The organism is Flavobacterium zubiriense (assembly GCF_041729725.1).
In the GTDB taxonomy this organism is placed as follows: domain Bacteria; phylum Bacteroidota; class Bacteroidia; order Flavobacteriales; family Flavobacteriaceae; genus Flavobacterium; species Flavobacterium zubiriense.
In genome coordinates, this window is record NZ_JBCFQL010000007.1 from 1 (window position 1) to 57,671 (window position 57,671).

Below are 57,671 nucleotides of genomic sequence, written 5' to 3' on the forward strand. Positions count from 1 at the left end.
CGATTGCGTTGCAGTCGAAACTGGTTTGTTAGCATCGCTTGTGTTATCAACATTTGGCAAACCTACCATTGTTGCAGTTATTCCATTAACTGTTCCCGTAAAGGTTGGGGAATCAATATTTGCTTTTAAATCTATTGCTGTTGTTGTAGCAAAACTACTCAAATCCTGATCGCCTGTATTTGTTCCTGATTGATTCGAAAGTTTAGTGATTTCCGAAGCGTTAATAAGACGCTCGCCGTCAACCTTATCCACTTTTGTGTCCAATGCGGTTTTTGTAGCTGTAGAAACCGGTTTGTTTGCATCGCTTGTGTTATCAACATCTGGCAAACCTACCATTGTTGCAGTTATTCCATTAACTGTTCCCGTAAAGGTTGGGGAATCAATATTTGCTTTTAATGCCAGAGCAGTTGTAACAGCAGTTACACTAGCATCAACATAAGTTTTTACTGATTTTACACTTGGATATTTAGTATCAGAAGTTCCGTCATTTGTCACATTAGTACTTTTATTGGCTAAATTTTCTTTTAACAAATCAGCATTGGTTCTGTTAGTTACTTCTGTTGCCAAATTTGTTGTTAAAGTAGCATCAGCTGAAGTTCTTGCTGTAGTTTCAGTAGTTAAGTTTGTAGCAATAGTAGTTTCAGCAGCTTTAGCTCTGATAATTTCAGCATCTATAGCATTAGATAAAACCAACTGTTTCCCATCAACATACATTTTTACTGCTTTCACACTCGGGTATTTTACATCTGAATTCCCATCAACTATAACATCAATACTTTTGTTAATTACATTTTCTTTTAAATTTAACGCCGACTGTGTCGCGATGCTTATTGGTTTATTTAAATCAGTTGTATTATCAACATTATTGATTTGTAAATTAGTTCTAGCGTCTACTAGGTTTGTAGCATTAGTCCCTCCGTTTTCAATAGCTACAACTCCAGTAACATTTTCTGCATTAATGGCTGAAAAAGCCAAAGGAACATAACTAAAATCCTGATTGCTTATTTCAATGTAAGTAGCACAATTTCCATCGGCATTTATTCCAACAATCAAACTTTTTTTAGAAATATTCCAAACAATATCTTTAAAAGAAGCGGCATAACCCGCAGTTTGATTTCCCGAACCAATGACAAGATTTACCATCCCAAATCCATCTGTTTTAGTTTGTATGGTTTCCTGGTATTCTACATTTGAAAACTCATCTACAAACTTAAATACCATACAAATATCCTTATTTACCAGAGGACTATTCAAATTATTCACCCCAGGCAACTGTTCTCCTTTAGGGTTTAAAATTATAGCCTGATAAGAGATTCCATTCATCTGAGCAAAAGAATTTGTTGCTACAAACAGTATAAATAATATAACTATTTTTTTCATATCGTAATTAATTGATGTTGAAATGAACTCCTAATTGAAGTTGATTAGTACTAAAAGATATTTTTTCACTTGAAGAATTGGTAATATTGATACTCTGGCAAAAATTATATCCTAAACTTAAAGCTCCAAATGAGGGTATAACATATTTTGCCATTAATCCTATTGATGATTCTAATACAATTCCCGAAAATTCATCTTCCTGAATTAAATCATAATAAATACCGTTGATTTCCTGTTTGCCGTAAATAATAGAAGAAACATTTAAACGAGTTTTAAACAAAAAATCAATTTTATTTTTGGAAGTTGCTGTAAACGAATAAAAATTATACAATAAACCTCCATGCAAACCTAAATATTGAGTATCCCAACGATAAGAATTAGCCGAATTTCCTCCTATAGCATTGTAATCATTCAAAGAGAAACCAAATGAATACAACATATTTTTTTTAGCCAAAGGCTTTACAAAACCCACTTCATAAAAATTGCCTGTTCCGCTTTGAAGGTTAGGACTTGATTGAAGATTGGCATCCTTGTAGTTGTACTTCGTGTAATTTTTACCCGAAGTAAAATAAACTTCCTGAGAAAAAATAGTTGTGGTTGCCAGTAAAAAAGTAATTAGTAAGTAGTTTTTTATCATATTTTAATAATTTTAGTATAATAAGTCATAGTCATTGAACGCAGTTGCACTAAATATTCGGATCGGGGTAACTTTAATAGATTTATTGTCAAAATGGCATTTTCAGACTGCCCTTTTTGTTGATGTACTAATCGACCACTTACATCAAATACATAAATCGAAATTTCATCTTTAATGGGATTTGAAAATTGGAAATGAACTAAATCTGTAAATGGATTCGGATACGTTAAAACTATCATTTCCGTTTTCTCATTAGAAGCAATATGACTGCTCCAAAGACTTTGCTGAAAACCCTGAATTACAACTGCATCCTTATTTGAATTACCAATTGCACTTTGTTGACCAATAGTTTGACTTATAATATAACCATTAGAAAGTTTCTTGGTCGTTCCTTGTGAGGAAAGCATTTGATGATGTAAAATTTGTCCATAAAATGGAAGGGATAAAAACAATAATAAATACTTCATAAAAAATATTTTTTAAGACAATATTAATCATAAATATTACACTTAATCGATTTTTTTATACCATTCACCTGTTTTTAGAACTAAACAGTAACAATTTTTCGGTTTTTAGTAACTGATTTGTTAAAATAATTTAGAAATTGAAAGGTATTGTTTTCAAAAAAATTAGAAAAAATTAACAAACTAATGTAGTTGATCGATATATTTGAAATAAATTTGAATTTTTTCATTTTTTAGCATCCGGAACTAAATAAATTCCATACAAAATTTACTAGCTTAACTCTTAAAAAAAAAAATTAAATGTTATTAAACTCATTAAGTGTTATCACGGGGATTATTGGATTTCTCATCGCTGTTATACTTTTTCTGAATAAAAAATCAAACCCTATAATGAATATTTATATGGTTTTATTAATTTTTATAATCTCCTGCCGCTTTTTTATTTATGGAATAATCAATTTTATTTCTAACCCTGAACTGATAACTATTTACACCAAATATTCTAATTTAACATCGGTCGTAATACCAATATGTTATCTGTATTTTAAAAATTTGAGAGTCAAAAAACAGTTTAATTTAAAGGAATTATTACACTTTCTATTCCCAATTATATATTTTTTAATCACTTTTAAAATTTACAATTATCTTACGCCTACTTTCACAATACGGTTTTCTATTCTTTTAATTTTTCTGACTTTTCTACTTAATTATGTCTTTTTAAGTTACACTCTTCTAAAAAATAATGTTTGGAATAAAAGTTTCGAAAACAAATCAATCAAAAAACAAAACAAAAAAATATACAATTGGACACTATTTCTATTTATAGCATTAATATTAGCCTCAATAAGACTTTCCGTTTCTTTATTTATTGAAATTTTTCAAAATGAGCCAACAAAAGGACTAAGTTTTCAATGGATATCATCTCTAATTTGGATTGCCATTCTGATTAAAATATTAGTTACACCAGAAATTCTTTATGGCTATAATCTTTTAAATGAAAAATTGAAAGAAAATAGAAACTCTAATTTAGTATTTAATGAAATTTGGCAAATACAACCCATTTGTGAAATAAAAAACATACAACACCTTATTTTAAAAGAAAAAATTGATAATAATCTCCAAAATTATTTTGAAGAGATTGAAAAGATAGCATTACATTTTGACGCTTTTAGAAATCCAAAATTAACTCTTACCGATTTAGCAACTAAGCTCAGTATTCCTAAAAGTCATCTTTCTTATTTATTCAAATACCACGCTACCATCTCTTTTTCGGAATTTAAAAAAGTCATCCGAATTCAAGATGCAATTAAACTCATTGAGGAAGGTTATTTAAAAAATAATACGTTGGATTCTCTTTCAAAAAAAATCGGATTTACTTCCTACAATCCTTTTTTTACCAGCTTCAAAGACATAATAGGAATTCCTCCTTTAGAATATATAAACCAAATTAATTCGGTAGCTATTTAAATATTCATACATTTTTTTTAAAACGGCTCTTTCCTTGCTTAAACTTTTGTGTATTTCTATCAGAAAGCAGAAAATACCTTTAGTAGCTGAAATACTCTTTTTGAATTAATATTTATTTTCGAACCAAAAAAAAGATAAAGAGCATTATTTTAGGTTTCTTTTGTCTTTTTATCAAACTTAAAAAAATAATTCAAAAAATACGTATTTATACTTAATTTATACTTATTTTTACATTTCAAAACTCTAGTTCAAGAGTTAAACAGATTACATTATTAAAAAAGACTGAGGATGATGCAAAATTCAGAAATCAAAACTACCTGTTCGTATTGTGGAGTAGGATGCGGAATCATTGTAACCAAAGATGCTACCAACGGAGTTATGGTAAAAGGAGACCAAGACCATCCTGTAAATAGAGGAATGCTTTGTTCTAAAGGGATGAACCTTCACTATGTTGCTAATGACACTTCCGATAGGATTCTGTATCCCGAAATGCGTTGGAGTAAATCACATCCTATGGAACGTGTGAGCTGGGATGATGGTTTAGATCGTGCCGCTGCTGTATTTTCTTCAATAATAAAAAAACACGGTCCTGATAGCGTAGGTTTTTATATTTCTGGCCAATGTTTAACAGAAGAATATTATTTAGTAAATAAACTGGTAAAAGGTTTTCTAAAAACCAATAATATAGACACTAATTCTCGTCTTTGCATGAGTTCAGCAGTAGCTGGCTACAAGAAAACCTTTGGAGAAGACTCTGTTCCCATTGCTTATGACGACATTGAATTAGCCGATACTTTCTTAATCACTGGTGCAAATCCCGCTTGGTGTCACCCTATTCTGTTTAGACGTTTAGAACAACACCGTGAGAAAAATCCAAAAGTAAAGGTAATTGTAATTGATCCCAGAAAAACCGATACTGCCTTAACTGCCGATTTGCATTTGCAAATTCTTCCTGGAAGCGATATTATTTTATACCATGCTATGGCAAAAAGAATTATCGAAAAAGGCTATACCGATAATAATTTCATCAGGAAACATACTGAAAATTTTGAGGCTTACAAAAATTTAGTCTTGTCAACCTCATTAGAAAAAGCCTCTCAATTGTGTGGAATTTCCATCAAAGAAATTGATTTGGCTGTGGATTTAATAGGCAAAGCCGAAGGTTTTCTTTCACTTTGGGCTATGGGATTGAATCAAAGTGCTGTAGGAGTGGATAAAAACACGGCTTTATTGAATATTTCATTACTAACAGGACACGTTGGAAAACCAGGTTCTGGACCTTTTTCTTTAACTGGACAACCGAACGCTATGGGCGGAAGAGAAGTGGGCGGAATGGCGAATTTACTAGCGGTTCACCGTGAATTAGCGAATCCGGAACACCGTCAGGAAGTAGCAGATTTTTGGGGTGTGGATAGTATTTCAGAAAAACCGGGGCTAACCGCAACAGAGATGTTTGAAGCCTTAGCATCTGGAAAAATGAAAGCCATTTGGATTATCTGTACTAATCCAATGGTAAGTTTACCCGATTCTAGACGAGTGGAAAAAGCCTTGAAAAACGCCAAATTTGTTGTGGTTCAGGAAATATCACACCATGCCGATACCGCTAAATTTGCCGATTTACTCCTTCCCGCAGCGGGATGGTTAGAAAAAGATGGTACAATGACTAATTCCGAAAGAAGAATTTCTTATTTACCGAAAGGAATAAATGCTCCTGGTGAAGCGCTAGCCGATATTGAAATCCTAACTCGATTTGCAAAAAAAATGGGGTTCACTGGCTTTAATTTCAACACTGCCGAAGAAGTTTACAAGGAATACTGTCAAATGACAAAAAATACTAATATTGACATTTCATACCTGAATTACAATAGATTAAAATACGAAGGTACTTTTCAATGGCCTGTTCCTGATTATGGACATCCGGGAACGCCAAGACTTTTTACGGATAGAAAGTTTTATACGCCTTCTCAAAAAGCCATTTTTAACCTGCCTGCAACTATTGAAAATACTTCTGAGAAACCTAACGACAAATTTCCTTTTATCCTTACCACAGGTCGTATTAGAGACCAATGGCACACGATGACTAAAACCGGGAAAGTGTCCCGATTGCTATCACACATTCCAAATCCATTGTTAGAAATCAATCCTATTGATGCTTTTAAAACAGGAATAGAAAATGGAGATGTAGTGGTTATTAGCAGTAAAAATGGAGATGTTCGGGTAAAAGCAAATGTTACTGATACGATTAAAGAAGGTGTTGTTTTTTTACCAATGCACTGGGGAAAACAATTAGAAAATGACCTAAACAGAGCCAACAATCTTACCAATACACTTGTTGATCCCATTTCTAAAGAACCTGATTTTAAATACACTGCTGTTGCTGTTAAGAAATATGAAAAACCGTTCCAAAAAATAGCTATTGTAGGTGCTGGAGCTGCTGCTTTTAGATTCATACAAAACTACAGAGAATTGAACACTACCGATGAAATTGTAGTTTTCTCAAACGAAGCCAATCCATTTTACAATCGGGTGCTGTTGCCTGAATATGTTACCAATGAATTGTCTTGGGAAAATTTACTAAAAATTAGAAGTGACGACGGTTTAAGCAAATTAAACATTACGTTGAAATCGTCTATTGGGATTGATAACATCGATGCAGCTAATAAAACAATCAAAGACAGCCGTGGTGAAACCCACACTTTTGACCGATTAATTTTAGCTACAGGAAGTCGTCCTTTTGTTCCTGAAAATGCACAATTACACCTTCCGGGACGTTTTACAATGCGTAGAAAAGAAGATGCTGATAAATTAAAAAACTATTTAGACCAAACTAATTTAGCTCCCGAAGACCAACATGTAGTAATTGTAGGTGGCGGTTTATTAGGTCTCGAATTAGCTGCAGCCTTAAAACATAAAAAAGTAAAAATTACCATTATTCAAAGGGCTTCCCGATTAATGGAACGTCAACTGGATCGTATTTCTTGCAAATTATTAGCCGAAGAAGTTCAGCTTCGTGATATTCAAATTTATTTTGATAATGAAGTCAGTACCGTTTTCGAATCAAATAATGCTAATGAACTGGAAATTGCACTAAAAAGTGGTCGAATATTAACCGCAAACGCCATTGTTTACGCCATTGGAACAATTCCAAACATAGAAATTGCTAAAGAATCCGGAATTGCTTGTGGTCGCGGAGTGAAAGTAAATCAGTATTTACAATCATCCAATCCAGATATTTTTGCCATTGGTGAAATTGCCGAATTCAATGGGAAATTATTCGGAATTACCTCTGCTGCCGAAGAACAAGCCGATGTTTTAGCCCACTTTTTTGCGGGAGACATCAGTAGTTTTTACAAAGGTTCGGTATTAATGAACATTCTAAAATTAGAAGATATTAATCTTTGCAGTATTGGCGAAGTTGAAATTCCTGAAAATGACGATAGTTATGAAGAAATTGTCTTTGCCGATTTGAAAAAACGTTATTACAAAAAATGTATCGTTAAAGACGATTTATTAGTGGGTGCTATTTTAATGGGTGATAAAAACGAATTTGCCGAGTTCAAAACCATGATTGAAAGCAAAATCGAATTGTCTGACAAACGGAACCAACTCTTAAGAGGAAGCAATGCAGCCGCAAAACCGGTTGTGGGTAAACTAGTTTGCTCTTGTAGCCAGGTAGGAATGGGTAATATTGAAGAAGCTATTAAATCCGGAACCACTAATTTCACTGAACTATGCAAATCTACAGGAGCGGGTTTAGGCTGCGGAAGTTGCAAAACCGAAGTGAAAGAAATATTAGCTAAATGCAAATAAGTTTGTTGTTGCTTGTTTATAGTTTATTGTTAAATAACTACAAACATCAAACTACAAACCATAAACTTTAAAGATATGGAAGTAACACGATTAATAGTAAAGGGAGGCGTTATTTCGCCAGGCGAATTACGCAACATTGTCAACATGAGTTTAGCGCAAGGACTAAAAGACATTTCCTTTGGTTCCAGACAAGATATTATTTTTCCAAATGGATTTGAATATTCAGAAACAGAAAATAATGGCAAACTTCATATTGTTTATCCTAATGAACAAAGCGGAAATAATATTGTTTCTTCGTATGTATCAACCGATATTTTTAGAAATACATCTTGGCTAACAGGTAATAAATTCTTATATGTTTTAGAACAATTTAAAGAACAACCAGTTTTAAAAGTCAATATTACCGACCCAAAACAACAATTAGTCCCATTATTTACAGGACATATCAATTTTATTGCTTCAGAACATGAAGATTATTGGTATTTGTATATTCGTTTACCCAATTGGCAACGCATGGAAATCTATCCAGTATTAATTTACAGCTGGGATATTTCCAAAATCTATTACGAAATAGAACGTGTTGTAAGCGAAGAATCCATGGGAATTGATATGATTTTTAATCTAGTTAGCGAAAATTTGGATACTAACAACCGAACGATGGATAAATCCCTGAATGTTCCGTTTTATCCTTTTCCTTATTACGAAGGCATGAATCGTTTGGGAATTGACCAATACTGGCTTGGATTGTATTGGAGAAATAATCTTTACGATTTAGAATTTCTAAAAGAAATGTGTGATTTATGTTTTGATTGCAAAATTGGAAAAATAAGCATCACACCTTGGAAATCCTTCATTATAAAAGGAATTCCGAAAGACCGAAAATTAGACTGGGAAAAATTCCTTGGAAAAAAAGGAATTAATGTCCGTCATTCGCTTTTAGAGTTAAACTGGCATTTACCTGTAGCCACGGATTGGTCTTTGAACTTGAAAACATTTTTAGTTAGAACCTTAGATCAATTCGACATTAGTACTTACGGACTTACTTTTGGTATTTCCAATTACAATCGTGAGGGACATTATTTTACTTCGATTGTCATCGAAAAAAATAAATTGCCAAAAGACCTGGAATCCATCAAAATTAGAGATACTTACAATGTTTTGTATGCCAAACATTTTGACCCAAATACACGAGAATATATCATTCATACGCAAGATATTGATAAACTGGAATTGCCAAGTATTCTAATCGAATTGAGTAAAAAATACTTTAACGAGTTAGGAGATACTATTTTAGTTGAAAACAATTCAGCTACAGCTGCGAAAAAAGAAAAGCAAGAACATGATGTGTACCAATGTTCAGAATGTCTTACCATTTATAACTCAGAATACGGAGATGAAGTGCAAGGAATAAAGAAAGGCGTTTTGTTTAATGATTTACCCGAAGACTATTGCTGTTCTTTATGCGAATCATCAAAATCTAATTTTGTACTTTTAACGGCTGAAAAACAAGATATTTAAAAACCCAAATTATCAATAAAACTACATTTATGAATACCGAATATAAAACCGTCGATTCTTCAAAAATAACAATCTCGGAATTAATGTTGCCTTCGCACACTAATTTTAGTGGAAAAATTCATGGTGGTTATATTTTATCCCTAATGGACCAAATTGCTTTTGCTTGTGGTTCTAAATTTTCAGGAAATTATTGTGTAACAGCTTCAGTAGACACCGTAAATTTCTTGAAACCTATTGAAGTTGGTGAATTAGTTACCATGAAAGCCAGCGTAAATTACGTGGGAAATAGTTCGATGATTATTGGCATTCGGGTAGAAGCCGAAAACATTCAAACAGGAGTAGTGAAGCATTGTAACTCATCCTATTTTACAATGGTTGCCAAAGATAAAACAGGACAAAACGTGTCTGTTCCAGGTTTGATTTTAACCACGCTCAAAGAAGTAAGTCGTTTTCAAAACTGTTTGAGACAAATTGCTTTGAAAAACGAAAAAGAATATCAAAAAACCATAGCTACTTTTGGATCTATCGAAACGATTTTAAAATCAAACAAATATAAAGTCAAAGTAGATTTTGAAAAATAATGTTGGTATAAACTCGACCGCTTTTTAAATCGGTCGAATCTAAAAACGTAAAAAGCACAGTGTAACGCTTTGCTTTTTACGTTTTTAATAAATTGGAATTAAGCTTTTTATAAATTTAAATTGTATAATTTGTTAAAAAATAGGAAACGTTTTTATGTCACGTAATTATTTTATAATTTTACACGTAAACTATTTATTATGAATACGAAATTAACTTTAAATATCGACCAAAACATAATTGAGGAAGCTAAGTCTTATGCAAAAAACAATAGTGTAAGTCTTTCAAAGCTTATTGAAAATTATTTATTATCAATAACCACAAAGGATTCCAAAAAGACAAAAATAAGCCCGCTTGTTGAGAGTCTTACAGGAGTTATCTCTCTTGAAGATACCGATTACAAAAAAGAATATGGCGATTACTTATCTAAAAAATATTCTTAATGGATAAAATACTCGTTGACACCAATATTGTTTTAGACTTACTTTCTAAACGGGAAGCATTTTATCAAGAAGCACAAGAATTATTTACATTATCAGATTATAATAATGTAAAACTCTATGTTTCATCTCTAACTATTGCAAACGTTCATTATTTATTGTCAAGAAATTTAAAATTAGATGAGGCGAGGAAAATTTTAATCAAATTCAAAGTACTAGTTGAAGTTTTACCAATGGATGACAAAATTTTAGAACTCGCATTAGTATCTGATTTCAAAGATTTTGAAGATGCTATTCAATATCATACCGCTTTGGAAAACGAATTGAATTTGATTTTAACTCGCAATAAAAAGGATTTTAAAAAATCAGTACTTCCTGTATTTACTGCTAGGGAATATTTAAAAAAGTAGTTATCCCCCAATCGCAATCATAGAGCGATTGTCTTGATTTAAAACTGGATTATCCACATCTTCTATAGTTGTCATTCCTGCTCTTACTTTCTTTTTATTTTTAATCGCTGAAGCAATAATGCTTTCAATAGCTTCACCGTTTCTGTAAGGAGTCAATACATCGGTTTCTGAGTTTGAAAACAAGCAATTCTTGATTTTCCCATTTGCCGTAAGGCGAATTCTATTGCAGCCATCACAAAACGGATTCGTAATCGAACTAATGATTCCGAAGCTTCCCAAGTAGTTTTTTATCCTGAATTCTCTGGCTGTGAAGTTTTTTTCATCTTCAAGTTTTTCCAAATTGGATTCAGAAAAATGAACAGAAAGTTGGTCTAAAATTTCTGTTTGAGAAACCATTTTGCTCCTGTCCCACTGGTTTCCAGCAAAAGGCATGAATTCGATAAAACGAATTGAAATAGGTAAAAACTCGGTTAGATTAATAAAATCGATAATTTCGTTATCATTAAAACCTTTAATCAAAACCACATTTACTTTTACCTTAAAATCATTATTCAGCAGCAAATGCAAATTATCAATTACTTTTTGAAATTGATTGCGAAGTGTAATGGTATTGAATTTAGATGGAACTAAAGTATCCAAACTCAAATTGATTTTTTTGACATTAAATTGCTTTAAAACGTCAATATGTCGGTCAATTAGAATTCCGTTTGTAGTAATCGAAATTTCGGTTTCTAATTGAGCTAATTTTTCTATAATTTCAGGAAAATCTTTTCGCAACAGCGGTTCTCCTCCTGTTAATCTTATTTTGTCAACTCCATTATTTACAAATGTTTGGGCCATAGCAAAAACCTCATCGGCAGTCATCAACTCTTTTTTAGGAGTCAATGCAATTCCCTCTGCCGGCATGCAATACGTACAACGCAAATTGCATTTCTCTATTAAAGAAATACGTAAATAGTTGTGTTTACGACCAAAATCATCCGTCAATATGGTGTTATTTGGCATCATGATTACTCCCTTTTAGGATGTGAAAAATATGCAAAACATGCGGAAAAACAGCATCCATAGATTCTCTTGCTCCATTAACAGAACCTGGCAAAGCCAAAACTAAGCTATCGCCAATAGTTCCCGCCACAGAACGCGAAAGCATCGCATACGGCATTCTGTCTTGTCCGTAATTGCGAATCGCTTCTTCAATTCCCGGAATTCTATTTTCTAATAATGGTTCTAAAGCTTCTGGTGTAACATCTCTTGGCGAAAGCCCAGTTCCTCCTGTAAAAATCACCAATTGGTTTTCCTGAACGAATTTTTTAGTTCTGTCCTGGATAAAATCAACTTCATCAGGAATAATTTCGTAATGAGCCGTTTCTACACCATACGATTCTAGTTTTTCAACAATAACTTTTCCGGAACGATCTTCTTTATCTCCTGCAAAAATAGAATCGGAACAAACAAAAACAGCCGCTGTTAAAGCATCACGGAATTTATTTTTGTATGACGATTTTCCACCTTTTTTCTCCACTAATTTAATAGTCGAAATTTCGATATTCTTATCAATTGGTTTCAGCATATCATACATCGTTAACGCCACAATAGACGCGCCATGCATAGCTTCGACCTCTACTCCTGTTTTATAAACGGTCTTTACAGTAAAAAGAATATCAATCGTTAAATCCTTAATTTCATAAGCCACCGCCGTATATTCAATCGGCAACGGATGACAATCAGGAATAGATAAATGCGTATTTTTTACAGCAAATAAACCCGCAGTTTTAGCCATTTCAAGCACATTGCCTTTGGGAACCAAATTTTTGGCAATAGCTTCAATCGTTTCCGACAAACTAACTTTTACAGTTGCCATGGCTGTTGCCGAACGTAACGTACTTATTTTATGGGTAATATCGACCATTATTATTATTTATTTTTTTACCACAAATTAGACTAATTGATACAAATTTTGTCCTGTTTTAATTAATCATAATTAGTGAAAATTGGTGTAATTGCTTCGCCTATTCACTATCGCTCGGGCAATGTCATTAAGTTAAGGATTCGTCTGTTCGAGTTGGCTTACAATTTGCGACAGAAAATTGTAAGCCCGTATCGAGAACTCTAGTTTGTATAAAGCTTCTCGATACAATTTTAAATATTAAAGCTATCGCATTATTATTTAAAATTACTCGAAGTGACGACTGAAAAAGCTTAACTTAATAACATTGACCGCTCAGGCCGTGTCTCCCTTTTTTTTAAAGCGAAAATCCTATTTATTTTGCTTCCAAATGAAATCTTCATTCTCAAATATTTCTTTACCAAAGATAGGCACATCAGTCTTAATCCAATTCACAATAGCTTCAGTAGCTTCATAAACCTGTGTTCTATGTCCCGCAGAAACAAAGACAAACAAACAAATTTCGCCTGCTTTAACCACGCTTAAACTGTGGTAAATGTGCATACAAACCAAATCAAATTCGGCGAAAGCCTTTTCTCTAACTGCAGTCAAAGCTTCATTTGCCATTTCTTCATAAGCGGTATATTCTATCGCTTTTACTACATTTTCGGCATGAATATCGGCACGAACCTGACCTAAAAAAATATTGTGTGCCCCAATCGTGTGCTTCCCTTGATGTTTAGCTATTGAATCGGCTATAAATTCCGGAGAAATGGCTCCTTCTATAAAAACTTTTTTGCTCATATTGATATTTTATAAATTGTCCGCTAACAGACTAAACAATGGTACACGGATAACACTGATTTTTACAGATAAAAAACGGATTTTCATTCCTTTTAAAAACAACTCAGTACATTCCTTTTAGCAATTTTCTTTGCGAACTTTGCGAAAAACCTTGTGTCCTTTGCGGTTAAAAAACAGACACTTTTGCCATAACTCCTTCTAATTTTAAAGCACCACCCGCAATACTTTGTACTTTTAAAAATTGATGTTTTTTAAGTATTTCAGCTGCTTTTTTACTTCTAATACCCGATTGGCAATACACCAATATCGTTTTATTGGAATCCAATTGATCTAAATTCTCTTCTAAATCAGCAAGCGGAATTTGGATTGAATTAGTAAAATTTACTTTTGGTAATTCTTCTTTATTTCTAACATCCAGAAAAAGAACACCTGGATTTTCTATTTCTTCCAAAGCTTCTTTCGCTGAAATTTCTAAAACTGTATTTTCAATTGCATTGTATTTTTTTTCGAAATCCAATCGGCTTAAAGAAATACTATTGTTTTTAACCAAATCAAATTTTTGTTGGTCGTTATTGAGCATGTTATAAATCAACAATTCGCCCGAAAGTACCTTGCCAATTCCAAGAACCATTTTCAAAACTTCATTAGCCTGAAACATCCCAATAATTCCCACCGAAATACCCATTACTCCAGCATCAACGCAATTTTTACTATTGGAAGATTCATCTGGAAAAAGACATCGGTATGTAGGTCCGTTTTGATAATTAAATACCGAAACTTGTCCTTGAAATTTATAAATAGAACCGTAAACAAAAGGTTTATGGGTTACAACACAAGCATCGTTAATTAAATATTTGGCATGCAAATTATCGGTTGCATCGACCATAATGTCATACTGTTCGAATAATGCAATGGCATTTTTAGCATTCAAAGTATCCGTAATAGCATTAATTTGGATCGAAGGATTCAAAGACAAAGCCATTTCTCTAGCTTCTAGCGCTTTGGATTTTCCTACCGCATTGCTTTTATAAATTACCTGACGTTGTAAGTTACTGATTTCAATGGAATCATTGTCAATAATTCCTATTTCTCCAATTCCAGCTGCTGCTAAATACGGTAAAATTGCCGCGCCTAAACCACCCGCACCAATAATCAATACCTTAGCTTGAGTTAGTTTTTCCTGGCCTTTTTCGCCAACTTCAGGAAGTATAATTTGTCGATTGTATCGCATAATTGCTACCGAATTAGAAAATTATTGTTTTTTAACCTCCAGCAAAGGGAGGCAACAAAGCAACAACATCATTGCTTATTAACATGTAACTGTTTTTGTCTTGTACCAGTTTTTGATTGACCGCAATACTATAAGAAAGCGAAGCCAAATCGTATTTTTGCTCTAATGCATCCACTAATTCCTGTAGAGATGAATTAGAAAAAGGAATGTTTTCTTCCTGCACTTTTGTTTTCTCGGCTACAGCACCAAAATATTTAAGCCTTAGCATTACTCTGTTACGTTTAGATTTTGAAAAATAAATTCATCATCAGTGTAAGCCGCTTTAGTAAAAACAGCTAGTTCAGAAGCATGCTTAACCACCTCTCCTATTACAATAATGGCTGGCGAAGCCAATTTGTGTTCGGCTACTAATTTACGAATAGAACTTACCGCTCCTATTACTTTTTTCTGCGTGTCTTTGGTTCCGTTTTGAATGATAGCCACTGGTAAATCATCGGTTCTGTTGTTTTGATAAATAGATACAATTTCGTCTAGTTTATTCATTCCCATCAAAATAACCACCGTAGCCGACGATTGTGCCGCCAAACTTACATCCATAGATAATTTATGTGCCGAAGTGGTTCCTGTAATTACCCAAAAACTTTCCGAAATTCCGCGTTGTGTTAAACTGATTCCATTAGAAGCTGGAACTCCTAATGCCGAAGATATTCCAGGAACAATTGCCGTTTGTAAACCATGTTGCTGAGCAAATTCAATTTCTTCACTTCCTCTACCAAAAACAAATGGATCTCCCCCTTTTAATCGCACCACATGACCGTGTTTTTTAGCCATAACCACAATCAATTCGTTTATCTGATCCTGAGTGTAGGCGTGACAACCAAAACGCTTCCCAACAAAAACAATCTCCGTTCCTGCAGCAGCATATTGCAATAAGTCTTCATTTACTAATGCATCATAAAGTATTGCATCAGCATCTCCTAAAGCTTTTATGGCTTTTATGGTAATTAATTCCACATCGCCAGGTCCAGCCCCTACAATTGTCAACTTTGGTGTGTTAGTCTTTTTCATATTCTTCAATATTTGGCATTCAGTTCATTCAATTCGGTAAGTGAATTGACATTTCTAAATTGTTCACTTCGCTCTCCTGCAACTTCAATTATTTGGTGATTCACTTTTTCTAGCAAGCGCATCATTTTTAAATCATTTTCTTCTATCGCCTTTTTAAGAATTGGAATTATTTTCTTCGAATAAATTCCGATCAAAGGATGAATTTTATTGGCTTCTGAAAAAACAGAAACTTCAAAATATGCATTGTGTTTTGCGATTAATTCCGATAATAATTCGGTCGAAATTAAAGGAATATCGCAACTCAATATCAAATTAATTTCTGATTCCGAATGAACCAAAGCAGTGTAAATTCCGCCAATAGGTCCTTTATCTAATTCAATATCTTTTATTTTTTTATAGGACAAATAATCATAATCAGATGTATTTGTTACTAATTGTATTTCATTACTAATGGGCAAAGCCGCTGCAATAATATGCTCAATAAATGGTTTTCCTTGAAAAAGCACCAATCCTTTCTCCGACTGCATTCGGCTGCTTTTGCCTCCACAAAGAATTGATACCGTTATTTTTTCCATTTTTATTTCAATTAAAAGGCAAAACTACCACTTCTTCATTTGCTTTTATCGCTGTAACATCATGAGGCACAACAACAAAACCATTTGCAATCGAAAAAGTATTTAACATTGCCGAACTCTGACTTTCTAAAACCGTCACCTTTTCATCTTCATACAAGGCTTTTAAAAACAAGGTCTTTCCAGATGTATTTTTAAAATCTACATTTATTTTTCGCTTCATTTTTGGCAAATGGATCGCTTCAAATCCCATTAACTTTTTCAAAGCAGGAAACGCATATACATAAAAGCAAGTCAATGAAGAAGCAGGATTTCCTGGTAAAGCAAAGACAATTTTATTTTCTTTCCGTCCAAAAAACAAAGGCTTCCCCGGCTTTTGATTGATCTTATAAAACAACTCTGTTACTCCATTCTCTAATAAAGCTTCTTTGACATAATCATAATCACCAACCGAAATTCCGCCCGAAATCAACACTACATCAAAATTAGTTATACATTTTTCTACGGTACTAATTGTCTTTTTTAAACTATCTTTTACTTTAAAAACTGTTGGCTTATTTATTCCAATTGTTTTCAAAGCTGCTTCCAGCATCAGCGAATTACTTTCGTAAATTTTTCCTTTTGGTAATTTATTTCCAGCAGCAACCAATTCGTTTCCAGTAACTAAAATAGCTACTTTTGGTTTTTCAAACACTTTAATTTTTGTAATTCCCAAACAGGCTAAAAAACCAATAGCCGCCGGAGTAATTACTGTATTTACATCAAAAACCAATTCGCCTTTTTTAATTTGCTCCCCTTTAGCTCTTACATTAGCAAATGCCTCAGGCATTTTTTCTATTTCAAGCAAATTATCCTTTACGCTTGTATGCTCTTGCATCACCACAGTATCGGTATCATCAGGAACAAAAGCACCTGTAAAAATGCGAACTGCTTGATTTTTTTTGATTTCATCATCTAAAAAATCTCCTGCCTGAGCTATATTCACCACTTCAAACTGAGTCAATTCTCCATGAGTAAAAGCGTATCCATCCATCGCCGACTGACGGAAAGGAGGCATATTAATTGGAGAATAAATTGCTTCTGCCAAAACATATCCCAGTGATTTACTCACTTTGATTTTTGCAATGGGCATTTTAGAACTATTCTCAGCTATAATATTTAAAGCTTCTGCTACTTGAATCATAAAAAGTGATTTTAAAACTAAGTATAAATACTTATGCAAATATAAGTAATTATGTTTGGTACTATTATAAAATGACGGTTTTAAAGAGCGAAATACAATAAATAAAATTTACCCTCCATAAATTGCGAAAAAACAAATATTTCATTGTTTTTTGTTATAAATTCTTAAAGTCAAATGCTGGAATTTGTTGTTAAGTTGGCAAATATTAGCTGAAAATGGCTAAAAACTATTCCATTGGTAAAACTAAAGTCGATGTAATTTGTTCTAAAACTTCAAAAGCTGTTTCAGCCATTTTATTTCCCTTTGTATCTACAAGCGGATTGATTTCGCAAAATTCGATACAAATTACTTTTCGAGACATAATCATTTGATTGATCATCGCAATCACTTCATATTGGTCAAAACCTTTAGAAACTGGAGTTCCTGTTCCGTTAGAAATTAAATCACAATCCAGAGAATCCACATCAAAAGAAATATAAATCATATCACAATTAGCCAATTGTGCCAATGCTTTTTCGACGCAAATTGCTAAACCTTTGTACCGAACTTCCTCAACACTGAAATTTTTAATACCCAATTCCGCTATTTGTTGGTCTTCAGCTTCTTCGGTATCGCGAACTCCAAAATAGATTAAATGTTCTGGATCAATCTTAGCCGCCTCAATCCCTATATGTTTCATTTCTTCCCAATGTTGCTGAGTTTCAGGAATGACTTCGTTAATTTGGCATTTCAAATTATCCAAAGCTAAGGCTGCCGCCAAGGGCATTCCGTGAATATTTCCCGATGGAGAAGTATAAGGCGAATGCAAATCGGCGTGAGCGTCAATCCAAATTACTCCCAGTGTTTTATGTGGATAAAAAGCTTTAATTCCGCTTATAGTCCCCAATGCAGAAGAATGATCTCCCGACAAAACAACAGGCAAAAAGTTGGCTTCTAAAGTTCTTTTTATAGTATAGGAAACACGAGTACATTGCTCTAAAACAAATTCGATTCGCTTAGCAAATGTATTTCTATTCTTATCATAAATAGTTTCGTTATGCGTTTTTACATCTTCAAAAGTAAATTGGTTAAAATAATCACTCCCGCGATTAATGGCAGCCACTTCTAATGCATCCACTCCTAAATCAGATCCACGAGTTCCACCACCAATATCCGAACGATTTTTTATTAATTTAACTACACGATCCATAGTGTTTTATTTAAAATCGTTTAACGCTTTTTCAATAATAGAAAGACAATCCTGAATTTGCTCTTCGGTGATTACTAACGGTGGAGCCAAACGAATTTTGTTTCCATGAGTAGGTTTAGCAAGCAAACCGTAATCTCTAAATTTCAAACAAATTTCCCAGGCCAAATCAGATTCTTCATCACAATCAATTACAATTGCATTCAATAATCCTTTTCCTCTTACTAAAGAAATCAGAGGATTTCTTAACGCAATCGCATTCAATCCGTCTCTTAAAATTACTCCTAAACGTTCTGCGTTTTCGGCTAATTTTTCTTCTTTTACGACTTCAAGTGCAGCGATAGCAACGGCTGCTGCTACAGGATTTCCGCCAAAAGTAGAACCGTGTTGTCCTGGTTGAATCACATTCATAATGGCATTATTAGCCAAAACTGCCGAAACAGGATAAACGCCTCCCGACAAGGCTTTTCCTAAAATTAAAATATCGGGTTTAACTTCAGGTGTGTTTTCGCAAGCTGATTTACATTTGCAATTACCACAAGTGGCTAATAAACGTCCGGTACGTGCAATTCCCGTTTGTACCTCATCAGCAATAAATAATACATTGTGCTTCTCGCATAATGCTTTGGCTTTCGCCAAATAACCTTCGCTTGGAACATAAACTCCTGCTTCACCCTGGATAGGTTCCACCAGAAATCCAGCAATATTTTGAGAGGATTCTAATACTTTTTCTAAAGCATACAAATTATCATATTCAATTTTAATAAAGCCTTCGGTAAAAGGACCGAAACTCTTGCGAGCCGTTTCATCATTCGAAAACGAAATAATAGTTGTTGTTCTTCCGTGGAAATTATTTTCGCAAACAATAATTTGCGCTTGGTTTTCAGCAATTCCTTTTACTTCATACGCCCATTTTCTACACAATTTTAAAGCTGTTTCCACTGCTTCGGCACCGGTATTCATTGGTAAAACCTTGTCAAAACCAAAATATTTAGTCACATATTCTTCATAAACACCCAACTGGTCATTATAGAAAGCACGAGAAGTTAAGGTCAAGGTTTGTGCTTGCTTTATCATGGCTCCTACTATTTTAGGATGACAATGTCCTTGATTAACTGCCGAATAAGCTGATAAAAAATCATAATACTGTTTTCCATCTACATCCCACACCAACACTCCTTCGCCTCTATCAAGAACTACAGGTAACGGATGGTAATTATGCGCCCCATAATTGTTTTCTTTATTAATTAAGGCTTCTGATTTTGATGAGAGAGTTTGATGTATTTGTTCCATGGTAAATAAATTTTATTCTAAGATTACAAAATTACGCATATTTTATTGCCTATCAAAACCTTAGTCAAAGAGTTCGAACACCGATTAAAGAAGACAATTACGCAGTTTTTCAATTGATAAAAAAGAAGTTTTACTAACGTACTGTTTTAATACATTTCAATTCAATTAATTTTTCAGATATTTGTAAAATTGCCCTTGTATAATTGTTATCATTTAAAATGAAAAAAATAATTTTCTTCCTTGCCTTTAGTTATTTGGCTTCATGCCAAGGAACCAAAGAAATTACCACCAAAAGCGGATTAAAACCTGAAAAATACAGCAATACCATTACGGCTGACGAATTAAAAACACATCTTTACATTGTAGCCAATGATTCGATGCAAGGCCGTGAAACAGGTTCTATTGGTCAAAAAAAAGCGGGTAAATACCTTATTAGTCAATATCAAAAAGACAACATCTCTTTTCCAAAAGGAGCTCAGGATTATTACCAACACGTTCCAGAAGCTTTTTTGAATGCCAAACGCAATGAAAAATTACCGGATTCCGAAAATATTTGGGCATACATCGAAGGAACCGAAAAACCAGATGAAGTTATTGTAATCTCGGCACACTACGATCATATAGGTATTAAAAATGAGGCTGTTTTTAATGGAGCGGACGATGATGGATCTGGAACGGTAGCTTTACTTGAAATAGCTCAGGCTTTTCAATTAGCAAAAAAAGAAGGTCACGGCCCTAAACGTTCTATTTTATTCCTGCACGTTACTGCCGAAGAACACGGTTTACACGGTTCGCGTTATTATACCGAAAATCCTTTGTTTCCTCTAAAAAATACGGTTGCCAATATCAATATTGACATGATAGGACGTCGTGACGAAATTCATCCTAACACAAACAATTACGTTTATTTAATTGGAGCCGATAGACTTTCGACAGAATTACATCAAATTTGTACTGCGGTAAACGAAAAATACGTTCATCTGGAATTGGATTTTAGATACAATGCGTTAAATGATTCTAACAATTTCTATCGTCGTTCAGATCATTACAACTTTGCTAAAAACGGAATTCCATCGGTATTTATTTTTAATGGTGTACACGCCGATTATCATAGAAAAACCGATACACCTGACAAAATTGAATACGATGCTTTAACTAAAAGAACACAATTGACTTTTAATATTGCTTGGGAATTAGCCAATAGAGAAAATCGAATTGTGGTGGATAAAAAATAAAACGTTACGTTTCTACACGAATTACACTAAATTACACGAATCATCTACCAAAGGAAGAAAAAATTTGTGCAATTAGAGTTAACTACATTCAAATTTGTGAAAATTAGTGAAATCTGTGTGAATTTTTTTTTAGATGAAACTTTGTGAACTTTGCGAAAAACTTAGCGAACTTAGCGGTTAAAATTATTACACTCCAATACAAATAATAAAAAATGAAATTTAAAGCAGTACTTTTCGACTTAGACGGAACCCTCGTAAACTCACTTATAGACATCGCCGATTCAATCAATAAAGTACTTCAAGAACGTAACTTTCCAACTCATAGCTATGAAGTTATTAATGATTTTATAGGCAGCGGACTTCGAAATTTAGTTACCAAAGCACTTCCTGAAACTCATAAAGACGAATCTAGTATCGAAAGTACTTTTCAAGCCATGATGGTAAATTATCGCGAGAATTGTACCAACAAAACCATAGCTTACGACGGAATTATGGAACTTTTGGATGAATTAAGATCTAGAAATATTAAACTTGCCGTATTATCCAATAAAGCAGATGAATTGACTAAGAAAATTGGACTTAGCTTATTTCCTGATTATTTTGAAATTGTAATGGGTTTAAAAAGTGAAGCTACCAAAAAACCAAATCCCTCAGCAGCCATTGAAATCAGCAACACTTTAGGTTTTTCTGTTGAAGAATTCCTTTATGTTGGCGATTCTGGAATTGATATACAAACGGCAAAAAACGCCAATATGTATGCCGTTGGAGTACTTTGGGGTTATCGACCAAAAGAAGAATTATTAGCAGAAGGTGCTCAATCCATCATCAATCATCCACTAGAATTATTGGAGCTTTTATAATTTGAATTTAAAAACAGCCACAAATTACACGAAATAACACAAATTTGAATGTCATAATATTCCACGAATCTGCTAAAGGCAGATAAAAATTTGTATAATATATTTTAAAATAACTAATATTTGTGCAAATTAGTGTAATTCGTGGCAAAAACAAAACTAGTGTGGTTGCTGTAACTAATTCAACTGATATAAACGGATTTTATTATTCTTATCTGTGTTAATCTGTTCAATCCGTTTTATCTGTGTTCCAATATCTAAATTAATTTAAAACAACAAAAACATGAAATACAAATGTATCATTTTTGATTGCGATGGCGTACTGGTAGATAGCGAAGAAATTTCGATTGGCACCTTAGTCAGCATGGCAAAATTGCATGGAGCAATCATCGATGAAAACCATGCACATCAATTATTTTTAGGAAAATCACTCGAATTTTGTTTTGATTACATTGCTGAATTGGCTAACAAAAAATTACCTGATACTTTTGAGGAAGAATTCAGAATTCGCACTTTTGAGGCTTTTCAAAAAGATTTGAAACCTATAAAAGGAATTCATGAATTATTAGCTAAAATTAATGTTCCCATTGCTGTGGCTTCCAATGGTCCTGCCGATAAAATAAGACTTAACCTGACCACTACTAACTTGATTGATAAATTTGAAGGGAATATTTTTAGTGCTTACGATATCAACAGTTGGAAACCCAATCCCGAATTGTATCTTCATGCAGCCAAAACCTTGGGATTTGATGTTAAAGATTGTGTTGTTATCGAAGACAGTCCTGCTGGCATTCAAGCGGCATTGACGGGAGGTTTTGATGTTTTTGGTTTTACAAATCACGCTAATTTTGATGCTTTACAACAAATGAATATTCCGCTATTTGATGATATGGCTAACTTAGACCTACTTTTGCAATAACTGTATTAATTTTAAGAAATCATTTTCTTTAAATCAAAAATGAGATGGAAGATATTATTATCAATATTTTAATAGCGTTTGTTTGTGGTTTAATACCAACTTTACTAACATTATATTTAAATGAACGAGTAAAAGGCAGTATTAAAAATTCTTTTGATGAAAAACTTGAGCAATTAAAAAAGGAACATTTAAAAGAAATATCTCAGTTTCAAACAGAACTAAGTTATTTGAAATCCAAAGAAAATTTTAAGTTTACAAAACTTCACGAAAAACGATTCGAAGTTTTACAAAAAACTTTTCAATTTTTAAATGAGAATTTAAGTTTATTATCAACGTATATTTCACCAATTAAATTCACTCCAAACGGTACAGATTTTGAAGAAAATGAGAAATTAGCAAGTCAAGAATATCGAGATGCTCACAATAAATTTTGGAAGTATTTTAAGTTTAATTCAATTTATTTTGATGAAGATATTGAAAATTCATTAAATAATTTCTTTAAGGAATCGAGTGAAATTTTTAATCTTTACGATAAAAAACTTATATATAAATCAATGGGACAAGAATTAGATAGAAAAGAACTTTTTAATTCAACTATGGCTTACAAAAAAATTCCTGAGATTATAAATCCATTAAAAAAAGAAATTGAAATTAAGTTTCGAAAACTTCTAGAAGAATAATCATTAGTTTACCAAATAAAATTTAACAAGATATTCTCTAAATATTAAAACTAAAAAAATATGGTTCACATCTGCCTACTTCGCGGCATTAACGTTTCTGGACATAACATGATGAAAATGGATGCCCTGCAAAAAATGCTGGAAAACATTGGGTTTACCAACGTAAAAACGTATATCCAAACTGGAAATGTATTTGTAACCACCGAAGAAGAAAATCCAGCCGCAGTAGGATTCAAAATCAAGCAAGAAATTTTCAAAACCTTTGGGCATGATGTTCCTGTTGTGGTAATTAATAAAGAGGATTTAGTATCCTGCTTGAAAAACAATCTCTTTCTAAAAGAAAAAGAAGTTGATACTAAAAAACTGTACGTCGCTTTTACTTCGATGGAATTGCATAAAGACCGTATTCACGACCTGAAAATGAGTGCTGTAAAACCAGATGAAGTCTATATTGATAAAAACAGAATCTACATTAAATATGCTGTTTCGGCTGGAAAAACCAGATTAGACCAAAAATACATCGAGAAAAGATTGAATCTTATTGCTACCATTCGGAACTGGAATACTGTAAGTCAGTTGTTAAAAATGTATGAAGAAATGGAACAAGAATAAACTACAATAACAATCTGATTGATTTTTAATCTAAAAAATAAGATTCTAACAAAAACAAAGTCTTCTATTTCTAAATTCACAAAAGCATTAATACCTAAGTAATTTTCATTAAAAAAATACGTATTAATACTTATTATTAACATACATTTGTTCTATTCTAAACCGAGTTCAACTCATCAATTATAGAACAAATGAGAGGAATTACCACTGATTGTACGAGCTGTAACAATGCCAATTGTTTTATTAAAAAACATTTGCATCTGGAAAAGATGCAGGATTTTATTTTGGAAAAAACCAATTATACCTGCAAAAAAGGACAACAATTCATGATTGAAGGCGCTCCTATTCAAGGATTATACTTTATTTTCAAAGGAAAAGTAAAAGTTTTGAAAACAGGTATTTATGGTAGAGAACAAATTGTTCGACTTACTACAGATGGAGATACATTGGGTTTCAGAGGTTTTGGAACGAGCAACCGTTATTTGATTGCTGCTTCGGCTCTTGAGGATACCGTTTTGTGTAATTTTAGTAATGATGTGATGCACGCAATTCTAAAATCGATTCCAGAGTTTACGTATGATATGATGCTTTTTTATGCCGAAGAATTGAATAAAAGCGAAAACAGGGTCAAAAAAATCGCCCAAATGAATGTGCGCGAAAGAGTGATTGACATCTTATTGTATTTGCTTAAAAAATTTGGTCATACTAATAATCTACTGAATATTAATCTTTCTCGAAAAGAAATCGCTGATTTTGCTGGAACTACTGATGAGCAAGTCACACGTATTCTATCCAGTTTAAAAAAAGAAGGCGTTATCAAAATAGTCAATAAAAAAATTGGATTGATGGAAGTTGATAAATTAAAAGCCGAAATTATTGAGCACAAATAAACCACTATTGTACAGTTAATATTTACCGCAAATTCGCAAATTATTTGAATAACTAATATTTTAAAATTTGCGAATTTGCGGTGTGAACATTTTTTAGAAGCTAAAGAGAAATGCACTGAAAGTATATAGTTTTAATTCTATTTGAGACCAACTGAATATTATTCTAAAGTCTTCAAAATCGCTTTTCGCTTGATTTTTCCGCTTTCTGTGGTTTCAAATTCTGGGACAAAAAATACCGCTTTTGGCTTTTGGAATTTATCTAAAACGGTAAAAATAGCTTCGTCTACATCTTGATTTTTTCCTTCGATAACTAAAACTAATTTTTCTCCTAAAATCGCATCTGGAATTCCGCCCACAAAAAAGCGTGCATCAATTGCATCGGCTAATTTTTCTTCAATTTTTTCAGGAATTAATTTCACTCCTCCGCTATTCACCACATTATCAATTCGACCTAAAAGCACAAATTGGTAATCATTGATTATTTCTACCAAATCATTCGTAATCAAACGTTCTTCGCTCAGTTGTGGTGCATCAATAACCAAACAATTGTTTTCATTTTGAGAAATTAGAACATTTGGTAAAATAGAAAAAGCTTGTTCGCCTACTCTTTTGGCGGCAATATGCGTAATAGTTTCGGTCATTCCATAGGTTTCATAAACTTGGGTGCTAACATTCATCAGTTTTTTCACTAAAGAATCATTCATTTTTGCTCCGCCAATAATGAGTTTTTTAACCTTATGCAAATCGTCTAAGGAATTTTCAACTTGCATAGGTACCATAGCTACAAAATCGTATTTTTTGTCCAGATGAGCCAAAGGTTCTGAATTTGGCAAAACAAAATCAATTGCTAGACCTAGAATAAAACTTCTTACCAGCATCATTTTTCCAGCAATAAATTCAACAGGCAAACAGCACAAAGCCGTGTCACCAGCTTTCAATCCGAAAAAAACTCCTGTTGCTAATGCCGAGTTTACTAAAGCTTGTTTGTTTTTCCGGATGATTTTAGGAGTTCCCGTAGTTCCTGAAGTTTTTAAATCGATATACGGTCTTTCATCAAACCAATCGAGTAAAAAATCACCTATAGCTTTTTCTTGTTTATCCCCTTCTTTGATTAAATAATAGGCTACAACAAGCATTCCTTTACTATCAAAATGAACACCATTGAATTTAAAAAAATTGTGGATATTTTTATACGTAACTCTCTTCATGAGCTTAATTGTTTGAACTGATTTTTCCAGTTAATTTTTCTTTCCAATACGTCCACTGGTATTTGCTACTAAAAATAAATAAAATCAGAGGATAAACCACAACTACTGGCAAAATAACGTCAAATCCAGCTTGCGGTTCTGATATGTCTTTGAAAATAGAATGCGTTTGAAAAGCAGACCAATCCGAAGTGATTAATAAGGCTCCAATGAGATTATTGGCGGCATGAAAACCCAAAGCCAATTCGATTCCTTCATCCATCAACGTAATAATTCCTAAAAACAATCCCGTACCGATATAATAGACAAAAATAATGTTTCCAATTTTTGATACTTCGGGATTAAAAAGGTGCATTCCTCCAAAAATTATCGAAGTCATTAGCAAAGGAAACCATTTATTTTGTGCCAAATTTCCAAAACCTTGCATCAAATAACTTCTAAAAACATATTCTTCAGTACTCGTTTGAATAGGAACCAACGCCACAGCAATAACAAATAAAATAGCAAAAGGAATGGGTTTAAATTGAAAAACATACAAGTCTGGATTAAAATAATAAAAGACCAAAGTAGACACAATCGAAAATACAGCCCAAAGTCCAAATGAAAATAAAATTCTACCCCAATCGACTTTTTTTCTGGAAGTAGTCACCGAAAGCATGGTTTGTAGATGCAAATATTTCACGACCAAATAAATTCCGACAAAAGCAAAAACAAACGAAATGAGAATCAAAAAAAGAGTCAAATTAGGTTCAAAAAAATGCATGATTTCATCATTAGTAGCGGGGTAAGTTGCTCCTTTTAGAATTGTTTTACTAATAACCGCTATTACTAATGGAATTTGTCCTAAAAAAGAAGCTAAAATAATAAGGCTAGAGCCCAAAATATATTTCCAAAATTTATTTTCTAAACGAATGCCTTGTTCTATAAACATCTCTTTTATGGATTAAAGTAGTTCTATTCAACTTTCAAAAGCTATTTTTGTCTCTTCGAAAATACCTTTTTTATTTTAAACTATAAAAATAATACTCATGATTGAAGTATATCATAATCCACGTTGTGGAAAATCAAGAAATTGTCTGGCTTTTTTAGAAAACACAAATCAAGAATACAAAGTCATCAAATATTTAGAAGAAGTCCCTAGTGCACAAGAACTTAGAGCTGTATTAGAAAAACTAAACATCAAACCTATTGAGTTAGTTCGTCAAAAAGAAAAGATTTGGACAGAACAATTTAAAGGTCAAAATCTAACTGACGAAGCGGTAATTGAGGCAATGATTCAAAATCCAATTTTAATAGAAAGACCTATCATTATCAAAGGAAACAAAGCAATTATAGCAAGAGAAATGGATAAGATTGAAGCCTTTTTTGAAGCGGAATAAGCTTTTTAACATTAATTTAATATATCGCTGTTAAACCAAAACCCGTTTCCCTATTCTTAACACAAACATAAAATTTTAAAAAATGCGACAATCATTAAGATTCTTTTTGAGTCTCACCTTAGTTTTTACTTGCCTGAGTAGTTTTGCCAACATAGGCGATCCTGTAATTGATCCACCTAAGGAAAAAGTAAAAATTTCTGGGACTGTAATTGAAAAAACAACAAAACAACCTCTAGAATACGCTACAGTAACTATTACAGATGCTACTAATCCAAAAATAATTGCTGGCGGTATTACCAATCCTAAAGGTAGTTTTTCTATAGAAGTCGCACCCGGAGTTTACAATATAAAAATCGAATTTATTTCTTTTAAAGCTATCGAATACAACCAACGCAAGCTGGATAAAAACACTAATTTAGGAACAATTGAACTAGTTGAAGATGCAGCACAATTGAACGAAGTAGTTGTTCGTTCCGAAAGATCAACTGTTGAAATTAAGTTGGATAAAAAAGTTTACAATGTAGGTCAAGACATGATTGTAAAAGGAGGAACCGTAAGTGATGTTTTAGAAAATGTACCTTCAGTTTCGGTAGATGTGGAAGGAAATGTAAGTTTGCGTGGAAACGAAAACGTACGTATTTTTATTGACGGACGTCCTTCGAATGCCTTGAATATGGCTGAGGCTTTACGCCAAATTCCAGCTGACGCAATTGATAAAGTAGAAGTTATCACCAATCCATCAGCACGTTATGATGCCGAAGGGGGTGCGGGTATCCTGAATATTGTTTTGAAAAAAGGAAAAAATTTAGGTTTCAACGGAAGTTTTATAACTTCAATTGGAGTGCCTGAAACCTATGGTGCAAGTGCCAATTTGAATTACAAAACCGAAAAATTAAACTTTTTCACTTCTACTGGATACGATTATAGAACAAGTGAAGGTGCAGGTTTGACAAACAGCATCAACGGTACCAACTTAAATACAGACTCCGGAATTATTACAGGTTATAACGATGAAGTTAGAGATACTGAACGTCTAAGAAAAGGAATTTCAACAAAAACAGGTTTTGAATGGACAGTAGCTCCTAATACTTACTGGACTAATGCAATTAGCTACAGAAATAATAGTGGTACCAATAATGATTTGGTAAACTATAATTCATTCGACCAAAATAGAAATTTCACATCTACTCGTTACCGTTTAAGCGAGGGAAATGATATTGGAAAGGACTTAGAATATTCTTCTAATTTCTTAAAAAATTTCAATGATAATGGACATAAGTTAACCGCAGATTTCTCATATTCAACTAATGTGGACAATGATGATGCACTTATTATTGATGAAATTGTTGGAAGCAATAATCCTCGATTTGATGAAACTTTCAATAATCAAGATCAAAAACAACTTCAGTTACAAGCAGACTATGTTTTACCATTCGAAAACGGAAGCCAATTTGAAATAGGTTATAAAGGAAACTTTAATGATTTGGATAGTGAATACAGTGTAACAACAGCCAACAGCGGAAACGCTATTGGTGATTTTCTTTCTAATACTTTAGAGTACAAAGAACAAATTAATGCTTTGTATACACAATATGGTTTTAAAGTAAATAAATTCTCGTACTTGTTTGGTTTGCGTTGGGAGGACACAAAAATCAACATCAATCTATTAGACACACAAGATTTCAATACTAAAAAGTACAACAATTTTTTCCCAAGTGCTTTTATAAATTATGAGATTTCAGATGAAAGTAGCCTCTCTTTGAGCTATAGTAAACGTTTGTCACGACCAAGAGGGCGTTTTTTAAATCCAGCAACAAATTATTCAAGTAATATCAATTTATTTAGAGGTAATCCAGACTTAGATCCTTCTTTTACAGATAAATTTGATTTTGGATATTTAAAAAGATGGGAGAAAGTAACTTTTAATACTTCTATTTATTTTGAGAATACTGAAAATGTATTTGCATTTGTTAGAACTGAAACAGGAGAATTTGTGGGCGACAATCCAGTAATTTTAAGTAGCCCAGTCAATTTAGCCAAAGAACATAAAATTGGTTTCGAATTTACCTTAAACTACAGTCCATTAAAAATTTGGAAATTGAACAGTAGTTTCAACCTTTTCAATGCTAAAACAACAGGAGAAAATAAATATAAAGATATCGATGGAGTGGAACAAACTCAAAAACTAGACAACGAAGCTTTTTCTTGGTTCACCAGAGTGAGCTCTCGTTTAACACTTCCTGCTAAAATAGATTGGCAATTATCTGGAATGTATTTTGGACCAAGAAATACAGCTCAAGGTAGAAATCTGGGGAATTATGTTATTAACATGGCTTTCAGCAAAGATATTTTAAAAGACAAAGCTACAGTTGCATTGAATGTAAGTGATTTATTTAATTCTAGAAAAATGATTTCGGAAACTAATTTAGAAAGCGTTACATCTTACAGCGAATTTCAGTGGAGAAGAAGACAAATTAACTTGTCTTTTACTTACCGATTAAACATGAAGAAAACAGATAAAGAAAAGAATCCCCCAAGAAATGGTGGCGGTGGCGGTGATGAAGGCGGAGATTTTCCCGGATAATATATAGCAAATTCCAAAAATCTAAATTCCAAATTCCAACTTTTACACTTGGAATTTGGATTTTTTTTTATTGTAATTTAATTTTTTTAGCATAAAAAAAGGATTCATTTTCATGAATCCTTTTTTATCAACAATCTCAATTTATAGAGATTGTTGTTTTTTTGCTCTCTTTTCTTTGAATCTTTCCCAAGCAGCACCTCCTACCCAATAGGATACGAAGCTAACTAGAAAAAACATTAACCAAAATCCCATTGTAAGGATGGTTAAGAAAAGTAAAAAGCCTAAATACTGTGAAAATTCAAACATGTTTTCCGGAATTTTGAATGTAGCCACAAATGTAGCAGTTAATTTTTTTCTTAGCAATAAAAACAACAGCCAATTTTCATAAAAATACATTTATATGTACATTTAAGCTTCATTTTGTTTTTAGGAGCTACTTCCTGCTGTCCACTCTATCTTTTATGTCTTAAATAAAGACATAAAAGGATGCCGTTCCCATCAGGGCTATGGCAGTAGTTTTCATCAAGAACTTATTTTCTAAAAAATCATTAAATTATCTACAACTATGAAATACCGAATCGAAAAAGACACCATGGGCGAAGTTCAAGTTCCTGCCGATAAATATTGGGGCGCTCAAACAGAACGTTCCAGAAACAATTTTAAAATAGGACCATCGGCTTCAATGCCAAAAGAAATCATTGCTGGTTTTGCTTATCTTAAAAAAGCAGCTGCTTACGCCAATTGTGATTTGGGTGTTTTGTCAATAGAAAAAAGAGATGCCATTGCCGCAGTTTGCGATGAAATCCTTGCTGGAAAATTAGACAATCAATTTCCATTGGTTATTTGGCAAACCGGTTCAGGAACGCAAAGCAACATGAACCTAAACGAAGTGATTGCTAATCGAGCACAAGTTTTACAAGGATTTGAAATTGGTGAAGGAGAACAATTAATCAAGGCGAATGATGATGTTAATAAATCACAGTCGTCTAATGACACCTTCCCTACTGCTATGCACATTGCTGCTTACAAATCCATTATTGAAATCACAATTCCTGGAGTTGAAAAATTAAGAAATACATTAGATGCTAAAGCAAAGGAATTTGCAACTGTGGTAAAAATTGGTCGTACGCATTTAATGGACGCTACTCCGCTCACTTTAGGACAAGAACTTTCAGGTTATGTGGCGCAATTAAATTATGGCATCAAAGCTCTAAAAAACACCTTAGCTCATTTATCCGAAATCGCTTTGGGCGGAACTGCCGTAGGAACAGGATTAAACACCCCTAAAGGTTATGACGTAAAAGTGGCGGAATACATTGCTGAATTTACGGGACTACCTTTTTTTACCGCCGAAAATAAATTTGAAGCCTTGGCCGCTCATGATGCAATTGTGGAATCGCATGGAGCATTGAAACAACTGGCGGTTTCTTTGAATAAAATTGCGAATGATATTCGAATGCTGGCTTCAGGACCACGTTCGGGAATTGGAGAAATTCTGATCCCTGAAAATGAACCTGGTTCGTCCATTATGCCTGGAAAAGTAAATCCAACGCAATGCGAAGCTTTAACTATGGTTTGTGCCCAAATTATGGGAAATGATGTTTCCATTAGCGTGGGCGGAATGCAAGGTCATTATGAATTGAATGTTTTTAAACCCATGATGGCTGCCAATTTTCTGCAATCGGCTCGATTGCTGGGCGATGCATGCGTTTCATTTGACGAACATTGCGCTCAAGGCATTGAACCAAATTATAAAAGAATTAAAGAATTGGTCGACAATTCGTTGATGTTAGTTACGGCGTTAAACACTAAAATAGGTTATTACAAAGCTGCCGAAATCGCGCAAACTGCTCATAAAAACGGAACAACTCTAAAAGAAGAAGCGGTTCGTCTGGGCTATGTAACTGCTGAGGATTTTGATAATTGGGTAAAACCGGAAGAAATGGTGTGATTTTTAACCGCAAAGTTCGCAAGGTTTTGATAATAATTATGTTTATAAAACGCAAAGTTCACAAAGCTTTGCAAACTTTGCATTTTTTTTTAAAATTTACTTAATACTATATCTTAGCGCACTTTGCGGTTAAAATTTTTAAAGTTATTCAGAATCTACAAAATCTTGCAAATAACTAAATCTTGACGTTAACTTGCCATTTTCAGTAATTTTTGCACGAGCTAAAATGCCGTCTTTATCGCCATCAAAAAAAGCAGGCATTACTTTTTCAAGAAACATTTCGCCAAAACCTTCGCTGGCATCTTTAGGTAAAGCACAAGGCAAATTATCCACTGCCATCACTACAATTGCCGCAGGATGAAAAACATCGACTTCCTTATTTTCTATGGGTAAATAACCATAAAAAGGCTCTTCGATAGTTGAAGAACGCAAGGTGCAAGCTATAGGGCCATTCAAATCACATGAAATATCGCCTACCACTTTTATTTTGCAATCTTTGGATTGTAGCATTTCTCTGGTCAGAATTTGAGGTGCATCATTAGCATAAAAATGTCCTGTAATAACCACATCAGAAACTTTGGTAAACCGCTCAAAATTACTTTCATATTCTTGTGGATTCTGGAAAAAATCACTGATTTCTTGAATGCTACCGTCTTTTCTTTTGTTGTAATCCAAGGCTTCAACTTGTACATAGACAGGCTGTGTATAATTTTTAGTCAAAAAATGCTCCACCGTAACCGATTTTACTTTTATGGCATCCAAAATTTCTTTTACACCATTGCCTACTTTTCCTTTTCCAGTAACTACAAACTTGATGGGAGGCATAATAATTCTTTTTAAATGACGAATTAAATCTTCTTTTCCTTCAAGTGTTTCGACTTTAGGTAATTTATACAATTCAAATTTGATTCCGAAAGCACGAATACTGTTGTAAGCACCCACTATTCCTGCGTAACGACCAAAACCAATTAGACGATTATTATTAGCATCAACAAGCGTTTCATAATCATAAAGATCAATATGTTTTGCTAATATGGCTTGTAATAAAGTTTTATTATGCGGTTGTTTTTTTATAGTATGCGAAAAAAAGAAATAGGCTTTATTGGGTATTAAATTTTCAACAGGAACTTCTTTCACACCAAACAGCACATCACAATCAGAAATATCAGTTACCATTTCTACTCCCACATTTTGGTATTCTGAATCGGTAAATATTCTAATGGGCGAACTTTCTACCTTAATAATAAGATCAGGATAAAATGTTTTTATTTTTATTATTTCAGTAGGAGAAAAAACAACTCTTCGATCGGCTGGGATTTTTCTTTCTTGTATTATTCCAAATTTCATTTTATGTAGTGTATTAAACTTTATGTTAAAACCAATTGTATCATCTCTTTATAAAAAAAAGAGTTTTATACTATAAAAAACATCGAAAGCCTTTAGAAGCTGAAAGCCAAAAACATATAAAAAAGTTCCTTAAAAACTTTCAAAAAATTCTGTTAACGTTTAAAAAAACAACGACCAAAAACATTTGATTCTATATATTTGCCTATATAGCCCTAAAATAATGATTTTTATAAAAAAGACAAATATACTACAATTACTCCTGCTTCTTTTAGTTTTGAGTTCTTGTAACCAAAAGAATAAAAAAGGAGTCCTTTCGGATGCAGAATTACCAAAGGATACCCTTCCTCACATGGAACCTCCTGCAAATCAATTACCCAAATTAACGACTCAATACATCAATTCTAAGAAAAATAATATTGAGCATTTTTACAATAAAACCTGGCCGAATAGCAGTATGAACGGAAGTTTTCTTGTGGCTAAAAATGGTCAGATCATCTTTGAAAAATACGAAGGCATGGCTAATTTTAGAGACAAAACTCCTATTACCGCTACTACTCCACTCCACTTAGCATCGGTAAGTAAAATATTGACTGCTTCGGCTGTTTTGAAATTGATAGATGCTAAAAAAATTGGTTTAGACCAAAAAGTAAATACCATTATCACTAATTTTCCATTTCCAGATGTAACGGTAAAAACGCTTTTAAATCACAGGAGCGGAATGCGTAATTATGCTTATTTTACGGATAAAAAAGATGGTGTTTGGGATAGACATGATATCTTAAGTAACAAAGATATAGTCCATTTGATGGCAACAAAAGAAATTGGATTAGAATCTAGGACTGACGCTCGTTTTAGTTATTGCAATACTAATTATGCCGTTTTAGCCCTTATTATCGAAAAAGTAACAGGCCTTAGCTATAAAAAAGCAATGGAACGCATGATTTTTAAACCATTGGAAATGAATCACACCTATGTTTTTGACTACGAAAAAGACAAAGACACTGCCGTTACATCATACAAAGGCAATAAAGTAGAAATAGGAAAAGATTATCTTGATGCCGTTTATGGAGATAAAAACATTTACTCTACTCCTCGAGATTTATTAAAATTTGAATTGGCTCGAAATTCACCAAATTTCTTAAGTCCAAATTTACTTAAACTGGTTTATACTCCTTTTAGTAACGAACATAAAGGTCAAAAAAACTATGGATTAGGAATAAGAATGATCAATTGGGAAACAGGACAAAATTTCTATTTCCATAACGGATGGTGGCATGGCAATACCTCTTCTTATATCACCTTATTAAAGGAAAATGTAACCATTATTGCCTTATCAAATAAGTTTACTACAAAGACGTATCAGGTTCGGAAACTAGCTCCGTTATTTGGTGATTATCCATTTAAATTAGGTAAAGACGATAAAGAGGAATAATTTTTGCAATTGATATAAGGGTTGGGGCTAATTATTAAGTTAAAAATTGTACTTTTGCACACTCAAATTAATTTTTGAAAACTGGGGTCGACTGGTTTTGACAGCAAGTCGAATTGAACAGTAAGCACGTCGAGCATTGAGACCTTGCTCGTAAATATAAGATCTTACACTTTTACACGGCGAAAATAACTACGCTTTAGCTGCATAATCCGAATTATAGTACGATTGCGCCACGTCCCTATCAGATAGGGAAGCTGGATTCTCCTTGAAAGCCTTGGTTTGTGGCGTTCAGTTTAGGGGAACCGTAAAAATAAACCTAGATTTCCATGAGCTTCGGGTGGTTTTCGAAAATTAAGAAGATAAGTAGTTTGTGGCTGTTTCTGGCCTAGCAAACTATCGAAAATCTAATCAGGAAATAAACGTGTAGAAAGCTCTTTAATTGCTTGTTTGGACCCGGGTTCGATTCCCGGCGACTCCACTTAAACCCGAAAACTGATTTGTTTTCGGGTTTTTTTATACCATATACTAAACAAATCAATACTTAACGAGGTGTGTTTATTTTTAATAAAATAAAAAAATTAATACTAATAATCAATTAGTTAAACCTTAGAGAACAATCACATCTAGGAGGATATTCAATATTTTTAATCAAAATAAAGAATTAAAAATTTTCAAAAAAAAAATATTTTTCAATAAAACAAGTTACGTAGTTTCAATATTATATTTAAAGTTCTACTAAGTTTAATATATCTTTATCAATTTAAATTTGGATAAAAACATCAGGAACACAAGTAGAAAGTTAGAATACAACTTCAAATACTGTTGTAGCAAAATGAACTCTACTTCTAAAAACTTAATAAAAATAACAATCATATTATTTTTACAAAATGCTCAAAACAAAAACATTAATACTCATCTTAATTATAATTCAAAATTATTGTTCGTATTCCCAAAAAATACTCCCATTTGTTGAAAACTATAATAAATCAAATTATCAGGGTGATAATCAAATTTGGAATGTTGTACAAGGAAATGACAAGGCAATGTATTTTGCTAATAATCATTATTTATTGCGATATGACGGAGTGATATGGGAAAAACACACACTTCCTAATAAAACTATCATTCGTTCGATCATGGTTGAAGGTGATAAAATTTACTCCGGATCTTATAAAGAATTTGGTTACTGGCAAAGAAAAGAGGGTAAGATGCATTATGTATCAATTTCCCAAAAACTGCAGTTATTTGATGAAAAAGATAATGAAGAAATTTGGAAAATTTTCAAGTTTAAAGGAGCTATTTATTTTCAATCCTTCAATGGTATTTTTATTTATAATGGTAAAAAAATACACAAAATTATATTCCCATTTTTAATATCTTATTGTTTTGTAGTAGATAAAAACCTGTATGTAGCCTCAGTGGAAAAAGGAGTTTTCAAGTTGGATGGTACTAAAATTACTCGTCTAAAAGGATGGGACGTTCTTAAAAACACCGTTGTTCATGGCATTGAAAAACATCAGGAACAAGTATATGTTTTCACTCAGAAAAAGGGGGTTTTTATTAAAGAAAATAACAAACTTAAACCTTGGAATAATCCGTTAAATGAAACATTAAAAACAGCCATTATCAATGTAGCAAAGTTTACGAAAAGCAACCAACTCATTATTGGCACAGGCAATAAAGGAATATATGTTCTTGATTTGAATTCAAATACCTTTAAAAATATAGATAGAGACAATGTCTTGATGAACAACTCCATTTTGAGTATCGGTTTTGACAAAGAGAACGACTTGTGGCTAGGATTAGACAATGGTATTGCTCATGTTGAAATAAATTCTCCAATTTCTATATTTTACGATAATTCCGGAATTTTAGGTTCGGTGTATTCGGTTGCAACCACAAATAAAGGCTATCTGATTGCTTCAAATCATGGAGTTTTTGAATATGAATCAAGCAAATTTAAAATGATTCCCAATACTCAAGGACAAGCATGGAATATTACTAAAATTAATGATAAATATGTTATTGGTCATAATGATGGAACATTCTGTTACGATAAAGGATTATTTTATAAACTAAACAATGTAAAAGGAGGCTGGAATTTATCAAAAAGCAGTATTAACAACATCTATTTTCAGTCCACTTACAGTGGCGTTTTAGTTTATGATAACGCTACTAATTTAAACGAACATAAAATAATTAGAGATGTCCTGAAACCCATAAAATATGTAGCACAAAATAAACAAAACGAAATTTTTGCTGCCGATAATTATCGAGGATTATACCGTGTTTTGTTTGATGACAATTATAAGATACTAAAAACTGAGAACATTACGCAACTAAGCAAGATAAAAAATGATTTTGGAGTCAAAATTTTAGAATTTAGAAAAGAAATTCTCTTCTTGATTAACAGTTCTTGGTACACCTACAATTCATTGACCAATAAGCTAGAAAAAAACCAATTGTTTAATGAAAATTTCAAAAACATTTCGGATGTTATTGCTCTTAACGAAAGTCACTTTATGGTACTGCAAGATGGAATTTTGTATCATATTTATGCAAAGGGTAATAAATTCATTTGGAACATAATTCAAGAAAAATATTACAAAGGAAAATTAATTAATGATAACTTAAAGATTTTTAGAGACCAAAATAATTTTTTATTGAATTTAGATGATGGTTTTATTTCATTTCAATTAAAAAATATAAACAAGCAAAATATAATACTTAAAATAGAAGCTTTTAACGACCAAGGTCTTGTACATGAAAATAATAAAATAGATTTTAATTCCGAATTAAGAATTCATGTGGTTTCAGGAATTTATGGCGCAAGTAAACCCAATTTGTTTTACAAAATTAATGACGCTAAAGATTTTACTCCCGTAATGGATGGTTTGATTGTACTGAACAACTTAAGCAGCGGACTTCATTCAGTTGTGATCTATAAACACGATGGAGTTAGTTATGAGGAGCTTTCTAGTTTTGATTTTAAAGTAGCACAACCCTGGTATTTTTCTTTTGGGATGATACTATTGTATTTTGTTTTAATTGGAATCGTTTTCTTTTTCTATTATAAATGGAACGCATTGCATTACATCCAAAAATTAAATTTACAAGAAGAAGAACTTAAACATCAGAAAAAAATTCTAGAAATGGAATTGAAAGCAGAAAACGAGTTGAACATTCAGGAATATGAAAAACACATTCTGGAACTCGAATTGCAAACCAAATCTTCAGAGGTGGCTGGAAAATCATTATCCATAGCCAAACAGAGTGAAATGATTGATAACATTCAAAAAATTTTAGATTCTGAAAAAGATTTTAACAAACTAAAAAGTGAAATCAAAAAAGCAATTAAAATTAATCAAGTAAACAAACACGAGTGGGAAATCTTCGAAACTAATCTAAATCAAATTCATAATGAATTTATTATTAGTCTATCTAAAAAGTTTCCAAACCTTACTCCAAAGGATATAAAACTATGTGTTTATCTTAAAATGAATCTTTCATCTAAAGAAATTGCACCCTTGATGAATATCTCATTTCGAGGTGTAGAGCTGCATCGTTACCGTTTAAGAAAGAAATTAAGCCTCTCTCAGGAAGAAAACTTGTCTAAGTTTTTACTTAATATATAATTTATCTCATTAATTTTTACAGATATTTTATTTTTAAAGCACTTTTTATAGAGTATTACAACACATCATTACTACATCATAACGATATGTTAAAGCCATTTTAACATATCGTTAAACAACTGTCATACAATAGATTAAATCTTATTTTTTTGATTTTGATGTACTTATGTAGTAGGGCTTCATGATGTACTACAACGTTGTAATTACCTAATTTAGCTCCACTAACTCAAACGATCAAAAACTTATGAGAAATTTTATTTTTAGCTTTTTAGCACTATTACTGTTACCCGCTTATATGTCGGGTCAAGTTATCAAAGGAAAAGTAGTAGATGGTAGTGGATTGGGAATCCCCGGAGCCATTATTATTGCTCAAGACTCCAAAACAAATGTTGATACCGATTTTGACGGAAATTTTACAATCAATGCCAAAATTAATGAAACATTAAAAGTTTCAATGTTAGGTTTTGAAACCGTTTCAATACCGGCTTCTTCGGGATTAATGAATATCGCCTTAAAAGAATCTGAAGATACTAATCTGAAAGAAGTAGTGGTTATTGGGTATGGAACACGAAAAAAAGTGGATAATACTACTGCTATTTCTTCCATTTCTTCAGAAGAAATTAGCAAAACTAAAGTATTGAATGCTTCGCAGGCCATTCAAGGGAAAGCAGCTGGTGTACAAGTAATTTCGTCCGACTTACCAGGAAGCACTCCCTCAGTTGTTATTAGAGGTTTAGGTACCGCATTAGGAGGAAGAACGCCTTTATATGTTGTTGATGGAATGCCAACAGAGAATATCAATAATATTAACACAAATGATATTACTTCCTATGACATTTTAAAAGATGCTTCAGCATTAGCAATTTATGGTACTAGAGCTGCAAACGGGGTTATAATTATTACCACAAAAAAAGGTAAAGGTGATAAAGTTTCTGTAGAAGTAGAAAGTTATGCTGGTATAAGAGAGCCATTAAAAAAAGTAAAAATGGCTGGTAGTAATAAGTATGCACACTATACAAACTCTGCTTTACAGGCTACTACTTTCTCCCAAGATCAACCAATAAATACTGATTGGTTTGATGAAATTACAAGAACTGGTAGTTATGCTCAAAACAACGTTTCTGTTTCAGGAGCCTCTGAAAATATTAAATACTTTTTTAGCTTAGGAAATTATGAAGAAAAAGCAGTTTTAAACGGATTAGATTATGGTCGTACAACTTTTAGAAACAACAATGAATATAAAATTTCTAAGAAACTGACTTTAAATCAAAATTTTAGCTTCACCTCTACAAAATCTACACCTAAACCACTTGGAGCATTTACAAATGCGTACAAACAATCTCCAATTGTCCCAGTTCGTTTTTCTGATGGAAAATATGGAGTATCGAGAGTTGGTCCTGATGGATTTGCCAGTCAAACAGGATCATCATTTAACAACGTTGGTAATCCTGTAGCTCAACTTGACTTTTTTAATGAGCAGCAAAGAAGCCAAACTTTCCAAGGTGGTTTAAAATTAGATTATGAAATTGTAGAATCTTTAAAATTCACATCACAATTTAACGGAGAATTTTATACCTGGAAACAATATAATTATGAAGATACTAAAAACATTTGGCTAGCTGCAAACCCTAACAAAATGAATGGAGATTATGAAAAAGAATTTCCTAATGCAAATATAAATTTACTAACAAAGGGCAGAGAAGAATATTATAATTGGAACCTGTCAAACTATTTAACATATAATAAGGTATTTGCTGAAATTCATGATATTGAAGTAACAGCTGGTATTGAATCTAATGTTAGAGGAGCCAGAGAAAAATTAAATATTGCCAGAAAAAATGTTAATGCAAATCAAAACTACTGGTCTTTAAAAGATGTTGAATATGCTACAAATATTACAAGTTATAAAGATGAAGTTTTTAATGAAGTAAGGCTTGCCTCTTATTTAGGACGTTTTCAATACAAATTGATGGATCGATATTTAGCAACAGGAACCGTTAGACGTGATGGATCTTCTAATTTTGGTAAAGACTATCGTTGGGGTACCTTTCCTGCCTTTGGTTTAGGTTGGATTATTTCAAAAGAAGACTTTCTTATAGATTCTAAAACGATTAATTTATTGAAATTAAGAGGAGGCTGGGGTAAATTAGGAAATCAAAATATACCGCTTAATAGAGCAAGTTATACTTCGGGACAGAATGCCTTTTTGGGCGGTTCAATTTTAAATGAAGGTACAACTATTAACTCTCAAATCGACCCAAGTTTATCATGGGAAATTACAGAAGAAGCTTCCATTGGTTTAGATTTCGAACTTTTAGATCGTAAATTAAAAGGATCTTTTGACTTATACGACAAGAATACGTCGAATGTAATTTTAAACACAAGACCTTACTCTACATCTGGAATTACAAATGTATCACCAGCACACGTAGGTGAAGTTTCAAACAAAGGATATGAGATTTCTCTACGTTGGGACGATAAAATCAGTGAGAATTTTAGTTATTGGGTTGGTGGAAACTTTTCGAATAATAAAAATGAACTTACAGCTTTGAAAAATGTTATTTTATCCCCTGTTATTGGTGGAGGACTAGGTAACGGTCAAAACACCAAATTACTAGATAATACTTCAATAGGTCAACCATTAGGAAGTTTTTATATTTATGAATATGCCGGTTTTGATACTACAAATGGAAAAATGCAATACTTTAATGCCGCAGGCGAAAAAGTGACTCAAGATGCTTTGAATCAAACTACAGACAGAAAATATGTTGGCTCTATTTTACCTAAATCTAATTATGGAGTAACATTAGGACTAGTCTACAAAAACTTTGATTTTTCTGTAGATGGTTACGGAACTAATGGAGCAAAAGTCTATAATGGTAAAAAAGCACAACGTTTTGCAGGTGAAAATATCGAAGAATCTCTGGCAATGGATTTCTGGACATCAAACAATTTGACGGCTTCAAATCCAGCACCATTCAATCAAGTGCCTGTTGCTTCAACTTATTATTTAGAATCGGGAGATTTCTTTAGAATCAATAACATTACAGTAGGATATAAAATACCATTTCAAGAGAATAGTTTTATTAACTCCTGCCGCATTTATTTGAATGCAATTAACCCATTTATTACTCAAAAATTCTCCGGATTTTCTCCTGAATTAAACGGTAATGGTGATCCTTATGGAACACAAGGCGTAGAGTTAGATGCTTATCCAACTTTGAGATCATTTGTAATTGGTGCTAACTTAAAATTTTAATATTATGAAAAAGATATATATAGCAACGTTTGTAGTATCAGCATTCTTTTTTACAGGCTGTGCAGACGAATTTTTAGACGTAAATCAAACAGAATCTGTTTCTACAGATGATATTGAATTATATAACAATGACGCAGGAGCAAGTCAGTTTGTGACCTCAATATATAACAAATTCTTAAATTGGGATATGACTTCATTTGGTTGGATTGGTTTGTCGAGTATCGCCTCAGATGATGCTGATAAGGGATCATCTCCAGGAGACACAGGAACCGACAAAGATGTATTAGATGCTTTGACTTACAATGAATCGAACCCTTCTGTTGAAAGTACCTTTAATGCCAATTATGACGGTATTAACAGATGCAATCAAGCCCTAAATATCCTTCCAAAATTAGACAAAGCAGATGCAAATTTAAGAGCCAGATTAGCTGGAGAAGCCAAGTTTTTAAGAGCTTTTATGTATTTCACCTTAGTTAAATGTTATGGAGGTGTACCAATTGTAGATCATCTGCCAGTTCCAGGTTCAGATGCAGATAGAATAATGCAATTAACCCGCAAAACAGCTGCTGAGGTGTATGCTTTTATCGAAAATGACTTGAATGACGCCATTGCTGCTTTACCAGAAAAATCAGCTTATGGACCAAATGAAAAATCCAGAGCATCAAAAGGTGCTGCATACGCTTTATTAGCAAAAGTAAATTTGTACCAGAAAAAATGGCAAAAAGTTGTTGATAATTGTGATAAAGTTACAGGTTACTCCATTGTTAATGATTATGCTACAATGTTTAGACCTGCTGGAAAATTTGACTCCGAATCTATTTTTGAAATTTATGCCCATGGTACTATACCCGCAAAAGGAATTCAAGGCTATTCTAATACACAGGGTGCACGTGGTACTGGTGGTTGGGGTTGGGGTTTCAATACACCCTCTCTTAGTTTGGTAAATGCTTATGAACCGAATGATGTTAGAAAAGAAGCGACCATTATTTTTAAAGGAACCACTTTGTATGATGGCAGAGTAATTCCAACGACAGTTGAAAATGACCGCTACAATTACAAAGCCTATTCATCTGCTTATACCTCTGCTTGGGAAACCGATGTGGATATTAAATACCTAAGATATGCTGAAGTTCTATTGATGAAAGCAGAAGCTTTAAATGAATTAGAGCAGACAGAAGATGCTATTCCTTTATTGAATGAAATTAGAAAAAGAGCCAATTTAGGTGATACTCCTGCCGTATCCCAAGCGGATGTTAGAATTGCTATTTGGAAAGAAAGAAGAGTGGAAATGGCTTTTGAACATGATAGATTTTTTGATTTGGTTCGAACAGGTCAGGCTAAAGCAGCTTTTACTGTTCATGGAAAAACATTTATCGAAGGAAAACATGAATTATTCCCTATTCCAGCAGCGTTCTTAAAACAAGCAGGAAAATTATCTTCTCAAAATCCTGGTTACCAACCTTAAAAACAATTAAAATGAAAAAAAACAAATCTATTTTCTTACTTTCTCTTGTTTTGGCTACTACAGTTTTTATAAGCTGCGAGGATAGTATAGATAAAGTAAACAGTCCAATTCCGTATGAGTCAATTGGCGGTTACGATAGTTCTGATGATGTTGCAGCAACTCACTTAATTTCAAAATTAAGTTTTGATGGAAATTTAACAGATAGTAAAAATAATATAACAGCTTTTGAAGAAATGAATGTTGCTTATGCAGAAGGTGTCAAAGGAAATGCTTATCGGGGTTCTAGTTCTGTGGCTCGATATGCTATAGGAAATGCTACTGCAAAAATTACTTCTTTAAATGATTACTCTATTTCATTTTGGATGAATACTGCTAATACAGTTCCTGATGGAGGAAGTCCCGGACAAGGAAAAGGAGCTCAGGGTATTTTTTCAATAGTAAGACCAACAGAGTTTTGGGGGGCAATGAATTTATTTTTAGAAAATCCAGATAATGCTAATCCAAACAGACTAAGATTAAAACTTGGTGTAGAGAATGGAAGAACTGGCGTTGTTTGGAAATCACAAAGTATCATTATGAATATTGATAATAGTTTAAATACTTGGGTTCATGTTGTTCTTGCTTATGATTCTAAAACAAGTACGATTTCATGCTATACAAATGGAGCAATAAGTACAAACTTAAGTGGTAATACTTTGTGGTATGCAAATAACCCCGGAGGTGCTGATAATCCAAATAATGCTCCAAAATATGGTGTATTTCAAATGACAGGTACAAATGGAAAAGTGGTTTTTGGAAACCACCAATTTGAAACAACACCTCCTTTAAATAATGGTTCAGATCAAGCATGGGCAACGAGTTATGCAGGATTATTGGACGAGTTTAGAATTTATGATGTAGCACTTGCAAATAATGAAGTTGCTGCTCTTTACAAATTAGAGAAGGACAAAAGATAGCAATTCTTTAACCTACACCTAGAGTAAAATGCTAGGTGTAGTTTTTACTCCATTAATACCCTAAAAACTATAAAAATGAAAATCAGTTTAAATATAATTGTTTTTTTAAGTGTTTTCATGTCGTGTTCCTCTTCTTCACCCGAGGGAGGAAAAAACGGAGGAACACCATTACCAACAAATCCAATTATACCCGTAAAACCATTAACTGATGCTGAAGTACTGGATAAGGTTCAAAAAGATGCCATAAAATATTTTTGGGATTATGCTGAACCCAATTCAAAATTAGGCAGAGAACGCTATCATACCGATAATCCAGGATTTGAAGCCAATAAAGTAACCACAGGAGGTTCTGGTTTTGGGTTAATGTCCCTGATTGTTGGAGTGGAAAGAGGTTTTATCCCGAGAGCCGAAGCCGTAACCCGGATGACCACTGCCATGGATTTTCTCGAAAAAGCAGATCGTTTTCACGGAGCATGGGCACATTGGATGGATGGAAACACAGGAAAAGCCATTACTTTTGGAAATAAAGACGACGGTGGAGATATCGTTGAAACCGCTTTCTTATGCCAAGGGTTGATTGCCGTTCGGGAGTATTTTAAAAACGGTAACACCCAAGAAAAAATATTAGCTGCCAAAGCGGATAATTTATGGAAAGGTGTGGAATGGAGCTGGTACACCAATGGCGAAAACGCAATGTATTGGCATTGGTCACCTACTTATCAATGGGAAATGAAATTCAAATTAGAAGGATACAATGAGTGTTTGATTACTTATGTTTTGGGAGCTGCTTCAACTACACATCCAATTCCCTCTAAAGCTTATCATGAAGCTTGGGCACGCAACGGAACTATTGCAACCGGAAAAACACAGTACGGAATTCCATTAATATTCAAATACAACACCGTTAGCGGAAATGCTGGTCCTTTGTTTTGGGCACAATATTCTTACCTGGGATTAGACCCCAATAGCTTAAAAGACAACTATGCCGATTATGGCGTTTTGACACAAAACCATGCTAAAATTATGGTACAACACAGCATATTGAATCCTAAAGGATGGAAAGGTTACTCTGATAAATGCTGGGGACTCACAGCAAGCTATACCCGAAATGCTGACGGAACAACTGGATATACTGCCCATGACACCGACAATGATTTGGGTGTAATTACTCCCACAGCCGCACTATCCTCTTTTCCCTATACCCCAATTGAGAGCATGAAGTTTCTACATTATTTATACAATGAAAAGAAAAGTACCCATATTGGAATTGCAGGCCCTTATGATGCATTTTCGCCACATTATAATTGGGTTACGCCTCGATATTTGGCTATAGACCAGGGAACGATAGCCCCCATGATTGAGAACTATCGTACCGGTTTATTATGGAAATTATTCATGAATGCCCCCGAGGTAAAACAAGGCTTGTTGAATCTAGGTTTTCATTCTGGAAAATATAATTTTTAAAAAAAATGAAGTATAAAATTTTAGTAGTAGCTCTTTTATTTTCGTTGCATTCCTTTTCACAATCGGATGTCAATGGAAAATTAAAAACCGAGATTGTTGAAAAACACGAATTAAGCTATGCCTTGCACCTACCGGCAAATACCAAAGAAAAAAAGCCTTTGATTATTTTTCTTCATGGATCTGGCGAAAAAGGAACCGATATTGAAAAAGTAAAAGTGCACGGTCCGTTTAAATACTTAAAAACGCATGAATTGGACAGTTATGTTTTGGCTCCTCAATGTCCAGAGAATGAATATTGGAATGAAGAAGTATTGTACCGTTTGATTTTAAAAATCCAAAAGGAAAACAATATTGATAGCAACAGAATTTATCTAACGGGTCTTAGTATGGGAGCTTGGGGCGCTTGGAATCTTGCTTTTGCACATCCGGAAACTTTTGCGGCATTAGTACCCATTGCGGGATTTGTTGACAGAATTCCAATGATTGAGAATTGTAAAATCAAGGACATCCCTACCCGAATTTTTCACGGACTCCTTGATGATGTAGTTCATGTGGATTATTCCATAGCCATTTATAAAAAGTTAAAAAGTTGTAATTCGAATGTTCAACTTACAATTTTTGATGATGCAGCTCATGATAGTTGGTCAAAAGTATATGACAATCCAGACATTTATGACTGGATGTTCAAACAAAATAAAAATAAATAAATAAATAAAATGAAAAAAACATTAATTGTAATTCTCTTAGGTTCAGCTTTCTTAGGATATAGCCAAAAGAAGCAAAATAAAAAAGCAGTTAAAATTCAGCCAAAAACCGAATTTATATCCGAATTATTGTCAAAAATGACTTTGGATGAAAAATTAGGACAATTAAATTTACCAACATCCGGAGATATTACCACTGGTCAATCCACTAGTTCTGATGTGGCAATAAAAATTGCAGAAGGTAAGGTGGGCGGTTTATTTAATATTAAATCAGTACAAAAAATTAGAGAAGCGCAAAAGATTGCAGTCGAAAAAAGCCGCTTGAAAATTCCGTTGATTTTTGGAATGGATGTTATCCACGGATACGAAACCACCTTTCCTATTCCTTTAGGTTTATCTTGTACTTGGGATATGAACTTAATAGAAAGAAGTGCTCAAATTGCAGCTCAGGAAGCAAGTGCCGACGGCATCAACTGGACCTTCTCCCCTATGGTTGATATTTCCCGTGACCCACGCTGGGGAAGAGTTTCTGAAGGTTCAGGAGAAGATCCGTATTTAGGAAGTCAAATTGCCAAAGCTATGGTGAATGGATATCAGCAAAATGACCTTTCAAAAAACAATTCAATTTTATCCTGTGTTAAACACTTTGCATTATACGGCGCTCCCGAAGGCGGACGAGATTACAACACGGTCGACATGAGCCGTATCCGAATGTTTAATGATTATTTCCCTCCTTATAAAGCAGCAGTTGATGCTGGTGTTGGATCGGTTATGGCATCTTTCAATGAAATTGACGGAATTCCAGCCACAGGAAATAAATGGCTAATGACAGATGTTTTAAGAAAACAATGGGGTTTTAAAGGTTTTGTGGTTACCGATTTTACAGGAATTCCTGAAATGATAGCACACGGAATAGGTGATCTTCAAACAGTTTCGGCAATGTCATTAAATGCTGGAGTTGAAATGGATATGGTAGGAGATGGCTTCTTAAGTACTTTGAAAAAATCATTAGACGAGAAAAAAGTAACAATCGAAACAATTGATAATGCCGTTAAATTGATTTTAGAAGCAAAATATGACTTAGGATTATTCCACGATCCGTATAAATATTGTGATGATAAAAGAGCTAAAACAGAAATTTTTACAGCAGATAACAGAAAAGAAGCACGCCAGATCGCAGCACAATCATTGGTTTTATTAAAAAATCAAAATCAGGTATTACCCCTTAAAAAAACTGGAACTATTGCCCTTATCGGACCATTGGCAGATGCCAAAGAAAACATGCCGGGAACCTGGAGTGTGGCTACAAAAATGGAAAATGCAATTTCGCTTTTGGCAGGAATTAAAGAAGTAGCAGGAAATTCTACCAAAGTTTTATATGCTAAAGGAAGTAATTTAGATTATGATGAAACTTTTGAAACCAATGCAACCATGTTTGGCAAAACCTTAAATCGTGATCCTCGTCCTAAAGAAGAATTAATCGCCGAAGCGTTAAAAGTAGCTGAACAATCTGATATAATTGTTGCGGCATTGGGGGAATCTTCTGAAATGAGTGGGGAATCTAGCAGCCGTACAAACTTAGAAATTCCACAAGCACAGAAAGATTTATTAAACGCATTATTAAAAACTGGAAAACCAGTAGTTTTAGTTTTATTTAATGGACGTCCATTAGTTATAAATGACGAAAATGCTACTGTTCCAGCTATTTTAAATGTTTGGTTTGCAGGTAGTGAAGCTGGTTATGCTATTGCCGATGTCCTATTTGGAGATGTAAATCCTTCAGGAAAATTAACAACAACTTTTCCAAGAAGCGTAGGTCAGATTCCAATTTATTATGCACACAAAAACACAGGAAGACCACTTTCTAATACAGAAGGAAAATTCGAAAAATTCAGATCCAATTATATCGACGAAAGAAACGAACCATTATTTCCATTTGGTTTTGGTTTAAGTTATACCACTTTTGAATATTCAAGCCTGAAAATTTCTTCTGATAAAATGAATTTCAGCGACAAATTAAAAGTAACTGTTGATGTAAGCAATACCGGAAATTTTGACGGAAAAGAAACGGTTCAATTATACATTCGGGATTTAGTTGGCTCAGTAACAAGACCAGTTAAAGAATTAAAAGGTTTCCAAAAAATAACACTTAAAAAAGGCGAAAAGCAAACGGTTACTTTTGAGATCACGGTTGAAGATTTAAAATTTTATAACTCTGATTTACAATCCGTAGCAGAACCTGGACAGTTTGATATTTTCGTAGGAGGAAGTTCAACTGCCGATAAGAAAGTTAGTTTTGAATTAACTAAATAATTTGGTTGGTTAATTAATAATTGCCCTTCGTATTGGTTAACGAAGGGCTTTTTTTAATGACAAAGTTTTGATTTTTTTGCACACAAAGTTTGTCATTCCGTAGGAATCTCAAGATTACGATTTAGTTCTCTAAAAAAATATAAAAGATAAAAATGAAAAAAACATATTCAATTCTGCTTTTACTGTTATTGATTGGTTTTAATTTCAAGACATCAGCACAGAATGAACATGGAAAAACAGACTGGTTCGACCCAAATAAACCCGCAACTACTTATTGTAACCCAATCAATATTGGCTACAATTATACTACTGAAAATCATAATGGTATTCCAGAATCCCGTCGTTCAAGTGCCGATCCTGTTATCATTACTTTTAAGGGGGAATATTATTTATTTGCGACTAATCAGGCTGGTTTTTTTTGGAGTAAGGATCTGTCTGATTGGAAATTTGTATACGGTAGTTTCCAAAGACGACCAGCAGATGATGACCAATGCGCACCAGCTGCCTGGGTAGTAAATGACACCTTATTTTATGTAGGTTCTACCTGGAAAAGAGATCATCCAATATGGAAAACAGCTGATCCAAAATCAGGAAGATGGTTACGACACGTTGACACAGCCCTATTACCAACCTGGGATCCTGCTATTTTTCAGGATGATGATAAAAAAGTGTATATGTACTACGGTTCAAGTGGAAAATTGCCTCTAGTAGGTGTCGAAGTAGATTATAAAACATGGCTTCCAAAAGGAAATCAGGCTGATTATGCAGAATTATATAAAGCTACAGAAGTTGAAGATATTCAAAGACCTTATGGGGAAATAAAGGAAGTGGTTGGTTTAGATCCTACTTCTCATGGATGGGAACGTTTTGGTGCCAACAATGATATGGAACCTGCACCTTGGGGTAACTTTATTGAGGGAGCATGGATGACCAAACACAATGGTAAATATTACATGCAATACGGAGCTCCTGCAACTGAATTTAAGGGCTATGCAAACGGTGTTCATGTTGGCAATCATCCGCTGGGGCCTTTCACATACCAAAAACACAATCCAATGTCCTATAAACCCGGTGGATTTGTAATTGGAGCGGGTCACGGAAACACTTTTGCCGATAATTACGGTAATTATTGGAATACTGGAACTTGTAAAATCTCGATAAAAGATCGTTTTGAGCGTCGAATTGATATGTTTCCCGCAGGATTTGATAAGGATGATGTTATGTATTCTAACACCTCTTATGGCGATTTTCCAATCGTACTTCCAACTCAAAAACGAAATCATGAAAAAGGAGCTTCCTCTGGCTGGATGTTACTTTCGTATAAAAAAACAGTCACAGTTTCTTCTTCAGAAGAATGTATGGAAATTCAAACGCATCGGGTAGACAATGGCGGCAAAAAAGTCTATGAAAAATTCTGTTATGGTGCAGAAAACTTAACAGATGAAAATATTCAAACCTATTGGTCTGCAAAAACAAGAAATCCAGGTGAATGGCTTCAGATCGATTTAGGAAGAAAAATGGAAATCAACGCTTTACAAATTAACTATGCAGATCATAAAGCCACTCAGTACAACAAAGCGATGGATATATATTATCAGTATAAAATTTTCATGTCTGATGATGCTCAAAACTGGACATTGGTAATTGACAAATCGAAAAATGACAAAGACATTCCTCATGATTATGTGGAGTTGATAAAACCAATTAAAGCGCGTTACATAAAAATGGTTAATATCCACAATGCTTCAGGTTTGTTTGCCGTTTCGGATTTCAGGGTTTTTGGTAACGGATTGATGGAGAAACCAAAACCGGTTACCCAATTCAAAGTGAACAGGAATGCCAAGGATTCCAGAAATGCAATGATTTCTTGGAACAAGCATTCTGATGCCATTGGTTATACGATTTATTACGGAATTGCTCCTGATAAATTATACAACAACATAATGGTTTATGAAGATAGTTCTTATGATTTTAGAGGCTTAGACAAAGAAACCAAGTATTATTTTACAATTGAAGCTTTTAATGAAAATGGTGTTAGTGTAAAAAATAAAATTATCGAAGTAAAATAAAATCATACAAATAACGGTTAAAACTTAATATGGTGTTTTATTACGAAATTAGTCAGTACAAAATTTAATTTTTCTTTGAGTTTTGGGAACGACTAATAAGCATCAAAAGCTAAACATTGGTATTTTTCTCTTCTCCATAAAGTTTCTATCAGAAATAACTCTGGAGAATGCGGTGGCAAAAAGTAAATCAAAACATCTTTTACTTTCCATTTTTCTGTTTTGGACCATTTATTTGATTTATGGATTGGAGAATTATCAAGTTTGTTCCACAAAACGATCCATAACTAATCCATAAAAAAAATGATTAGATACTACTTAAACAGTTGCTAAGAATTAGTCGCAGCTTCGTTGATTTATTTTACGGCTTTTTTTATTTGAAAATTCAGAAAACTCCAATTAAATAGAGTTTATTAAAAAAAACAGTAGTTAACTTAGGTTGACTACTGTTTTTTTTGATACAATCCTCGATAATCAATTCAATATTCGTTCTGGATAATCAGTTATTATTCCGTCAACTTTTAAATCCAGCATTTTTCGAATATCTTTTTTAGTATTGACTGTCCAAGGGATAACCTTAATTTGTTTAGCCCTTAACGAATCTAAAAAATCAGCATTTACCAATTGATAATGGGGACTGTAAATTTGGGGTACAAAAGTCAATTCACTAAGGTTTCTATTTATACCTACTTTAGCAGTTAATAAAGCCACTTTTACGTTTGGGTATTTCTGGTGTACAACATTCAAAATATGTGGATCAAAAGATTGAATATTCATGAAAGATTCAATCTTTTTTTCATGAATGACCTTCATAACTAAATCAACAAATTCTTCAGGTTGGGGCTGACTTATACCGTATTCTTTTTTATCGGATTTAATTTCAATATTGTAAGTGACTCTTTTGTGTTTATTATTAGCAATCCTTTTTTCAACACTATCAATTACTTCTATTAACAATGGCTTATAGGTTTTTAACTTTTTTTGCTGAGGAAAAAGTGCATTTCCTTTTGAACCACTATCAAATTTTTTAATGCTATCGTAATTCATTGTATATAAACTATATGATTTCTCTTTTTCTTTTGCAATAGCAGAACCATCGGGAGTTTGCACATACAATGAAGACATAAAAGCTTCATGAGAAATTACTACTTTTTTATCTTTGGATACCACAACATCCATTTCAATCACATCTACGCCTTTACGAATAGCACTCAAGAAAGCTGGAATTGTATTTTCGGGGAAATTTCCGCGATCCCCCCGATGTCCTTGTATTTCAACATGCTGTTTTACTAATACATTCTCTTTTATTTTACATCCATAAAGAAACATAAAAAACAGTAAAAGAAAACTTATTTTATAACTATTCATTCTTATCCATTTTGATAATTATTTAATGCTATCTATTCGGTAACTTTCAGTTGCCGTATGCGTATTTCCAAACATATCAGTAGCTTTAACCTCCACTTTATGAGTTCCTAATTCTAGATTTGCTGGTATTTTACCTTTCCAAACATGGGTACTAATTGAAGGATCAGAAGATCTTCTTCCAGGCATTAATTTCTCAGACAAATCCCATTCATATACTAATTCTACATAAGAAGGATCTGCTTCAATAACACGTTCCATATTTTTCCATTCTCCGTTATCAACTCGGTAAACCAATTGATCATTTTCACTTCCCATAAAAAAATTGGCATATAAAGAAGATTTAGTACTCTTACCTTGGGCTACAACCTTTGGTAAAAAAAGATTCATTTGATGCTCTTTTTCTTTTCCTGCCGCTTTATATGCAACATTATAGGTAGTGCCTTTGAAATGGATAAAAGCATAACCTTTTGGTGTTCCGTCTCTCATTACAGCAATTGGAATTCCTTTTTCGTCTAATTTACCAGAATACCAATCGCCTGAAGTTGTCCCCACATTATAATGATGATGCGGTTTATCTTGCAACCAGCCTTGTTCTTTGCCTAAAAAATCCTGACGCTGCAAATGCGTATGTGCAGACAAAGACAAGGTATTAGGAAAGTCTTTTAACAAAGAAAATAATTGGTTCCTATCAGAATCTCTAAACGAATCATCGTTAGTGTCAGGCTCACTTATTGGAATATGGAAAGCCAATACTATCAAGTTGTTTTTAGGCACAAATTGCAAATCATTTTCTATAAATTGTAATTGTTCAGGAGTAAATCCGCCCCAATATCCTTTGCTGTCTCTTGGATCTGGATAAAGAACATCATCCATGACAATAAAATGTACTTTGCCATAATTGAAAGCATAGTTAGCAGGACCAAAATGGGCTTCATAAGTCTCATCAGCTAAATCATCACGGGTAGCGTCAAAATTAAGGTCATGGTTTCCTAAAAGATTATACCATGGAATGCCTACTTTTTTTACCGCTTGAATATAAGGATTAAACAAACTCAAATCATTTCCTACCAAATCTCCCATGCTCAAACCAAATGAAACGTTATTAATTCCTTCAACTTCGGCAACAATTCCTCTGTAGAAATAATCAATTTCTTCTAAATTATAAGGTTGTGGATCTCCAAAAATAAGAGCGGTAAAATCTTCTTCTTCCTTTTGAGGAATCAATCCAAAATCGACTGATTTGGGTAATTTACCAGTAGGTTGAACGCCTTCAAATTTCATTTTTGGAGAACCCGAAGGTTTGTGGATGTAAAAAAATTGAGGTTTGTTATTCTCATCCGTTTGAACTTTATAATCTGATGGCTTGATTATTGAAATAATAGCATCATTTTTAAGAGGCAACTCATATTGACCTTTATTATCCGAAAGCACTACGGCAACACCGTTACTAACAGCAACGTTAGCAATTCCTTTTTCATTTTTTTCTTTTTTTCCGTTTCCATTAGCATCTTCGAAAACAAAACCTTTTACCGTATTTTGAGCAGAAACAGCTAGTGTAAAAAGCAGTATGATACTGCTAATCAGTATTTTTTTCATTTTCATAATTTATTTAATTATCCCACCAAACTTTAGTATTAATAGTGTCTTCTCCTATCATTTTTACAGCTTCATTATAATTGTCTACATTGTACAATTGCTGGTCTGTAGGGAAAGTAAATCGGGAAGGCATGATGCCATTATTTCCCATTGCAGAAGTTGTAGGCAGAACAGGAAAACCAGTTCTACGGTATTCAAACCATTGTTGATAATCTGTAAAATACAGCGCATAGTATTTTTGCAACATTATTTGTTCTAATGTTCCTTTGTATTGTACAATTGGGTTATCAAAATAATTGGTAGGAATAATTGCTTTTAATTGTTCCATAGCCGCTTTAATTCCGTTTTTATAGTGAGATTCAGGATTAACAATATAACCACGTTGCCCCATCTCAGCCTTAATAAATTCGACCTCAGCATAAGTTAATAAAAATATCCGCATTGGATTCACTACTTGTGCTTGCAATAAACCAGAGGCATTATATTTAAATTGAGAGTCAGCACCTTCATAACCACTTGGAATACCTACATATCCAATACTCTTATTTTGTAAATCTCTTGCAACTGTAGCTATAATATTCCTTCTAGGATCATTAAAACTATTAAGATTATCTATGAAAAAAGAAGCCATCTTAGCTCCTAATGGAAAATCTTGAGGTCTTCCCCATGGTGATACATTAGGCGTAACTCCAGTAACTTGTAAAATTGCCGACTCTGCAGTAGTAGTGAAAACAGGATACTTTAAAGGATCTTCTATCATTGTTTTTAACTTATTGAAAGCATTAGTTTCTGCTCTGTTTGAAATCCTTAGCAACAACCTCATGTGAAGAGAATTAGTGAATTTCCTCCACTTACTTACATCATTACCAAACAAAATATCTTGAAAATAGATCATCGCTCTTGCATCATACATCGCATTTGCTTTCTCTAAATCTGATAAAATGGTTTCATAAATAAACTCTTGAGTATCGTATTTTGGATATAAAATACCATCTTCAGCTCTTACTGCTTGAGTCATTGGAACGGGTCCAAACAAATCAGTAAGATTAGAATAAACAAGAGCATTAAGAGTTAATGAAATGGCTTCATAATTTGCATCACCTGCTTTTTGTGCCGCTATTCGCATTTCATTAATATTAGCCAAATATTTATAGTAAGTATTCCAAGAAGAATTTCCTATATTAGGACTAACATCGTAGCGGTGTAAACCTCCTGAAACACTTGGAAACGGAAGAGAAACTTGCATTAAATCAAATGTTACACCGGCGCTTCTGGTTGCATTATGTGAAGCAATACCATAAATTATCGGATTCAACAGTGTTCCTGGACTAATGACCGAAATTCTATTAGGATCATCATTAACATCTTTAAAATCGCTTGAACACGCATTAAGTATAAAAACTAATGCTAAAGCTGTTACTAAATAGTGTATTTTTTTCATTATCATTTTAGATTAGAAATTTACTTTTAAATTAAAACCATAGCTTGCAGGTGAAGGCATTTGTCCCATTTCAAGACCCGGCAAAATAGTATCTCCATTTAGAGCCCCTGCTTCTGGATCATAAATTGGAAAATCACTTATCATAGCCAAATCTCTTCCAAAAACAGAAAATTGAACAGATTCCAAGCTAGTCCTTTTCAACCAATTTTTAGGAAAATTGTACTGTAAACTTACTTCACGTAACTTGGCAAAAGAAGCATCAAATGAATTTGATTCCACATTTGCTCTACGGTAATAACGTGTATACCAATCTGGAGTGACTGCTTTTACAGTATTTGGAGAATAAGTACCATCGTTATTTGCGACTACTCCATCTCCAATTATGAATCCATCTTCTCTACCCATATAAGTGGAGGTAATTTTTCCTTGTTCTGCCAGTTTATGATGCGTTTGCGAATAAATGATACCACCATATTGACCGTCTATGGTAACGCCCATTGTAAAGTTTCCAATTGTAAAATTATTTACAAAACCATCTCTCCAGTCGGGACTTGCATCACCTATATATTGGATTTCTGTTGGATAAGCTGGTAATCCCGCTGCATCATAAACAATTTCACCTTCTGGTGATCTAACAAATCCAAAACCGTAGATTGCTGTAGCACTCCCTCCTACTTTTGCAATAATTGATGCTGAACCACCTTCGCCAATTATCTGCTGACCATTTATACCTTCAGGTAAATTCATTACTTTATTCCAATTGCGAGACCAATTAAATGAAGTCTTCCATTTGAAATTTTTACCGTCAACTATTTTTCCTCCAAAGATCAACTCTATACCACGATTCCCAACTTCTCCAGCGTTTAAAATTGCATCGCTATATCCTACACTCCAGTCTAGTGGAACTTTAATAATTTGGTTTTTAGTTCTACTTTCATAAACTGTTGCGTCAAAATTGAATCTTTTATTTAACATCAAAAGTTCAAAACCTGTTTCAAAACTAGTAGTGATCTCGGGTTTAAAATTTTCATTGTATAGCAACGATGGTAATATTGCAGAACTTGCAAAAGTGTTTTGATCGTAATATTTTTTTGTTCTGTACGGTTCCGTATCATTACCTACTTCAGCAAATGAAAATCTATACTTTAAAAAATCAATACTTTTAGGCAAGTCAACCATTTCAGATACTATCAAACTAGTATTTACCGAAGGATAGAAAAATGAATTATTTGCTTCAGGAAGCGTACTCGACTTATCGTTTCTACCAGTTATATCTAAAAATAATACATCTTTATACGAAAGAGAAACCAATCCATACAAACTATTCACTTTTTTATATCGGTCTCCTACAGAAACATTTGGCATATTAATACCATTAGAAAGCTTGTACACATTGGGAACTACAAGTCCTTCCACACTGGCGCTTAAACTTTTATACTTATAATTTAATGCGTTTCCACCAAATGAAGCAGAAAGAGAGAATGCTTCGCTAAATTTCTTTTTATAAGTCAATAAAAAATCATAATTAGTTTCCATTTTTGATACATCCTGCCTGCTAAAAAATCCTTTCGCATATCGATTGATACTATAAGGTCTATGTTGTTCTCTGTTTTGAGTATAGGTATTCAAAGAAGAACGCAGCATTAAATTCAAATTTGGAGAAAAATCAATTGTAGCTGATAAATTACCTACTATTTGATTGCTTTCTAATGAATTAGTCGCTTTATAAGCAATAAGATAAGGGTTATCTATAAAAGAACTAAAAGGATGAAGTTGATTGATATTTTCTTCTCCTTTTTCCCAAATTGGTTTGTACCAATCTAAAGGAATATTAGGTTGTTGAAAAATCATAAAATAAGCAATCGAGCCATTGTTATATCCTGTGGAAGGCAAATTATCGCTACTTCTATCATTAAAGTTTACAGAACTATTTAATTTTATTTTATCCGAAATTTGATAGTTTGCATTTACTGCTGCAGTAATACGCTCAAAACCAGTATTAGGCATTATCCATTCGTTTTTTGAATGTCCAAACGAAGCACGCATGGAGCCCTTTTTATCTCCGCCTTGTAAGGAAACATTGTTATTTATTGTAAAACCAGTTCTCCAAAAATCTTTACGACTGTCTTTGTAAGGTTTCCATAATTGTCTCTCAGCAGATTGACTTTCAGTTGTAGGATCGTATTGATAAAAATATTGTCCTTCAAATGCAGGTCCCCATGCCGCACTCGTACTTCCTGTGCTTGTTCCATCTTCTGAACTACCATAGGAATAATAAGGATTTCCTGCTGCATTAAATGATCTTCCTGTTCCCTGACCATATTTGTATTGGTAATCCGGCCATCTCTGGATAACATCAAAAGTTACACCTGAATTAAATGTAATC

General features: G+C 33.3%; 45 protein-coding genes and 1 other RNA gene (1 of these 46 running past the window's edge). 25 read left to right on the forward strand and 21 right to left on the reverse strand.

The window, feature by feature from the left end; genetic code table 11:
* The 3 genes from AAGV28_RS07550 to AAGV28_RS07560 all read right to left on the reverse strand — a co-directional run.
* On the reverse strand, nucleotides 1–1,380 hold a 1,380-nt coding region (locus AAGV28_RS07550; RefSeq protein WP_373406212.1), incomplete at its 3' end, for a hypothetical protein.
* 7 nt (nucleotides 1,381–1,387) lie between these two features.
* Nucleotides 1,388–2,017, reverse strand: a complete 630-nt coding sequence (locus AAGV28_RS07555) for a hypothetical protein (protein WP_373406213.1) — start codon at nucleotides 2,015–2,017, stop codon at nucleotides 1,388–1,390.
* Nucleotides 2,014–2,484 carry a T9SS type A sorting domain-containing protein gene (locus AAGV28_RS07560; protein WP_373406214.1) on the reverse strand — a complete coding sequence of 157 codons (471 nt, stop codon included), beginning with the start codon at nucleotides 2,482–2,484 and terminating at the stop codon, nucleotides 2,014–2,016. The genes AAGV28_RS07555 and AAGV28_RS07560 overlap by 4 nt, the downstream gene beginning before the upstream one ends.
* A 999-nt stretch (nucleotides 2,485–3,483) precedes the next feature.
* On the opposite strand from AAGV28_RS07560, the gene AAGV28_RS07565 reads away from it, so the two are divergent.
* The 6 genes from AAGV28_RS07565 (at nucleotide 3,484) to AAGV28_RS07590 (ending at nucleotide 10,705) form a co-directional block, all read left to right on the forward strand.
* Nucleotides 3,484–3,948: a helix-turn-helix domain-containing protein gene (locus AAGV28_RS07565; RefSeq protein ID WP_373406215.1), complete on the forward strand. Its 465-nt coding sequence runs from the start codon at nucleotides 3,484–3,486 to the stop codon at nucleotides 3,946–3,948.
* A gap of 291 nt (nucleotides 3,949–4,239) precedes the next feature.
* Nucleotides 4,240–7,758 (forward strand): molybdopterin-dependent oxidoreductase, encoded by a 3,519-nt coding sequence (locus AAGV28_RS07570; RefSeq protein ID WP_373406371.1) that lies wholly within the window; start codon nucleotides 4,240–4,242, stop codon nucleotides 7,756–7,758.
* Between the two features lie 75 nt (nucleotides 7,759–7,833).
* Nucleotides 7,834–9,276 (forward strand): rubredoxin, encoded by a 1,443-nt coding sequence (locus AAGV28_RS07575; RefSeq protein WP_373406216.1) that lies wholly within the window; start codon nucleotides 7,834–7,836, stop codon nucleotides 9,274–9,276.
* Nucleotides 9,277–9,305: 29 nt separating this feature from the next.
* Nucleotides 9,306–9,857: an acyl-CoA thioesterase gene (locus tag AAGV28_RS07580; RefSeq protein ID WP_373393037.1), complete on the forward strand. Its 552-nt coding sequence runs from the start codon at nucleotides 9,306–9,308 to the stop codon at nucleotides 9,855–9,857.
* A 198-nt stretch (nucleotides 9,858–10,055) separates the two neighbouring features.
* Complete coding sequence (locus tag AAGV28_RS07585; protein WP_373406217.1) at nucleotides 10,056–10,298, forward strand: DUF6364 family protein; 243 nt, start codon at nucleotides 10,056–10,058, stop codon at nucleotides 10,296–10,298.
* Nucleotides 10,298–10,705 (forward strand): type II toxin-antitoxin system VapC family toxin, encoded by a 408-nt coding sequence (locus AAGV28_RS07590; protein ID WP_373406218.1) that lies wholly within the window; start codon nucleotides 10,298–10,300, stop codon nucleotides 10,703–10,705. Before AAGV28_RS07585 ends, AAGV28_RS07590 begins: the two co-directional genes overlap by 1 nt.
* Here AAGV28_RS07590 and moaA read toward each other — a convergent pair whose 3' ends face one another.
* The 10 genes from moaA to rocD form a co-directional block, all read right to left on the reverse strand.
* Nucleotides 10,706–11,713, reverse strand: a complete 1,008-nt coding sequence (moaA, locus tag AAGV28_RS07595; protein WP_373406219.1) for a GTP 3',8-cyclase MoaA — start codon at nucleotides 11,711–11,713, stop codon at nucleotides 10,706–10,708. It lies immediately after the preceding gene.
* Nucleotides 11,700–12,614 (reverse strand): bifunctional molybdenum cofactor biosynthesis protein MoaC/MoaB, encoded by a 915-nt coding sequence (gene moaCB, locus AAGV28_RS07600; RefSeq protein ID WP_373406220.1) that lies wholly within the window; start codon nucleotides 12,612–12,614, stop codon nucleotides 11,700–11,702. Before moaCB ends, moaA begins: the two co-directional genes overlap by 14 nt.
* A 348-nt stretch (nucleotides 12,615–12,962) precedes the next feature.
* Complete coding sequence (locus AAGV28_RS07605) at nucleotides 12,963–13,394, reverse strand: molybdenum cofactor biosynthesis protein MoaE (RefSeq protein WP_373406221.1); 432 nt, start codon at nucleotides 13,392–13,394, stop codon at nucleotides 12,963–12,965.
* Nucleotides 13,395–13,560: 166 nt separating this feature from the next.
* Complete coding sequence (gene moeB, locus AAGV28_RS07610; RefSeq protein ID WP_373406222.1) at nucleotides 13,561–14,625, reverse strand: molybdopterin-synthase adenylyltransferase MoeB; 1,065 nt, start codon at nucleotides 14,623–14,625, stop codon at nucleotides 13,561–13,563.
* Nucleotides 14,626–14,656: 31 nt separating this feature from the next.
* The gene (locus tag AAGV28_RS07615) at nucleotides 14,657–14,893 is read right to left on the reverse strand and encodes a MoaD/ThiS family protein (protein WP_373406223.1); all 237 of its coding nucleotides are present in this window, start codon (nucleotides 14,891–14,893) and stop codon (nucleotides 14,657–14,659) included.
* Nucleotides 14,893–15,693 (reverse strand): uroporphyrinogen-III C-methyltransferase, encoded by an 801-nt coding sequence (gene cobA / locus AAGV28_RS07620; RefSeq protein WP_373406224.1) that lies wholly within the window; start codon nucleotides 15,691–15,693, stop codon nucleotides 14,893–14,895. Before cobA ends, AAGV28_RS07615 begins: the two co-directional genes overlap by 1 nt.
* 5 nt (nucleotides 15,694–15,698) lie before the next feature.
* Nucleotides 15,699–16,268: a molybdenum cofactor guanylyltransferase gene (locus AAGV28_RS07625; RefSeq protein ID WP_373406225.1), complete on the reverse strand. Its 570-nt coding sequence runs from the start codon at nucleotides 16,266–16,268 to the stop codon at nucleotides 15,699–15,701.
* A gap of 7 nt (nucleotides 16,269–16,275) precedes the next feature.
* Entirely contained in the window at nucleotides 16,276–17,448 is a 1,173-nt protein-coding gene (locus AAGV28_RS07630) for a molybdopterin molybdotransferase MoeA (protein ID WP_373406226.1), read from the reverse strand.
* A 226-nt stretch (nucleotides 17,449–17,674) separates the two neighbouring features.
* The gene (locus AAGV28_RS07635) at nucleotides 17,675–18,637 is read right to left on the reverse strand and encodes an arginase (RefSeq protein WP_373406227.1); all 963 of its coding nucleotides are present in this window, start codon (nucleotides 18,635–18,637) and stop codon (nucleotides 17,675–17,677) included.
* A 6-nt stretch (nucleotides 18,638–18,643) separates the two neighbouring features.
* The gene (rocD, locus tag AAGV28_RS07640; protein ID WP_373406228.1) at nucleotides 18,644–19,927 is read right to left on the reverse strand and encodes an ornithine--oxo-acid transaminase; all 1,284 of its coding nucleotides are present in this window, start codon (nucleotides 19,925–19,927) and stop codon (nucleotides 18,644–18,646) included.
* 218 nt (nucleotides 19,928–20,145) lie between these two features.
* Between rocD and AAGV28_RS07645 the strand changes: the two genes are divergently transcribed.
* From AAGV28_RS07645 to AAGV28_RS07670, 6 genes are all read left to right on the forward strand, one after another.
* Nucleotides 20,146–21,162: a M28 family peptidase gene (locus tag AAGV28_RS07645; protein ID WP_373406229.1), complete on the forward strand. Its 1,017-nt coding sequence runs from the start codon at nucleotides 20,146–20,148 to the stop codon at nucleotides 21,160–21,162.
* A 212-nt stretch (nucleotides 21,163–21,374) separates the two neighbouring features.
* Nucleotides 21,375–22,022 (forward strand): HAD family hydrolase, encoded by a 648-nt coding sequence (locus AAGV28_RS07650; RefSeq protein WP_373406230.1) that lies wholly within the window; start codon nucleotides 21,375–21,377, stop codon nucleotides 22,020–22,022.
* Nucleotides 22,023–22,302: 280 nt separating this feature from the next.
* Nucleotides 22,303–22,938: an HAD family hydrolase gene (locus AAGV28_RS07655; RefSeq protein ID WP_373406231.1), complete on the forward strand. Its 636-nt coding sequence runs from the start codon at nucleotides 22,303–22,305 to the stop codon at nucleotides 22,936–22,938.
* A 44-nt stretch (nucleotides 22,939–22,982) separates the two neighbouring features.
* Entirely contained in the window at nucleotides 22,983–23,618 is a 636-nt protein-coding gene (locus AAGV28_RS07660) for a hypothetical protein (protein WP_373406232.1), read from the forward strand.
* A gap of 60 nt (nucleotides 23,619–23,678) precedes the next feature.
* Nucleotides 23,679–24,230, forward strand: a complete 552-nt coding sequence (locus AAGV28_RS07665; RefSeq protein ID WP_373406233.1) for a DUF1697 domain-containing protein — start codon at nucleotides 23,679–23,681, stop codon at nucleotides 24,228–24,230.
* Nucleotides 24,231–24,421: 191 nt separating this feature from the next.
* Nucleotides 24,422–25,120, forward strand: a complete 699-nt coding sequence (locus tag AAGV28_RS07670; RefSeq protein ID WP_373406234.1) for a Crp/Fnr family transcriptional regulator — start codon at nucleotides 24,422–24,424, stop codon at nucleotides 25,118–25,120.
* Between the two features lie 158 nt (nucleotides 25,121–25,278).
* On the opposite strand, the gene AAGV28_RS07675 is transcribed toward AAGV28_RS07670, so the two are convergent.
* Nucleotides 25,279–26,328, reverse strand: a complete 1,050-nt coding sequence (locus AAGV28_RS07675) for an AMP-binding protein (RefSeq protein WP_373406235.1) — start codon at nucleotides 26,326–26,328, stop codon at nucleotides 25,279–25,281.
* 4 nt (nucleotides 26,329–26,332) lie between these two features.
* On the reverse strand, nucleotides 26,333–27,256 hold the full coding sequence (locus AAGV28_RS07680) for a CPBP family intramembrane glutamic endopeptidase (protein ID WP_373406236.1): 924 nt from the start codon (nucleotides 27,254–27,256) through the stop codon (nucleotides 26,333–26,335).
* 97 nt (nucleotides 27,257–27,353) lie between these two features.
* Here AAGV28_RS07680 and arsC point away from each other — a divergent pair, with 97 nt between their 5' ends.
* The 3 genes from arsC to fumC all read left to right on the forward strand — a co-directional run bounded on the left by arsC (nucleotide 27,354) and on the right by fumC (nucleotide 32,239).
* Nucleotides 27,354–27,704: an arsenate reductase (glutaredoxin) gene (arsC, locus tag AAGV28_RS07685; protein ID WP_373406237.1), complete on the forward strand. Its 351-nt coding sequence runs from the start codon at nucleotides 27,354–27,356 to the stop codon at nucleotides 27,702–27,704.
* Nucleotides 27,705–27,786: 82 nt separating this feature from the next.
* Complete coding sequence (locus AAGV28_RS07690) at nucleotides 27,787–30,288, forward strand: TonB-dependent receptor (protein WP_373406238.1); 2,502 nt, start codon at nucleotides 27,787–27,789, stop codon at nucleotides 30,286–30,288.
* Between the two features lie 565 nt (nucleotides 30,289–30,853).
* Nucleotides 30,854–32,239 carry a class II fumarate hydratase gene (fumC, locus tag AAGV28_RS07695; protein ID WP_373406239.1) on the forward strand — a complete coding sequence of 462 codons (1,386 nt, stop codon included), beginning with the start codon at nucleotides 30,854–30,856 and terminating at the stop codon, nucleotides 32,237–32,239.
* Nucleotides 32,240–32,383: 144 nt separating this feature from the next.
* Here the strand turns inward: fumC and AAGV28_RS07700 are convergent, their stop codons facing one another.
* Nucleotides 32,384–33,586, reverse strand: coding sequence for an NAD(P)-dependent oxidoreductase (locus tag AAGV28_RS07700; protein WP_373406240.1), 1,203 nt, complete (start codon nucleotides 33,584–33,586; stop codon nucleotides 32,384–32,386).
* Nucleotides 33,587–33,806: 220 nt separating this feature from the next.
* On the opposite strand from AAGV28_RS07700, the gene AAGV28_RS07705 reads away from it, so the two are divergent.
* The 10 genes from AAGV28_RS07705 (at nucleotide 33,807) to AAGV28_RS07750 (ending at nucleotide 50,883) form a co-directional block, all read left to right on the forward strand.
* Nucleotides 33,807–35,018 carry a serine hydrolase domain-containing protein gene (locus AAGV28_RS07705; protein ID WP_373406241.1) on the forward strand — a complete coding sequence of 404 codons (1,212 nt, stop codon included), beginning with the start codon at nucleotides 33,807–33,809 and terminating at the stop codon, nucleotides 35,016–35,018.
* A gap of 83 nt (nucleotides 35,019–35,101) precedes the next feature.
* Nucleotides 35,102–35,499, forward strand: a transfer-messenger RNA (tmRNA) gene (gene ssrA, locus AAGV28_RS07710).
* Between the two features lie 406 nt (nucleotides 35,500–35,905).
* Nucleotides 35,906–38,653 carry a helix-turn-helix and ligand-binding sensor domain-containing protein gene (locus tag AAGV28_RS07715; RefSeq protein ID WP_373406242.1) on the forward strand — a complete coding sequence of 916 codons (2,748 nt, stop codon included), beginning with the start codon at nucleotides 35,906–35,908 and terminating at the stop codon, nucleotides 38,651–38,653.
* A gap of 244 nt (nucleotides 38,654–38,897) precedes the next feature.
* On the forward strand, nucleotides 38,898–41,912 hold the full coding sequence (locus tag AAGV28_RS07720) for a SusC/RagA family TonB-linked outer membrane protein (protein WP_373406243.1): 3,015 nt from the start codon (nucleotides 38,898–38,900) through the stop codon (nucleotides 41,910–41,912).
* A gap of 4 nt (nucleotides 41,913–41,916) precedes the next feature.
* Nucleotides 41,917–43,377: a RagB/SusD family nutrient uptake outer membrane protein gene (locus AAGV28_RS07725; RefSeq protein WP_373406244.1), complete on the forward strand. Its 1,461-nt coding sequence runs from the start codon at nucleotides 41,917–41,919 to the stop codon at nucleotides 43,375–43,377.
* Between the two features lie 11 nt (nucleotides 43,378–43,388).
* Nucleotides 43,389–44,333 carry a LamG domain-containing protein gene (locus AAGV28_RS07730; protein WP_373406245.1) on the forward strand — a complete coding sequence of 315 codons (945 nt, stop codon included), beginning with the start codon at nucleotides 43,389–43,391 and terminating at the stop codon, nucleotides 44,331–44,333.
* Between the two features lie 75 nt (nucleotides 44,334–44,408).
* Complete coding sequence (locus AAGV28_RS07735) at nucleotides 44,409–45,797, forward strand: glucoamylase family protein (RefSeq protein WP_373406246.1); 1,389 nt, start codon at nucleotides 44,409–44,411, stop codon at nucleotides 45,795–45,797.
* A 5-nt stretch (nucleotides 45,798–45,802) separates the two neighbouring features.
* Entirely contained in the window at nucleotides 45,803–46,504 is a 702-nt protein-coding gene (locus AAGV28_RS07740) for a carboxylesterase family protein (RefSeq protein ID WP_373406247.1), read from the forward strand.
* A gap of 9 nt (nucleotides 46,505–46,513) precedes the next feature.
* Nucleotides 46,514–48,814, forward strand: a complete 2,301-nt coding sequence (gene bglX / locus AAGV28_RS07745; RefSeq protein ID WP_373406248.1) for a beta-glucosidase BglX — start codon at nucleotides 46,514–46,516, stop codon at nucleotides 48,812–48,814.
* A 152-nt stretch (nucleotides 48,815–48,966) separates the two neighbouring features.
* Nucleotides 48,967–50,883, forward strand: a complete 1,917-nt coding sequence (locus tag AAGV28_RS07750) for a discoidin domain-containing protein (protein WP_373406249.1) — start codon at nucleotides 48,967–48,969, stop codon at nucleotides 50,881–50,883.
* Nucleotides 50,884–50,975: 92 nt separating this feature from the next.
* On the opposite strand, the gene AAGV28_RS07755 is transcribed toward AAGV28_RS07750, so the two are convergent.
* From AAGV28_RS07755 to AAGV28_RS07775, 5 genes are all read right to left on the reverse strand, one after another.
* Nucleotides 50,976–51,155, reverse strand: coding sequence for a transposase (locus tag AAGV28_RS07755; protein WP_373406250.1), 180 nt, complete (start codon nucleotides 51,153–51,155; stop codon nucleotides 50,976–50,978).
* A 199-nt stretch (nucleotides 51,156–51,354) separates the two neighbouring features.
* Nucleotides 51,355–52,248: a glycerophosphodiester phosphodiesterase family protein gene (locus AAGV28_RS07760; RefSeq protein WP_373406251.1), complete on the reverse strand. Its 894-nt coding sequence runs from the start codon at nucleotides 52,246–52,248 to the stop codon at nucleotides 51,355–51,357.
* Between the two features lie 18 nt (nucleotides 52,249–52,266).
* Nucleotides 52,267–53,844, reverse strand: coding sequence for a calcineurin-like phosphoesterase C-terminal domain-containing protein (locus AAGV28_RS07765; protein ID WP_373406252.1), 1,578 nt, complete (start codon nucleotides 53,842–53,844; stop codon nucleotides 52,267–52,269).
* Between the two features lie 13 nt (nucleotides 53,845–53,857).
* Complete coding sequence (locus AAGV28_RS07770) at nucleotides 53,858–55,285, reverse strand: SusD/RagB family nutrient-binding outer membrane lipoprotein (protein WP_373406253.1); 1,428 nt, start codon at nucleotides 55,283–55,285, stop codon at nucleotides 53,858–53,860.
* Nucleotides 55,286–55,297: 12 nt separating this feature from the next.
* Nucleotides 55,298–57,671, reverse strand: partial view of a SusC/RagA family TonB-linked outer membrane protein gene (locus AAGV28_RS07775; RefSeq protein ID WP_373406254.1) — the 3' portion only. Its footprint extends 1,073 nt past the window's final position; the window shows 2,374 of its 3,447 coding nt (coding positions 1,074–3,447); its start codon lies beyond the right edge, outside the window; its stop codon occupies nucleotides 55,298–55,300.

Excerpts from the sequence above, each read along its gene's own strand:
- AAGV28_RS07560 (WP_373406214.1), bottom strand. The coding sequence starts at position 2,484 with ATGAAGTATTTATTATTGTTTTTATCCCTTCCATTTTATGGACAAATT.
- AAGV28_RS07715 (WP_373406242.1), top strand. The coding sequence starts at position 35,906 with ATGCTCAAAACAAAAACATTAATACTCATCTTAATTATAATTCAAAAT.
- bglX (WP_373406248.1), top strand. The coding sequence starts at position 46,514 with ATGAAAAAAACATTAATTGTAATTCTCTTAGGTTCAGCTTTCTTAGGA.
- AAGV28_RS07605 (WP_373406221.1), bottom strand. The coding sequence starts at position 13,394 with ATGAGCAAAAAAGTTTTTATAGAAGGAGCCATTTCTCCGGAATTTATA.
- rocD (WP_373406228.1), bottom strand. The coding sequence starts at position 19,927 with ATGGAACAAATACATCAAACTCTCTCATCAAAATCAGAAGCCTTAATT.
- AAGV28_RS07585 (WP_373406217.1), top strand. The coding sequence starts at position 10,056 with ATGAATACGAAATTAACTTTAAATATCGACCAAAACATAATTGAGGAA.
- AAGV28_RS07655 (WP_373406231.1), top strand. The coding sequence starts at position 22,303 with ATGAAATACAAATGTATCATTTTTGATTGCGATGGCGTACTGGTAGAT.
- fumC (WP_373406239.1), top strand. The coding sequence starts at position 30,854 with ATGAAATACCGAATCGAAAAAGACACCATGGGCGAAGTTCAAGTTCCT.
- AAGV28_RS07690 (WP_373406238.1), top strand. The coding sequence starts at position 27,787 with ATGCGACAATCATTAAGATTCTTTTTGAGTCTCACCTTAGTTTTTACT.
- AAGV28_RS07720 (WP_373406243.1), top strand. The coding sequence starts at position 38,898 with ATGAGAAATTTTATTTTTAGCTTTTTAGCACTATTACTGTTACCCGCT.
- AAGV28_RS07770 (WP_373406253.1), bottom strand. The coding sequence starts at position 55,285 with ATGAAAAAAATACACTATTTAGTAACAGCTTTAGCATTAGTTTTTATA.
- cobA (WP_373406224.1), bottom strand. The coding sequence starts at position 15,693 with ATGAAAAAGACTAACACACCAAAGTTGACAATTGTAGGGGCTGGACCT.
- AAGV28_RS07735 (WP_373406246.1), top strand. The coding sequence starts at position 44,409 with ATGAAAATCAGTTTAAATATAATTGTTTTTTTAAGTGTTTTCATGTCG.
- AAGV28_RS07650 (WP_373406230.1), top strand. The coding sequence starts at position 21,375 with ATGAAATTTAAAGCAGTACTTTTCGACTTAGACGGAACCCTCGTAAAC.
- AAGV28_RS07675 (WP_373406235.1), bottom strand. The coding sequence starts at position 26,328 with ATGAAGAGAGTTACGTATAAAAATATCCACAATTTTTTTAAATTCAAT.
- AAGV28_RS07625 (WP_373406225.1), bottom strand. The coding sequence starts at position 16,268 with ATGGAAAAAATAACGGTATCAATTCTTTGTGGAGGCAAAAGCAGCCGA.
- AAGV28_RS07630 (WP_373406226.1), bottom strand. The coding sequence starts at position 17,448 with ATGATTCAAGTAGCAGAAGCTTTAAATATTATAGCTGAGAATAGTTCT.
- AAGV28_RS07590 (WP_373406218.1), top strand. The coding sequence starts at position 10,298 with ATGGATAAAATACTCGTTGACACCAATATTGTTTTAGACTTACTTTCT.
- AAGV28_RS07680 (WP_373406236.1), bottom strand. The coding sequence starts at position 27,256 with ATGTTTATAGAACAAGGCATTCGTTTAGAAAATAAATTTTGGAAATAT.
- AAGV28_RS07645 (WP_373406229.1), top strand. The coding sequence starts at position 20,146 with ATGAAAAAAATAATTTTCTTCCTTGCCTTTAGTTATTTGGCTTCATGC.
- AAGV28_RS07765 (WP_373406252.1), bottom strand. The coding sequence starts at position 53,844 with ATGAAAAAAATACTGATTAGCAGTATCATACTGCTTTTTACACTAGCT.
- AAGV28_RS07615 (WP_373406223.1), bottom strand. The coding sequence starts at position 14,893 with ATGCTAAGGCTTAAATATTTTGGTGCTGTAGCCGAGAAAACAAAAGTG.
- AAGV28_RS07725 (WP_373406244.1), top strand. The coding sequence starts at position 41,917 with ATGAAAAAGATATATATAGCAACGTTTGTAGTATCAGCATTCTTTTTT.
- AAGV28_RS07740 (WP_373406247.1), top strand. The coding sequence starts at position 45,803 with ATGAAGTATAAAATTTTAGTAGTAGCTCTTTTATTTTCGTTGCATTCC.
- AAGV28_RS07700 (WP_373406240.1), bottom strand. The coding sequence starts at position 33,586 with ATGAAATTTGGAATAATACAAGAAAGAAAAATCCCAGCCGATCGAAGA.
- moeB (WP_373406222.1), bottom strand. The coding sequence starts at position 14,625 with ATGCGATACAATCGACAAATTATACTTCCTGAAGTTGGCGAAAAAGGC.
- AAGV28_RS07575 (WP_373406216.1), top strand. The coding sequence starts at position 7,834 with ATGGAAGTAACACGATTAATAGTAAAGGGAGGCGTTATTTCGCCAGGC.
- AAGV28_RS07635 (WP_373406227.1), bottom strand. The coding sequence starts at position 18,637 with ATGGATCGTGTAGTTAAATTAATAAAAAATCGTTCGGATATTGGTGGT.
- AAGV28_RS07580 (WP_373393037.1), top strand. The coding sequence starts at position 9,306 with ATGAATACCGAATATAAAACCGTCGATTCTTCAAAAATAACAATCTCG.
- AAGV28_RS07570 (WP_373406371.1), top strand. The coding sequence starts at position 4,240 with ATGCAAAATTCAGAAATCAAAACTACCTGTTCGTATTGTGGAGTAGGA.
- moaCB (WP_373406220.1), bottom strand. The coding sequence starts at position 12,614 with ATGGTCGATATTACCCATAAAATAAGTACGTTACGTTCGGCAACAGCC.
- AAGV28_RS07750 (WP_373406249.1), top strand. The coding sequence starts at position 48,967 with ATGAAAAAAACATATTCAATTCTGCTTTTACTGTTATTGATTGGTTTT.
- AAGV28_RS07705 (WP_373406241.1), top strand. The coding sequence starts at position 33,807 with ATGATTTTTATAAAAAAGACAAATATACTACAATTACTCCTGCTTCTT.
- AAGV28_RS07760 (WP_373406251.1), bottom strand. The coding sequence starts at position 52,248 with ATGAATAGTTATAAAATAAGTTTTCTTTTACTGTTTTTTATGTTTCTT.
- AAGV28_RS07665 (WP_373406233.1), top strand. The coding sequence starts at position 23,679 with ATGGTTCACATCTGCCTACTTCGCGGCATTAACGTTTCTGGACATAAC.
- arsC (WP_373406237.1), top strand. The coding sequence starts at position 27,354 with ATGATTGAAGTATATCATAATCCACGTTGTGGAAAATCAAGAAATTGT.
- AAGV28_RS07670 (WP_373406234.1), top strand. The coding sequence starts at position 24,422 with ATGAGAGGAATTACCACTGATTGTACGAGCTGTAACAATGCCAATTGT.
- moaA (WP_373406219.1), bottom strand. The coding sequence starts at position 11,713 with ATGATGCCAAATAACACCATATTGACGGATGATTTTGGTCGTAAACAC.
- AAGV28_RS07730 (WP_373406245.1), top strand. The coding sequence starts at position 43,389 with ATGAAAAAAAACAAATCTATTTTCTTACTTTCTCTTGTTTTGGCTACT.
- AAGV28_RS07555 (WP_373406213.1), bottom strand. The coding sequence starts at position 2,017 with ATGATAAAAAACTACTTACTAATTACTTTTTTACTGGCAACCACAACT.
- AAGV28_RS07660 (WP_373406232.1), top strand. The coding sequence starts at position 22,983 with ATGGAAGATATTATTATCAATATTTTAATAGCGTTTGTTTGTGGTTTA.